We start from the raw sequence: 57,223 nt of genomic DNA, 5'->3' as shown, positions 1-57,223 counted from the left end.
TACGCATCGATCAGGGCGCGCTTTGTCTTGCGAAACGGGGTCAGTACTTCCTGCAGCGCGGGATGTTCGTCGTAGGCCGCGCCGTAACGCAGCCCGTAGGCGGCATACACGCCGAGGTCGACCTTTTCGGCGATGCCATACGACATGGCCTTCTCGACCAGCGAAGTGACGCGCTGCAGCTGCTCACTGGCACGGCTCCCATTCAGTTGCGAGGGATCGAATTTTTGTAGCCAGGCGAGCACCTGGGCAGGTGCGCCGGCTCGATCGAGGGCGCTCACTACGTCCTTCGGTACGGGAAAGGCGTCCCATGCCGGCGGCAAAGGCAGATTTTCGCCAGCAAGCTCGACCAGTTCTCCGCGCGGATCGCGGCACCACCACGCGAAGACCGGCCCGAACATGTAGCGGCGTGTCGCCTCAGGCAACGCGCCATGCAGCACAGGCAGGTAAACCGTTTGATGGAAGAAGAACCATGCGTCCACATCGTCCGGCCCGAGCCGTGCGTGGAGCAAGGTTTGCAGATGCCCGATGAGGGCCGCGGCGGGATGTATCGTCCATATCCACGACACGGTTCGGCAATCGTCCACGCTCAGGTTGTTGAGCGAGTGGTACAGGGTGCGGGACGCCACACCGTCCGGCTCTGGGCAGGCAAGCAGGAAGGGCCCGGTTTCCGTGAGGTCATCCAGTCCGGTATCGCTATACAGCGCAAGACGGGTTACCCGTTTCAGGGCGTCCGATAGCCGGAGCTGATCCCGATGGCTGACCGTGGAGGTATCGATCAGGGCGTAAAGCCGCGCCTGAGGATGCGCGGCCTTCAGGTTGGTGTACTGGGCGCGGAACCGCGCCAGCCATGCGTTACGAGCTTCAAGTGGCATGAAAATCTGTCGTCGTGGCGCCCGAGGGCTAGAAGCGTGCAAACGGCATGCCGGTGCGGGCGGCATCCAGGGCGCATGCCGTTGCCGCCGGCTTCGGCAGCACAGGCAGATCGGCGGGGATGCTGGCCGGTCCCTGGCGAACGTGTGCGGCGGCCTTTGAGATGCGGTCGCCCCGTGTCGCGTCCTCAATGCCCGTGCAGGTCAGGCGCAGATAGGACCCTCCGCACTTGAACAGCAGTTCGTCTTTCGCCTCGATGACGACGCGCCCGTTCGAACTGGTAATGGTGGCGTCCTTCTCGGAAGCCATCTGGATGGCCCCGCTTTGCGCCTGTATCTGCACGTCTCCACGCACGGCAAACAACTTGACGCCCATTCGGTACGCGAGCAGCGACAGCACTTCTCCGGCCACGATGGCGACATTCCGCACTGCATTGACGTTGAATCGGCTGGACGTCGTGACGCTCACATCCTTGCCCGCCGCCACCATCACGCGGTCAGGCGTGGCCAGGCCGATACCGTTAGGCGCGGACAGCGCGATAACCGCTCGCTTGAGATCCGCCAGTTCATCCTTCAGCCACTGGTTCTCGGCTTTCATGTCCGCCACTTCCGCCTGGGCGGCCCGCGCAACCTGCGCCAACTCCTGGGCCTGCGCCTGCGTCAATTGGAACTGGTCCATCGCAGGCGTCATGTCGTTCTGCTTGCCCAGCGCCTTCTTCTGCATGTCCGCCGACACGAACAAGCCGCCGCCTGCGCGCACCGCGCCTTGCGCGTCGGTACGCAACTCGAATCCCTCGCCACGCCGCTTCCACTTGCCGTCGACCATATGGCCAAGCGTCAGCTGGGTCTTGCCGGAGTGTTCGGTGGACAGTTTGATATGTTCCTGCCCCTCCCAATCCTCGAGTTCGATCTTGTTGTCGCGCTGCGTGCGGATGACGTTGCGTGACAGCCATCGGTCCTGGTTGGTAATCAGGTCGGGCTGGCAGCTGTTGTGGTGGACATGGGCGATGTACGGCTTGTTCGGATTTCCGTCCCGGAACGCGATGGCGGCCTCTGTGCCATCGATCAACGGGAAATGGAAGCCTGTCTGGAACGCGCCGGCGAACGGCTTCGCCAGGCGCAGCGGCACGCATTCTCCACCGCCTGGCCATGTCTCGAAGTCGAACTCGAAGCGAACTGTGTAATAGCCCTGTGGCGTCAGGTAAGCATACGGATACTTGCTTGGCGACGTGATACGGGCGCTCAGCGTGCCCGGTATCTTCGGCCAGTTGGCTTCATCGAGCGGCAGCCGGAAGCGGCGGTCCGAGGGGATCGATTTGAAGGAATTGCGATAGGCCGCATCGCGTGCGCCGCTATGAATGACCTCGATGATGACCTGCCCGTGTGGTGCGTCGGGCAGGTCCTTATCCATCCTGAGGATGCGCGCCGGACGCAGCGCCAGCACGCTGCTTTCGCCTTCATAGACCACCTGGCCGGCAACCTCCGCTTCATGACGCAGCTGCGCCTCCCATTTCGCGCCCGCCATGTCCAGATGATGCGTGCCGAAGACGTAGGGCCGGCCGTAGGTGGTCTTGTCACTGCGCGCGACGTTCGCTTCGCCCTGGATAGGCTCCCACGCCAGATCGGGGTTGTAGTCGGCCACCAGAAACGATTCGGCAACGGCTTTCGCGTGTGTGCGAAGGCCATGAACGGCCTCCACACCGGATTCCAGCCCCGCCGTCTCGCGATAAGGCACATGCAGTTGAGGCTTGTAGATGTAATGGTCAATGTCGTCGCCGAACACCAGAAATTCGCCGAACTCTCCCGGGATGAAATAGCTATAGATCCCTTCCTGCTCCATCAACAGCCGAATGTATGCCCAATCGGACATCTGGTACTGGAAACGGAACTTGTGCTGCGGATACTTGCGCAGGAGCTTGAAAGCGAACTGATGGCCGAGCAGGCCATGGCGTCGCAGGATGGCCTCGATAGTTTCCGGCGCGGTCTTGTGCTGATAGATGCGGGTCGCGCGCGTGAGGCGCAAGCGGGCTACGAGCGGCTCCAGGTCTATCTCATACCCGTGGAAGTCCCGCGTCTCGGCCGTCTTGGTGAATCGTGTGATGCAGCCCGCAAACGTGCGGGGTTCCGTCCCGTCCCCGGGATCGATCACGAACGTGGCCGGCTTCCCAACGTAATCGGCGCGGCCCTGCTCCAGCGGGTGGGTCAGTGCGACCGTCACCACATACGGCTCACCAAGCCGCTCCACCGCCTTGAAGGACACCACGGAAAGCGCAGCGGCGCTCAGGGCGCCAGGCACTTCCAGACGATAGGCCTGCCGGCCCGTTTCCCCCTTGCGCAGGGCGCTGCCATCAGACGTCCTTCCTTTGCTCAAATCCGCCACGGTTCCTTGCTCCGTTCTCAAGCCATGCACAGCGTGGTTGCGCTGCGCGGCGCACATTACGCCGTTTTACCTGGGCTGCGAACCTCAATGGCATTGCAATCCACTGCAACATTGAGCGAAGTCAATAGAACCGTGCCACTCGGCCAACCTTTGTGCGCACACCACACGTGACTGGCTCGGGCCCAAAAGAAAAAGGGCGCCCAGCCGGGCGCCCCTTCATCGGTCTTACTAACGGTCAGACAATACTCAAACCGTAGTCTTGGCCTCCTGCGCCCGCAGGCGAATATGCAGCTCCCGCAGTTGCTTCTCGTCCACCGCCGACGGGGCCTGCGTCAGCAGATCCTGTGCACGCTGGGTCTTCGGGAAGGCAATCACGTCGCGAATCGAATCCGCGCCGGCCATCATCGTCACGATGCGGTCGAGGCCGAAGGCCAGGCCGCCGTGCGGCGGCGCGCCGTATTGCAGCGCGTCCAGCAGGTAGCCGAACTTGGACCGTGCCTCTTCCTCGCCGATCTTCAGTGCGCGGAACACCTTGCTTTGCACGTCCTCGCGGTAGATACGGACCGAACCGCCGCCCATTTCCCAGCCGTTCAGCACCATGTCGTACGCCTTGGCGATGCACTTGCCCGGATCGGTTTCCAGGTACTGCAGGTGCTCGTCCTTCGGGCTCGTGAACGGGTGGTGCATGGCCACCCAGCGCGCGTCTTCCTCGTCGTACTCGAACATCGGGAAGTCGATCACCCACAGCGGCTTCCACACGTCCTCGAACAGGCCGCTCGACTTGCCGAACTCGGAATGGCCGATCTTCAGGCGCAGGCCGCCAATGGCGTCGTTCACCACCTTGGCCTTGTCGGCGCCGAAGAAGATGATGTCGCCGTCCTGGGCGCCGGTGCGCTTCAGGATCTCGGCAATCGCGGCGTCATGCAGGTTCTTGACGATCGGCGATTGCAGGCCGTCGCGGCCCTTGGCCACTTCGTTGACCTTGATCCAGGCCAGGCCCTTGGCGCCGTAGATGCCCACGAACTGGGTGTAGGCGTCGATTTCGCCACGCGAGATCGAACCGCCGCCCGGCACGCGCAGGCCCACCACGCGACCGTTGTCGCTGTTGGCCGGGCCCGAGAACACCTTGAAATCGACGTCCTTCATCACGTCGGTCAGCTCGGTGAATTCCAGCTTCACGCGCAGGTCCGGCTTGTCCGAGCCGAAGCGGGCCATGGCCTCGCGGAACTCCATCACCGGGAACTTGGCGTCCAGGTCCACATTGATAGCGTTCTTGAACACGGTGCGCATCATGTCCTCGAACAGGTCGCGGATCTCCTGCTCGGTGAGGAACGACGTCTCGCAGTCGATCTGCGTGAATTCGGGCTGGCGGTCAGCGCGCAGGTCCTCGTCGCGGAAGCACTTGGTGATCTGGTAGTAGCGGTCGAAGCCCGAGACCATCAGCATCTGCTTGAAGATCTGCGGCGACTGCGGCAGCGCGAAGAAGTGGCCCGGGTTCGTGCGCGACGGCACCAGGTAGTCGCGCGCGCCTTCCGGCGTGCTCTTGCCCAGCATCGGCGTCTCGATGTCGATGAAGCCCTGCGCATCCAGGTACTTGCGCACTTCCATGGCCACCTTGTAGCGCAGGCGCAGGTTGTACTGCATCTGCGGGCGGCGCAGGTCCAGCACGCGGTGCGTCAGGCGGGTGGTTTCCGACAGGTTGTCGTCGTCCAGCTGGAACGGGGGCGTGACCGACGGGTTCAGCACGGTCAGCTCATGGCACAGCACCTCGATCTTGCCCGAGGTCAGGTTGGCGTTCTCCGTGCCGGCCGGGCGCGGACGCACCTTGCCAGTGATGCGGATGCAGAACTCGTTGCGGATCTCTTCGGCGGCCTTGAACATCTCCGGGCGATCCGGATCGCAAACCACCTGCACCAGGCCCTCGCGGTCTCGCAGATCGACGAAGATCACGCCGCCGTGGTCACGCCGGCGCTGTACCCAGCCGGTCAGGGCCACTTCCTGGCCGATCAGTTGTTCGGTCACCAGACCGCAGTAGTGAGTACGCATGGAGGACATAGGAGAAATTCCCGGTAATGCGCGGCCGCGAGGCGGCCCGCGCGCAATTCAATGAGTAGGGTTCGAGTCGGCGACCGCAACCGCCGCTTCGGCGGTGTCCGCGGCCTCGGCCGCATCCGCCGAGCGGCCCGGCGTGCCGGGCTTGCGGGGCAGCTCCGTCGGCGCCACTACGCCCATCGAGACGATGTACTTGAGCGCGGCGTCGACGGTCATGTCGAGTTCGATGGTGTCGGCCTTGGGCATCATCAGGAAGAAGCCCGAGGTCGGATTCGGCGTGGTCGGCACGTAGACGCTTACGTATTCGCCCTGGAGGTGATTCTGCACGTCTCCGCCGGGCCGGCCGGTCAGAAACGCGATGGTCCACGACCCCTCGCGCGGATACTGCACCAGCAGCGCCTTGCGGAACGCGTTGCCGGACGACGACAGCAGCGTGTCCGAGACCTGCTTCACGCTGGTGTAGATGGGGCCCACCACGGGAATGCGGCCGAGCAGCATTTCCCACCAGCGCACCAGCCGTTGGCCGATGAAGTTGTGCGCCAGCACGCCCACCAGCAGGATGAACAGCAGCGTCAGGATGGCGCCAAGACCTGGAATGCGGCGCCCGAACAGGTTCTCGGGCTGCCACGCCACCGGCAGCAGGGCCATGCTCTGGTCCATCGTGCCGATGATCAAATTGAGCACCCACAGCGTGATGCCGAGCGGCACCAGCACGAGCAGCCCGGTCAGGAACCAGGTCTTGAGGGCGGAGGTTTTCTTGGCAACCACGGTTTTGGCCATGAGGGTCAGGCGCTGGCGCTGCCGCCCGCCGGGGCGGAAGGCGTCGAAGACGTGGACGTGGACGACGACGAAGCCGACGAACCAGACGAGTCACCGCCCGAGGCCGCCGGGGCCGATGCCGCCGCACCGCCCGTAGCCGCTGGCGCGCTGGCGCCCTTGTTGCCGCCGCTGCCGCCACGGAAGTCCGTGACGTACCAGCCCGAGCCCTTGAGCTGGAAGCCGGCGGCGGTCAGTTGTTTCTTGAAGGACCCGGCAGCGCCGCAGGATGGGCAGTCCGTGAGCGGGGCATCGCTCATTTTCTGCAGCACATCGCGCCCGTGGCCGCAGGCGTCGCAACGGTAGGCATAGATCGGCATGATGGTTCTTTTCGCGGAAATCTGGATTGGGAACAACAGGTGGCAGCGCCGGAGGCCATTTGCAATGGCAATTCGCGGAAAAACACCCGCACGGCGATGCAAAGCCTCGGATTATAAACTGTCGGAGGCCGGTCCACCGCCGGGAAAAGAGGCCATTCACGGCGCCTCAGGTCGTCCATGAGGCGCCTGGCGCCCGTTTCATGGGCGCCGCCGGGGCGCCGGCCCCAGTTTCAGGCCGAGAAGTTAAGCAATATGCACTTCTTTGACGCCCGGCCGCTCGCTGATCCATTGCGGCAGCAGCGAGCCGAACACCATGCCGCTGATCGAGAACAGCAGGCCCACCATCTGCGGCGGCACGGCGGCGTCGGCGAAGGCCACCTCGCAGGTCAGCCACGACGCCAGCCCCAGCAGGATGGCCGCCAGCCCGCCCTGGCGCGTGGCGGGCTTCCAGAACAGCCCGAACGCCAGCGGCACGAAGGACGACACCAGCGTCACCTTGTACGCGTTTTCCACCATGTGGAAGATCGACAGGTGCGAATTCAGCGCGAACAGCGTCACCAGCGTCGTGAAGACCAGCACCACGGCCTGCATCACGCGCAGGAACTGCTTGTCGGTCAGATGGCGGAAGTACGGCCGCAGGATGTTCTCGGCGAAGGTCACGGACGGCGCCAGCAGCGTGGCCGACGCGCAGCTCTTGATGGCCGACAGCAGCGCGCCGAAGAACATCACCTGCGCGAACATCGGCGCATGGGTCAGGATCAGCTGCGGCAGGATCAGCTGCGAGTCCGTGTTGATGTATTTCTCGACCATGCCGGGGTCGATCATCGTGGCCGAATAGGCCAGGAACATCGGGATGAAGGCGAAGAAGAAGTACAGCACGCCGCCCAGCACCGAGGCGCGCCCGGCGATCTGCTCGGTGCGCGACGAGGTGACGCGCTGGAACACGTCCTGCTGCGGAATGGAGCCCAGCATCATCGTGAACAGCGCCGCCGCGAAGCCGATGATCTGCACCAGGTCCAGCGACGGCAGGAACTCGAACTTCCCGGCCGCCGCCGCGTGCGACACCACCGCCGTCACGCCGCCAGCCTGCCCGCTGACCTCGTAGCCGATATAGAGCATGCCGACCACGATGATGATCATCTGGATGAAATCGGTCACCGCCACCGACCACATGCCGCCGAACAGCGTGTAGACCAGCACGCTGGCGGCCCCGATCATCATGCCGGCGTCCTGCGACAGCGCGCCGTCGGACACCGTATAGAACACCAGCCCCAGTGCCTTGATCTGCGCCGCCACCCAGCCGAGGTAGGACACCACGATACATAGCGTGGTCAGCACTTCGGCCACCCGCCCGTAACGGTTGTGATAGTAGTCGCCGATGGTCAGCAGGTTCATCCGGTACAGCGGCCGGGCGAAGAACAGGCCCACCAGGATCAGGCAGAGCGAGGAGCCGAACGGGTCGGACACCACGCCGGAGAGCCCCTCCTTGAGGAACACGGCCGGGATGCCAAGCACGGTTTCGGAACCGAACCAGGTGGCGAACACCGTGGCGGTGACGATATAGAACGGCAGGCTGCGGCCGGCCACGGCGAAGTCGGCGGTGCCCTTGACGCGCAGCGCCGCCCACAGGCCAATGCCGACCGAGATAACCCAATAGACGATGACGAACCAGATCAGCATGCCGCTGCCCTATCCCAGATTTCCGAAGTTGCGGAGAAATGCCGGCGGATTATAGCGATGCAGACCCGACGGGTCGAAAAAAAATCCCCGGGCGCGGCGAAATCCCCACGCCGGTGCGGGAAGCGCCGCATGGACGACTTGAAAACGGCTCAGGAACGGCTCGGGGGCGGCTCGGGCTGGATTCAGGCCCGGCGGCGCCAGACCTGCCAGCGCTCCTGCCCGGCCGCGAAGACCGGCAGCGGTGCGGCGGACGGCCGATCCTCCACCAGTTCGAAGGCCGGCGCCAGCAGCCCGTTCAGTTCGGCGCGGGGCATGGCGAACGGGGGCCCGCTGCGCGTCTCGCCTATATAGAAGTAGCCGGCCAGCAATCCGCCCGGCGGCAGCAGCGCCGCCACGCGGTCGGCATAGGGCTGGCGCAGCGCTGGCGGCAGCGCGCACAGGAAGGCGCGCTCGTAGATCAGCTGGCACGGCGGCTCGGGCGTGAAGGCGAAGAAATCCGCCTCCCGCACCACCACGGCGGCAGCCCCGAGCACCCGCCGTGCCGACGCCACCGCCTCGGCGGAAAAGTCGATGGCCGTCACCGGCCAGCCGCGCGCGTAGAGCCAGCCGGCTTCCCAGCCGTTGCCGCAGCCCGGCACCAGGGTCGGACACGGCGCCAGGCCGGCCGCGAAGGTCTCGAACTCGGCCGGTACCCCCTGGGCGTCCCAAGGCGTGAAGTGCCGCGCAAAGCGCTCGTCCCAGAAGGCCGCATCCGCGGCGTTGCGGGTCTCGAATTCGCGTTTCGGGGCGCTAGACATCGTATTCGTCCGATGCTTACCAGTAGCCGGCCCAGGCCAGCGCCTGCACCAGCACGATGCCGGCCAGGAAACCGCCAACCAGCATCAGCGCCGTGGACAGCCGGCGGTTAGTGCGCCGCTGCTCCACCACCAGTTGCGCCAGCAGCCGCTCCTGCTCGCCATTGTTCTGGAGCGCGCGGCGTTCCAGGAACTGGTGCGCCAGGCGTGGGAAGTCAGGCAGCATCTTGGCCCACTGCGGCGCCTCCACCTTGACCCGCTCCCAGGCGCCCTGCCAGCCCACCTGCTCGTACATCCACTTTTCGAGGAACGGCTTGGCGGTCTTCCAGAGATCGAGTTCCGGATCGAGCTGCCGGCCCAGCCCTTCGATATTGAGCAGCGTCTTCTGCAGCAGCACCAGTTGCGGCTGGATCTCGACGTTGAACCGCCGCGAGGTCTGGAACAGCCGCATCAGCACCATGCCAAGCGAGATCTCGCGCAGCGGCTTGTCGAAGTACGGCTCGCAGCAGGCGCGCACGGCCGACTCCAGCTCCTCCACGCGCGTCTCGGCCGGCACCCAGCCCGACTCCACGTGCAGCAGCGCCACGCGGTGGTAGTCACGTCGGAAAAATGCGATGAAATTCTGCGCGAGGTAGTTCTTGTCGAACTCGGACAGCGCGCCGACGATGCCGAAGTCCAGCGCGATATAGCGCCCGAACGTTTCCGGCTGGATCGACACGAGGATGTTGCCAGGGTGCATGTCGGCGTGGAAGAAGCCGTCGCGGAACACCTGCGTGAAGAAGATCTCCACGCCCTCCTCGGCCAGCTGGTGCATGTCCACGCCGGCCGCCTTCAGCGACTCCATGCGCGAGATCGGGATGCCGTGCATCCGCTCCATGACGAACACGTTGCTGGTGCACCAGTCCCAGAACACTTCCGGCACCAGCAGCAGCCCGCTGTCGATGAAGTTGCGGCGCAGCTGGCTCGCGTTGGCGGCCTCGATCATCAGGTCGAGTTCGTCGTGCAGGTACTTGTCGAACTCGGCCACCACCTCGCGCGGCTTGAGCCGGCGGCCATCCACCCAGACGCGCTCGAGCCAGGTCGCCATGTCGCGCATCAGCGCCAGGTCGCTGTCGATCACGGGCAGCATGCCGGGCCGCAGCACCTTCACGGCCACCTCGCGGCCATGGTTCGGGCCCCCGCGCAGCGTGGCGAAGTGCACCTGCGCGATGGACGCGCTGGCCACCGGCGTGTGCTCGAAGTTCTCGAACAATTCCGAGAGCGGCCGGCCGAGCGACTTCTCGATGATCTTGACGGCCAGCACCGGGTCGAACGGCGGCACCTGGTCCTGGAGCATCGCCAGTTCGTCGGCGATGTCGGGAGGCATCAGGTCGCGGCGGGTGGAGAGCACCTGCCCGAACTTGACGAAGATCGGCCCGAGCGCGGTCAGCGCCATCCGCAGGCGCTCGCCGCGCGGCTGCTCCAGCTTGCGGCCGATGGTGATGACCTTCACCAGCAGCTTGATGCGCCGGCTCTTGAAGCCGGACAGCACGAGTTCATCGAGCCCGTAATACAGGATGACAAAGACGATCTTGCAGAGACGCAGAAGGCGGGTCATGCGGGTTCTTTACGGTGCGGAGGCACGCCACGCGCGCAGGCGGGGGCGCAGGCAAAAGGGAAAGAGGACGACGGCCGGGCCATCAGCGGTGCGCGGACGGCAGCTTGCCCGGCGCGGCCGGCTGGCGTTCCAGCCGTTCCAGCCGCTTTTCCAGCCGTTCGAGGTCGTCGCGCAGTCGCGCCACGTCATCGGCAAAGCCGTCCAGCGCGGCGTGGCGCACGAGCGTCGGTTGTTCGTCGAGCAGGTATTCCGTCACATTGTCGAGCAGCGCGCGGCCCACGCGGGTGGCGTTGCCGTGCACCTGGCGCGCGCCATCGACTACACGTTGCGCCACGCTGTCACTGACCGGGCCGCCCATTACACCGCGCAGCGCCCGCGACAGGTCTTCGGCGGCGTCCCAGCGCAGGTTGCGGGCCAGCGTGGACACGGCGTTGGCCAGTTCCGCATCGCCTTCGATCCGCACATGGCGCATCGCGGCGGCCTGCCCGCCCTCGGCCACGTCGGCCACCACCAGCGGCCATTGCTGCAACGGCACCAGCAATGTCACAGCCGGCGCCTCGGCCACCGGAGCCTGTTCGATGCAGCCCTGTTCGGTCACCTTCAGCCCCAGCGCGAAGGCGGCGGCATCGAAACGGATCACGCGGCCGGCAAAGGGCGACAGCAGCGCGCAGGCCCACGGCTCCTGTTCGATCAGGTGATTGAGTGCGGCGACGATCGGCGCGGCCAGCGGGGAAGGCAAGGCGTTCATGGCGAGCGGTCTGCGGAAATCGGGCAATAAAAAAGGCCCACGCGCGCGTGGGCCTCCATTCTAAGCTACTCGCCCGCCGCATCCGCGGAAGCGGCGGGGAGATTACGCTCAGGACTCCTGCTGAATGCCGGCCAGCAGCCAGCCACCGTTGCCGCTGGTGGCCTTGGCCAGGTTCCAGACCTCGGCGAACGGCTGCGCCGGCTCGCCCGCGCGCTCGCGCATCATGCCGGCGTAACGCACGCTGGCAATGTGCTGCGTGGGCGTGTCCTCGATGCCCAGCAGTTGGGCATCCAGCGTCACGACGTCGGTCTTGTTGACTTCGGCGCCACGCTCGGCCAGATCCATCTTGATCTCGGCGAACATTTCCGGCGTGGTGAACTCGCGGATGTCCTCGAGATTGCCGGCGTCCCAGGCGGCCTGCAGGCGCACGTAGTGAACCTTGGCATTGCGCAGGAAGGCTTCGGTGTCGAAGTCAGCCGGCACGCCCCACGGTTGCTGCGGTGCAGCAGCCACGGCGCCGGCAGCAGCGCCACCCATTACCGGGTTGGCCGCCGCGCCGCCGTAGGAGGCGGGTTGCGCCGGCTGCTCGGCCTGACGGAAGGTCGGCTCGGCGGTGCGCGACAGGTCATTGCCGCCGAAACCACCCTGGCCGCCCTGGTTGCCCATGCCGGCGTAGGCCGGCTGCTGGCGGCGCGCTGCGCCACCACGGAACTTGCGGATCAGCCAGAAGGCCAGCAGCGCAATGCCGCCGATCAGGATCAGGTTCGACAGGAAGCTGGCAGCCGCCCCGCCCAGCCCGAAGTGCGAGAGCAGGTAGCCAAGACCCAGGCCGGCCGCCAGGCCGCCGAGCATGCCGCCCCAGTTACGCTTGGGTGCAGCAGCCGCCGCACCGCCGGCCGCGCCAGCCGTGGCCGGTGCTGCCTGGTTGGGTTGCTGGGCCGGTTGCTGCGTCGGCGATTGCTGGGCCGGCGCCTGCTGGCGTTGCTGCGTCACGGAGGACGACTGCTTGCCAACACTGCGCGAGCCGCCCAGCCGCTTGGCATTGGCGTCCAGTGCGACCCCCAGCGCCAGCGTCGCGATCAGCGACGCGGCGAGGAATTTTCCACGAAAAGAAGACATTTTCTGCGATCCCCTGTCAGTTTCGGCCATCCAAGGCCGAACATGGCGAATTAGTACTTACGCCCGACGTGGAGCGCCACCACTCCGCCCGTCAGATTGAAGTATTCGACCTTTTCGAGCCCCGCATGTTCCATCAAGCGTACAAGTGAACCCTGGTCTGGATGCATTCTGATCGATTCTGCGAGATAGCGATAGCTCGGGGCATCCCCAGCCACCCGCTCGCCCAGCCACGGCAAGACCTTGAACGAGTAAACATCGTAGGCTTTTTCCAGCGGCTTCCAGACCTTGGAGAACTCCAGCACCATGACCTTGCCGCCCGGCTTCACCACGCGGCGCATCTCGGCCAGGGCCTTGTCCTTGTGGGTCATGTTGCGCAGCCCGAACGCCACCGTCACCAGATCGAAGTAGTTGTCCGGGAAGGGAATCCGCTCGGCGTCGCACAGCGCCACCGGGGTCACCACGCCCTTGTCGAGCAGGCGGTCGCGGCCCACGCGCAGCATGGATTCGTTGATGTCGGTCAGCCAGACCTCGCCGGTCGGGCCAGCCCGCTTGGCAAACGCCTTGGCCAGGTCGCCCGTGCCGCCGGCGATGTCCAGCACCTTCTGGCCCGGGCGCACATTGGCCTGGGCGATGGTGAACATCTTCCAGAGCCGGTGCATGCCGCCGGACATCAGGTCGTTCATCACGTCGTACTTGCTCGCGACCGAATGGAACACGCCGGCTACCTTGCCGGCCTTCTCCGTTTCGTCGACTTTCTCGAACCCGAAGTGGGTCTCGCTCATGTCTGGTACTCCAGGTGCGGATATATATATAGATATAGACGGGGCTTCAGTGGTGATGGCCGCAGGCATGGCCGCCGCCGGCCGCCATCGGCGCATCGCGGTCGACGCCGGCGGCTTCGAGCCGCTTCAGGTAGTCGGCCCACAGCGCTTCCTGCTGGTCGCCCAGGCGATACAGCAGCTCCCACGAGTAGATGCCGGTGTCGTGGCCATCGTCGAAGCGGATCAGGATCGCGTAGTTGCCCACGGGCTCCACCGCCGCGATGCCCACCTCGCGCTTGCCGGTCTGGAGCGTTTCCTGGCCCGGGCCATGGCCCTGGACCTCGGCGGAGGGCGAATACACGCGCAGCAACTCGAACGGCAGGCGCCACGCGCGGCCATTGTCGAAGCCGATTTCCAGCACGCGCGACTGCGTATGCACGGTCAGCGCGGTGGGATGGGGGGTGTCTTTCTCTAGGCCAGCCATAGTAGGGTCACGCGGGTAGCGCGTCCAGGGTGTCTTGTACGACCCGATAGCTTACTCCACCGCCCATGCCTTGCCCATTCTGGGGGCCGGCACCGCTCTCGTCGCGTTCGCCGGTCGGCCCCACGGGCACGTAGCGCAGCCGCCGGTCATGGAAAGCGGCCACGGTACTGCGGTGCGCGATGCTGACGATGGTGGCGTCCGGCAGGCTGTCGACCATCAACTGGTACATGGCGGCCTCGGTTTCCTCGTCGAGCGCCGCCGTGGCCTCGTCCAGGAACAGGAAATCGGGCTTCTGGAGCAGCGCGCGGGCGAAGGCCAGCCGCTGCTGCTCGCCGGGCGAGAGGCGCAGCGACCAGTTATCGAACACATCGAGCTGGCTCGCCAGCATGGCCAGCCGGGCCTGGCGCAGCACGTCTTGCAGCGACTCGCACGAGTGCGCCGTGCCGGCGTCCGGGTAGGCCAGCGCATCGGCCAGCGTGCCGATCGGCAGGTAGCTGCGCTGCGGCAGGAACAGCAGGCGCTTGCCCGGCACGGCGATGCGGCCGTTGCCGTAAGGCCAGATCCCGGCCAGCGCGCGGAACAGCACGCTCTTGCCGCAGCCGGACGGGCCGCTGACCAGCCACCGCTCGCCCTGCCCGATCGACAGCGAGAACGGCGCCACCAGCGGCCGCTGGCGCGGGTGGGTGGGATGTTGCGGATCCACGCCCTCGTCGTCCGGGCTCTTGCCGCCGCGCACCGGCAGCGCCAGGGCGAGGCCGGTCAGGTCGATGCCGTCCTGGCCCTCCGCCACCACCACCTCGATATCGCCCGGACCCTCTTGCGTCAGGTCCTGGCGCTCGGCCACGCGGATGGCGTCCTGGAAGTCAATCAGACGGTTGGCGGCGGCCTTCCAGCCGACCAGCGTGGCGTAGCTGTCCACGAACCAGGACAGCGCGCCCTGCACCTGCCCGAAGGCGGAATTGATCTGCATCAGCCCGCCCAGCGTGAGCTTGCCGGAGAAGTAGCGCGGCGCGGCCACCAGCAGCGGGAAGATGATCGCGAACTGGCCGTAGCCCGAGTTCACGAAGGTCAGCCGCCGCGTGTAGCGCATCAGCTGGTTCCAGTTCGCCCGGATCCGTTCGAAGCGGGCGCGCAGCCCGGCCTGCTCGGTCGGCTCGCCGCGATACAGCGCCACCGGCTCGCTGTTCTCGCGCAGGCGCACCAGCATGAAACGGAAGTTAGCTTCGTACTGCTCCTGCTGGAAAGAGAGGCCGATCAGCGGCCGGCCCACGAAGTGGGCAATCAGCGAGCCGATCACCGCGTAGCCGGCGGCGAACCAGACCATGTAGCCGGGAATCGTCAGCTCTGTGCCGCCCAGCACGAAGCTGATCGGCCCGGACACCACCCAGAGAATGCCGATGAACGACACCAGCGTGACCACCGAGTTCAGCAGCCCCATGGAGAGCGTCAGCGCCCCGTCGGTGAACTGGCGCAGGTCGTCGGCCAGACGCTGGTCGGGGTTGTCGGTCGAATGGGTCTGTTCGATGCGGTAGTACGCCTGATGGCCGAGCCAGCGCTGCATGAAGACGCCGGTCATCCACGTCCGCCAGCGCATCTGCAGCATCATCTGGTAGTACTGGCGCGAGATTGCCAGCACGATGAAACACGCTGCGATCCACGAGAATCGCAGCAGCAGTTCCTTGAACGAGACGAAGTCGCGCTGTTCCAGGGCGTTGTAGAAGACCCGGTTCCACTCGGTCAGCAGCACGTTGATATAGACGATGCCGAGATTGAGCGCGACAACCAGGAGCAGCAGCCCCAGCCCCGCCTTGCGGTCTTCGGATTTCCAGTAAGGCTTGATCAGGTCCCAGGTGGCCGCCAGGCGCAGCCGGCTCTGGATCTTGAGGGCCTCGGCCGGGACGGCCGGGCCGGGCACGGTGACGGACGACGGTGTGGAAGACATGGTGGCGCAGGTGTGGCCCACCGCCGTTCTGGCCGGCGGGCGTGTTGTTGTTCGACGGAGGTCAGACGTCGCCGCCCCGTGGCGGGTTCCGTGCCGCCCTCCGGTCAGTCAGCCATGCTCGGTTGTTATCGCAGTCAGACAATCAGTCAGCGGAGGGGATGACGGCCAGCGCGGTGCGCAGCGTCGGCAGCCGCAGGGCCAGCTCGCCGATGCGCGCCGGCTCCGCCGCGCGCTGGGGCGCCGCCCAGATCGCCTCCGGGAAATGCGTGTCCCAGCGGTAGCGCGGAATGATATGCCAGTGCAGGTGCGGCACCATGTTGCCGAACGCGGCCAGGTTGACCTTGTCCGGCGTCATGACCTCGCGCACGGTGCGCTCCACCCGGGCCACCAGCCGCATCAGCCAGGCCTGGTCGGCATCGTCCAGATCGGTCAGCTCGGCGGCGTGGTCGTTCCAGACGATGCGGCAGAAGCCGGGATGCCGCTCATGCTCGACGAGGATCACGCGGGCGCGATCCCCCATCCAGACCAGTTCGCCGCCATCGGCTTCGCACAGGGGGCAGTTGGGGAGTCGCGTCATGGTATCCGCCGGAGTCCGCTGGCTGCCTTACACCAGCACGCGCTCGATACCGCCGGCGTTGGCGCGGGCCACGTACTCGGGCAGCCAGTTCTCGCCCAGCAGGTGCTTGGCGATCTCGATCACGATGTAGTCGGCCGTGACCGAGGCGTCCTCGTTGTAGCGCGACAGCCCCTGCAGGCACGACGGGCAGCTGGTCAGGATCTTCACGTCGCCGGTGAAGCCGTCCGTGCGCAGCTTGTCGGCGCCCTTGCGCATTTCCTCTTCCTTGCGGAAGCGGACCTGCGTGGAGATGTCCGGGCGCGTCACGGCCAAAGTGCCGGATTCGCCACAGCAACGCTCGTTCTTCTCGATCTTGCCCGCACCGCTGCCGCCGTTCCCGCCCATCAGGTCATTGACCAGCTTGGTCGGGTCCATCGTCTTGATCGGGGTGTGGCAGGGGTCGTGGTACATGTAGCGCGTACCGGTCACGCCCTCCAGCTTCACGCCCTTCTCGAGCAGGTATTCGTGGATGTCGATGATGCGGCACCCCGGGAAGATCTTGTCGAATTCATACCCGGCGAGCTGGTCGTAGCAGGTGCCGCAGCTGACCACCACGGTCTTGATGTCGAGGTAGTTCAGCGTGTTGGCCACGCGGTGGAACAGCACGCGGTTGTCGCTGACCATCTTCTCGGCCTTGTCGTACTGGCCGTTGCCGCGCTGCGGATAGCCGCAGCACAGGTAGCCCGGCGGCAGCACGGTCTGCACGCCCACGTGCCACAGCATGGCCTGCGTGGCCAGCCCCACCTGCGAGAACAGCCGCTCCGAGCCGCAGCCCGGGAAGTAGAACACCGCCTCGCTCTCGGCCGTGGTCAGCTTCGGGTCGCGGATGATCGGCACGATCTCGTTGTCCTCGATGTCCAGCAGCGCGCGGGCCGTCTTCTTGGGCAGGTTGCCCGGCATCTTCTTGTTGATGAAGTGGATCACCTGCTGCTGCACCGGCGGCTTGCCCACCGTGGCCGGCGGGTGCTGGGTCTGCTTGCGGGCGAACTTCTTCAGCACCTCGTTGCCAAGCCGCTGGGCCTTGTAGCCGAGCCCGATCATCGCCGTGCGGGTCAGGTTGATGGTCTGCGGGTTGGTCGCGTTCAGGAAGAACATCGACGCCGCGGTGCCCGGGTTGAACTTCTTCTGGCCCATCTTGCGCAGCAGGTTGCGCATGTTCATGGACACATCGCCGAAGTCGATCTTCACCGGGCACGGCGTCACGCACTTGTGGCAGACCGTGCAGTGGTCGGCCACGTCCGAGAACTCGTCCCAGTGCTTGATGGACACGCCCCGGCGCGTCTGCTCCTCGTACAGGAAGGCCTCGATCAGCAGCGAGGTGGCCAGGATCTTGTTGCGCGGGCTGTACAGCAGGTTGGCGCGCGGCACGTGGGTGGCGCACACCGGCTTGCACTTGCCGCAGCGCAGGCAGTCCTTCACGCTCTCGGCAATCGCGCCGATGTCGCTCTGCTGCATGATGATGGACTCATGCCCCATCAGGCCGAACGACGGCGTGTACGCATTGCGCAGGTCGGCGCCCGGCAGCAGCTTGCCCTTGTTGAAGCGGCCCTGCGGGTCCACGCGCTGCTTGTAGGCGCGGAATTCGCCGATCTCGTCCTCGGTCAGGAACTCCAGCTTGGTGATGCCGATGCCGTGCTCGCCCGAGATCACGCCGTCCAGCGAACGCGCCAGCGCCATGATGCGGGCCACCGCGCGGTGGGCGTCCTGCAGCATGGCGTAGTCGTCCGAGTTCACCGGGATGTTGGTGTGGACGTTGCCGTCGCCGGCGTGCATGTGCAGCGCCACGAACACGCGGCCGCGCAGCACCTGCTTGTGGATCTTCTGCGCCTCGTCCAGGATCGGCTTGAACTCGCCGCCATTGAAGATCTTGCGCAGCTCGGCACGGACCTCGCTCTTCCAGCTCACGCGGATGGTGCGGTCCTGCAGCAGGTGGAACACGTTCGCGTCCGGCTGCTGGTGCAGGCGCTCCTCGAGCGCCGGGCCGAGCAGGCCCAGGCCGTGGCCGATCAGCGCGGCGCGCGCGGTGGCGAGCGGCACGTCCAGGTGGTCCTGCAGGTAGCGCCAGCGCGCACGCACCTCGCGCAGCAGCGTCAGCGCGTGCTGCACGCGGTCTTCCAGCAGTTCGGCGCTCGGAATCTCGTTGGCGTCGTCGCTGCGGCCCAGCGGCAGGTTGCCGCGCGCGAAGAACGCTTCCAGCTCGTCGGCCAGCTTGAGCTTGTTCTTGATCGACAGCTCGATATTGATGCGCTCGATGCCGTCGGTGTACTCGCCCATCCGCGGCAGCGGAATCACCACGTCCTCGTTGATCTTGAAGGCGTTGGTGTGGCGTGCGATGGCAGCCGTGCGCGAGCGGTCGAGCCAGAACTTCTTGCGGGCCTCCGGGCTCACCGCGACGAAGCCTTCGCCGCTCTTGCCGTTGGCCATGCGGATCACTTCCGAGGTGGCGCGCGCCACGGCGTCCTCGTCGTCGCCGACGATGTCACCGATCAGCACCATCTTCGGGAAGGCGTTGCGGCGGCTCTTGGTGGCGTAGCCCACGGCGCGCAGATAGCGCTCGTCCAGGTGCTCCAGGCCGGCCAGGATGGCGCCGCCCTCGCGCTTGGACTCGCCGTCCAGGTAATCCTTGATCTCGACGATGCTCGGAATCGCATCGCGCGGCTGGCCGAAGAACTCCAGGCAGACCGTGCGCACGTGCTTGGGCATGCGGTGCAGGATCCAGCGCGCGCTGGTGATGATGCCGTCGCAACCTTCCTTCTGCACGCCGGGCAGGCCGGCCAGGAACTTGTCCGTGACGTCCTTGCCCAGCCCTTCCTTGCGGAACTTGCGGCCCTCGATGGCCAGCGTCTCGGTGCGCAGCACCTTGTCGCCCGGCGCGCGGTTGCCGTCGGACCACTTCAGTTCGAAGGTGGCCACGGGCACGTCGTGGATCTTGCCGAGGTTGTGGTCCAGACGCGTGATCTCGAGCCAGTTGCCCTCGGGATCGACCATGCGCCACCAGGCCAGGTTGTCGAGCGCGGTACCCCACAGCACGGCCTTCTTGCCGCCGGCGTTCATCGCCACGTTACCGCCGATGCACGAGGCATCGATCGAGGTCGGGTCCACCGCAAAGACGAGGCCGGCCTTGTCAGCCGCGTCCGCCACGCGGCGCGTGACCACGCCGGCGCCGGAGAAGATCGTCGCCACCTTGTGGTCCACGCCGGGCAGGTCGGTCTGCTCGACCGGGCCCAGCTGCTCGAGCTTCTCGGTGTTGATGACGGCCGAGAACGGCGTCAGCGGCACGGCGCCGCCGGTGTAGCCGGTGCCGCCCCCGCGCGGGATGATGGTCAGGCCGAGTTCGAAGCAGCCCTTGACCAGGCCGGCGATCTCTTCCTCGCTGTCCGGAGTCAGCACCACGAACGGGTATTCCACGCGCCAGTCGGTGGCGTCGGTCACGTGCGAGACGCGCGACAGCCCATCGAACTTGATGTTGTCCTTCTGCGTGACCTTGCCCAGCACGCGTTGCGCGCGCTTGCGCAGCTCGTAGGCATCGGCAAATTCCTGCTTGAACGACTCGATGGCCTGCTTGGCGAAGGCCACCAGCTGCTCCACCCGGTGCGAGCGGTCCTCGGCGGCCGGCTCGGCGTGCTCGGCACGGTCGGCGGCGCGGCGCTTCTCGATCTCGCTCAGGCGGTGGTGCAGCGCGCTGACCAGCATCTGGCGGCGCTTGGGGTTTTCGAGCAGGTCGTCCTGGAGGTACGGATTGCGGCGCACGACCCAGATGTCGCCGAGCACTTCGTACAGCATCCGTGCGGAGCGGCCAGTGCGGCGCTCGCCACGCAGTTCATCCAGAATGCGCCAGGCTTCCTCGCCCAGCAGGCGGATAACGATCTCGCGGTCCGAGAAGGACGTGTAGTTATAGGGGATCTCACGCAGGCGCGCGGGGGCGTCCTGTGCGGCGAGCTTGGCATCGAGCACGAGTGGGGCGTTCATGGCGGGACCGCTTCCTGCTGCGCACGGGGACAGTGCGCGATTGTCGTTCATTGAAGCGCGATTGTACTGCAACGGCCCGCTTCGCTGCACCGCAACAAGGCATAAGGGGCGGTTCGGTCAGAACCATTGACGGATCGCTTCCCCCACGCCGTGCCAGAACGAGTCCGGAATCCACATCAGGCTGGCCGTCATCACAAGGTAGCGGAAGAACTTGCCGATCGCCATATAACCCAGGCTGGGCCAGAACGGCAGCCGCAGCCATCCCGCCAATGTGCACAATGGATCACCTATAGCAGGCAACCAGGACAGCAACAACGTGGGCGGGCCCAGCCGGCGCATCCAGCGGAAGTATTTGGCGTCCAGCTTGGGCTTGTGCTTCTTCACCGGGTGGCCGCGATGCTCGGCGTGCTCCCGCTCGTGCTGCAGGTGCTGGCGCCGCTGGCGGTAGCGCACCAGCGCCAGCTTGGCGGCGTAGCCGAGCCACCAGTCGATGGCCCCGCCCACGGTATTGCCCACCGTGGCCACGAGGATGGCCGGCCAGAACATGTCCGGGTTGAGCTTGATATAGCCAAACACGGCCGGCTCGGAGCCCAGCGGCAGCAGCGTGGCCGAGACCAGGCTGACCACGAAGATGGCCGGCAGGCCCACGCTGGGCAGGGCAACGGTTCCAAACAGCCAGTCGATGAACGCTTGCATGGTCCGGGGGACGGGTCGATGTGCGCCGGGCCGCCCCATACCGGGGAACCCGCATGGCAGCACCGGGGGTTTTGTGATTTACTGTTAGAGCCGGTTCTGGCCGATCGTTCACGGCCGCGTCGCGGAATTCGCCACGCCGAGCACCGCCGGCAAGGCCGGGCCCCAGGCCCGGCAGCACCAATATCACGAAATAGCCGTAGCAACCAAGCGGCAGTACCGCGTCGTGGCCCGTCCCGCGCAGTCGTTCGGGATTTTTGCGGCAGGCCATGCGCGTCCACCCCATATTGGAGACAAGCATGGCGATTGCGATCCGCCTGACGGTCAATGGCAAGCCCGTTGACGCGCAGGTAGAACCCCACACCCTTCTGGTCCAGTTCCTGCGCGAAACCCTGCGCCTCACCGGCACGCACGTCGGCTGCGACACCGCCCAGTGCGGCGCCTGCACCGTTCACCTCGACGGCCGGGCAGTGAAGTCGTGCAACATGCTGGCGCTCCAGGCGGACGGCGCCAAGGTCACCACCATCGAGGGCCTGGCGCCGGACGGACAGCTCCATCCGATGCAGGAAGCGTTCCGCGAGTGCCACGGCCTGCAATGCGGCTTCTGCACGCCGGGCATGGTGATGGCCGCCACCGCGCTGCTGCGCGAGCGCCCCAACGCCGACGCCCAGGCCATCCGCGAGCAGCTGGAGGGCAATATGTGCCGCTGCACCGGCTACCAGAACATCGTCCGCGCCGTGCAGCAGGGCCAATCGAGCATGCGCAGCGGCCAGGCCGTCGCCAGTGCGGAATAGGAGCCGACCATGAACGCACCCGAGAAGTTGATCGGCGCGCCGGTCCGCCGCAAGGAGGACTACCGCTTCCTGACCGGCAACGGCCAGTACACCGACGACGTGACCCTGCCGCGCCAGAGCTACGCCTGTTTCGTCCGCTCGCCGCACGCGCACGCCCGCATCCGCTCCGTCGACAAGACCGAGGCGCTGGCCTCGCCCGGCGTGATTGCCGTGCTGACCGGCGAGGAGATGGCCGCCGACAAGGTAGGCGGCCTGCCCTGCGGCTGGCTGATCCACAGCATCGACGGCACGCCAATGAAGGAACCGCCCCACCCCGCACTCGCGCACGGCAAGGCCCGCCACGTAGGCGACCAGGTGGCGCTGGTCATCGCCGAATCGCTCCAGCAGGCGCGTGACGCCGCCGAGAAGGTGGATGTCGACTACGAGGAGCTGCCCGCCGTGGTCAGCCCGGCGGACGCCGCCGCGGCCGCCACGCTGGTCCACGACGACGTGCCGGCCAACACCTGCTACACCTGGGGCCATGGCGACAAGGCCGCCACCGACGCCGCCTTCGGCAAGGCGACGCACGTGACCACGCTTGATATCGTCAACAACCGGCTGATCCCGAACGCGATCGAGCCGCGCGCGGTCAACGCCAGCTACACGCGCCAGGACGACAGCTACACGGTCTACGTGTCGAACCAGAACCCGCACGTGGAGCGCCTGCTGATGGGCGCCTTCGTGCTCGGGCTGCCGGAGTCCCGGCTGCGCATCATCGCGCCGGACGTGGGCGGCGGCTTCGGCTCGAAGATCTTCCTCTACCCCGAGGACGTGGCGCTGACCTGGGCGTCCAAGAAGATCGGCCGGCCGGTGAAGTGGACCGCCGAGCGGTCCGAGTCCTTCCTGACCGACGCGCACGGCCGCGACCACGTGACCAAGGCCGAGCTGGCGCTGGACGCCGATGGCAAGTTCCTGGCCATGCGCGTGCACACGGTGGCGAACATGGGCGCCTACCTGTCCACCTTCGCCAGCAGCGTGCCGACCATCCTCTACGCCACGCTGCTGGCCGGCCAGTACGCCACGCCGGCGATCTATGCCGAGGTCAAGGCGGTGTTCACCAACACCTCGCCAGTCGATGCGTACCGGGGCGCGGGCCGCCCGGAGGCCACCTACGTGGTCGAGCGGCTGGTGGAGACCGCCGCGCGCGAGCTGAACATCGACCCCGCCACGCTGCGGCGCAAGAACTTCATCCACGACTTCCCGTACGCCACGCCGGTGGGCCTGACCTACGACACCGGCGACTACGAGCCGTGCCTGGCGCGTGCCGAGGAACTGGCCGACGTGGCCGGCTTCCCGGCCCGGCGCGAGGCGGCGAAGCAGCGCGGCAAGCTGCGCGGGCTGGGCTACTCCTGCTACATCGAGGCGTGCGGGCTGGCGCCGTCGAACATCGCCGGGGCGCTCGGCGCGCGGGCGGGCCTGTTCGAAGTGGGCGAGATCCGCGTCCATCCCACCGGCACGGTCACCGTGTTCACCGGCTCCCACAGCCATGGGCAGGGCCACGAGACCACCTTCGCGCAGATTGTGGCGGACCGGCTGGGCATCGGGCTGGAGGCGGTAGAGATCGTCCATGGCGATACCGGCCGGGTGCCGTTCGGCATGGGCACCTACGGCTCGCGCTCGCTGGCGGTGGGCGGCTCGGCGATCATGAAGGCGCTGGACAAGGTGGAGGCGAAGGCCAAGAAGATCGCCGCGCACCTGCTTGAGGCGTCCGACGCCGACATCGAGTTCCAGGACGGCGTGTTCCGCGTGGCTGGCACCGATCGCACCAAGACCTTCGGCGAGGTGGCGCTGACCGCCTACGTGCCGCACAACTACCCGCTCGACAAACTCGAGCCGGGCCTGAACGAGAACGCGTTCTACGATCCGACCAACTTCACCTACCCGTCCGGCGCCTATGTCTGCGAGGTGGAGGTGGACCCCGACACCGGCGAGTCGCAGGTGGTCAAGTTCACCGCCGTGGACGACTTCGGCAACATCATCAATCCGATGATCGTGGAAGGCCAGGTGCATGGCGGCATCGGCCAGGGGCTGGGCCAGGCCATGCTGGAGCAGTGCGTGTACGACCCCGACAGCGGCCAGCTGCTGACCGGCTCCTACATGGACTACGCCATGCCGCGCGCGGCCGACCTGCCCGACTTCACCGTGGAGACCGCCAAGGGCACGCCGTGCACGCACAACCCGCTCGGCGTGAAGGGCTGCGGGGAGGCTGGCGCCATCGGTTCGCCACCGGCGTTCATCAACGCGCTGGTCGATGCCCTGGCGCCGCTCGGCGTGCGCGACGTGCAGATGCCGGCCACGCCGCACCGCGTGTGGCAGGCCATCCAGTCCGCACAATCCACATCGGCCTGAATCGGGAGGAAGACATCATGTACGCATTCCAGTTCGAACGCGCCACGGATGCCAAGGCTGCCGTGGCCAAGCTCAAGGCCGATGCCGACGCCAAATTCCTGGCCGGCGGCCAGAGCCTGCTCGCGGCAATGAAGCTGCGGCTGGCGGCGCCCAGCATGCTGGTGGACGTCTCGCGCATCCCGGGCATGGCGGACATCCGCGTGGAGGGCGACGAGTTGGTCATCGGCGCCGCCGCGCGCCATGCCGACGTGGCCGCCCATGCGGAAGTCATGCGCCGCATTCCCGCGCTGGCGGCCATGGCCAACGGCATCGGCGACCGCCAGGTGCGGGCGATGGGCACCATCGGCGGCTCGCTGGCCAACGACGACCCCGGCGCCGACTACCCGGCCGCCGTGCTGGGCCTCAACGCCACCGTGGTCACCGACCGGCGCAACATCGCCGCCGACAGCTTCTTCAAGGGGCTCTATGAAACGGCGCTCGCGCCCGACGAGCTGATCACGGCGGTCCGCTTCCCCACCCCGGACCAGGCCGCCTACATCAAGTTCCGCAACCCGGCCTCGCGCTTCGCGCTGGTCGGCGTGATGGTGGCGCGCACCGGCAAGCTGGTGCGCGTGGCCATCACCGGCGCGGCAGACAGCGTGTTCCGCGCCCCCGACCTGGAACAGGCCCTGACCGCCAGCTTCACCCCCGCCGCCGCCCGCGCGGTCAAGGTGGATGCCGCCCGGCTCAACACGGACCTGCACGCGTCAGCGGAATATCGCGCGCATCTGATCCCGGTGCTGACGGCGCGGGCGGTGGAGCAGGCGTTGAAGGGGTGAGCACTGGTTTAGTCGTCCGCGCCCTGCTTGCGGGGAGAGCGCGGACGACCGCCGGCACCTTACCGCGTGGGCGAGTAGTCCTGCCGATACGTCCGCCTTGGTTTCAGGACATAGCGATTGACCTGTTCCTGGAGCTCCTTGCTGTGATAAAGATCAAGGCACTTCAGGAACTGGAATTTGAGACCAGGAACTTCCGCCTCCGCCAGCAGATTGAAGTAGTCGCGTGCAAGGTAGCGATCCACGAGCTCCTGAATGGCTTTACCGGCACCCTCCATATCGTAGTAAGTCCAATCCCGCAGCGCTGATACGCTGCTGCCAGCGTCCGACGCCGCCGTTGAACCCGGATACGCGGTTGCCACACACCATGCCAGCACCATGTCCTTGTAGTTCTGGCCGTACGTCCGGCCCGCCGCTTGGGGCCTGCTCACAGGAACATCCTTCGCGAGGCTTTCCCCAGCGGCGAGTGCGGCGGCCAGCAAGAGCCTAATGTATGCGGATCTTTTCATCGAAGGGCCGCTATTTTCAAAACGCCTGCTGAAGCAGATCGACCACGTCGACGCTGACCGGCGTTGTATTGCCGTTCTGGCGGTACACGCCGGCCTTGAAGTACGGAAACTGGTCGTTATGGCTACCGAGCGGCACTATGCTGTCCCGTACAAGGTCCACGGATCTGCCGCTCGGGGGAGTCGCCATCACCGTCAGGGAGGATGTCGTGTCCTGCAGGGTCGGCCATTTCACGCGGACGCGGAATACCATCGGCACGTTGGCGCGGATGACCCCCTCCCCCAGCTTCTCGCGGTACAGGACGGTGACGGTCTTGCCGTTGTCACAGCGCCTGGTCTCCCCCACCCGTACGGTGTTGACGCGCACGTTGCAACCGGTGGCGTCGCTGTACTGGGTAGGCTGGTTGTGCGCGTCCGTCAGGCTGCTGGTCGCGACGAGGGAGAAGTAGCCGTCCTTGAAGCGGAAGCTCAGCGGCGGCTGGACGCTGCCTTCGAAGCGGGCGCCTTGTTTGATCAGGTCGTTGTACGCCTGCGCGTTGCGCGGCGAACGGCCTATCTCGCCCGAATTCTGGTTGCAGGTGTTGGCGTCCCGCGTGCTGTGGGGCTTGCAGTAGAGGTCCTTGTCGTCCACGGCGTGGAACTGGGCGACGATGGCGTCCCAGTTGGTGTACGGGGCACTGGGCGAGTCGTTGAAGCGCAGCGTGAAAGCGAGGTCGATCTGGCGTGGGCTTTTCTGGGCGCAGCCACGATAGATATCGTGCGCCGCTTCGCGGAAGGCCTGCTCCTGCGATGACAGCTTGCCGAATTCCGCCGGAGTGAGGAAGCAGTTCGACACCTCCTGCCGACCCCGCTTGCCATTCGCCAGCGTGTTGTCCTGGGCACCGAACAGTTGTAGCCGGAGGCCCTGATGGAAACTGTAGCGGGACGTCTTGCCCATGCCGTTGTTGCCGATCGGCACGACCTGCACCTCCCACCGGGTCCCCGGACGGAAATACCTGACGCAGTTCCGGTGGTAGACCTGCTCCTGCACGGCGTTGTAGTTGCCGAACAGCCGGCGCGCGCCATCCACCCGGCACTCGGCGACTTCGGCGGCATGGAGCGGAGCGACGGCGCCCAGCAGAAGACATGGCAGAACAATGCGCTTCATGGTGTCTTTCCTTTTTCGGATCAGTGGGTGGCCTGGCAGGACCTGGCGTCGCACAGCATGATCCAAGGCCGACTTCCCTCCAATCGCAAAACTTCCCGAAAAACACGAAACCTGATCTCGCGCAACTTCCGGCCATTTCGCATACTATTTCCAGAGAAGCGCCTGACTGGCCCCCCACGTATCGCGCAGAGAAACGCCCCCATGCTCCCCGCCTCCATCGACGACACCGCCGCGCTGCTGCACCGCCAGCAGTATTTCGCCGACCGCGAGACGGCGACCGTGCTTTATCTCGCCCTGCGCATGCAGCGCCCGCTGTTCCTGGAGGGCGAGCCCGGCGTGGGCAAGACGGCGCTCGCGCAGGCCATGGCGGCGGCGCTGGGTACGCGGCTGCTGCGGCTGCAGTGCTACGAGGGGCTCGATGCCGCCAGCGCGCTCTACGAATGGGATTACCCGCGCCAGATCATGGCGCTGCGGCTGGCCGAGGCGCGCGGCGAGCGGCCCGAGCAGCAGTCGCTCTATCACGACGATTTCCTGCTCAAGCGCCCCCTGCTCGAAGCCCTGCTGCCCGACCCCGCCGCGCCGGGCGTGCCGCGCGTGCTGCTGATCGACGAGATCGACCGGGCCGACGAGCCGTTCGAGGCCTTCCTGCTCGAAGTGCTGTCCGAATACCAGGTGTCGATTCCGGAGATTGGCGTGGTACGGGCCGAGCGGCCGCCGCTGATCGTGGTCACCTCCAACCGCACGCGCGAGGTGCACGATGCGCTCAAGCGGCGCTGTCTCTACCAGTGGATGGGCTACCCGGACCGCCAGCGCGAGCTGGAGATCGTGGCCGCCCGCGCGCCCGAGGCGGCGGTGGCGCTGCAACATCAGGCGATCGACTTCATCCACCGGCTGCGCGGCATCGACCTGTTCAAGGCGCCCGGCATTGCCGAGGCGATCGACTGGTGCCGCGCGCTGGCCGCGCTGGGCGTGACCGAACTGGACCCCCAGTCGGTGCGCGACACGCTGGGCGTGCTGCTGAAATACCAGGACGACCTCGCCCGCGCCGATGGCCCCACGGTGGCCGAACTGCTCGCCGGCGCCCCGCCGGAGCGCTAGCGCCATGCCGCACGCTACCCCGGCCACCCCGAGCCTCCCCATGCTCGCGCGCAACGTCACGCATTTCATGCGGCTGTTGCGCGATGCCGGCTTCGGGCTGTCGCCGGCCCACGCCGTAGATGCGCTCGACGCGCTGCGTCATATCGACATCGGCGCGCGTGGCGAGGTGCGCGCCGCGCTGGCCGCGCTGGTGCTGTCGGGCCCCGACCAGCGCCCGCTGTTCGACGCCGCCTTCGACCTGTTCTGGCGCGACCCGGACTGGGAAGGCAAGATGCGCGCGATGCTGCTGCCGCGCGTGGATGCCGGTGCGCCGCCGCCCAGGCGCAGCAACCGGCTCGCCGATGCCCTCGCCGCGCGCCAGCCGCCGCCATCGCCCGGCAAGCCCAACCCGCCCGCCCGCGAGGAGCGCTTCACCGCCCCCCTGACGTTTTCCGATCAGGAACGGCTGGCCCAGCGCGATTTCGAGACGCTGACCGCCGAGGAATGGCGCGCGCTGCAGCACCTCGTGCGCACGCGGCGCGCCCACCTGGCGCTCCAGCGCACGCGCCGGCTGCGCGCGGCCGCCTGCGGCACCCACGCCGACCTGCGCGCCAGCGCGCGGCTGGCCGTGCGCCAGCATGGCGAATGGCTGCGCTGGAAATACCGCAAGCATGCCGAGCGCAAGCCGCCCGTGGTGCTGCTGCTCGACATCTCGGGCTCGATGAGCCAGTACTCGCGCGCGGTGCTCTACTTCTGCCACGCGCTGATGCAGTCGCGCGAGCGCATGCACGTGTTCCTGTTCGGCACCCGGCTGACCAACGTCACGCGTGCGCTGCGCGAGCGCGATCCCGACGAGGCCGTCGCACTCATCACCGGCCAGGTGCGCGACTGGGCCGGCGGCACGCGCATCGGCGCGGCGCTGGCGCAGTTCAACCGCCAGTGGGCGCGCCGCACGCTGTCCGGCCGCGCCACGGTGCTGCTGGTCAGCGACGGCATCGACCTGGAACACATCGACCTGCTCGACGCCGAGATGGCGCGCCTGCGCCGTTTTGCGCACCGCATCATCTGGTTGAACCCGCTGCTGCGCTACGCCGGCTTCTCGCCGCAGGCGCGCGGCATGCAGGCCATCCTGCCGCACGTGGACGCGCTGCGCCCCGCACACAACCTCGACAGCCTGTTCGCGCTCGAATCCCTGCTGGCGGACGACGCGCGCCGGCCCTTCATCGCAACCCCCAAAGGAAGCCCCCATGGAGATGACCCAGACCCAGCGCCTGCCCGTGCCCCGTGACGTGGCATGGGGAGCCCTGAACGACACGGACGTCCTCAAGCAATGTATTCCGGGATGTGAGAGCATCGAGCCCGATGGCGAAAACGCCTACCTGCTGGCGATGACCGCCGCGGTGGGGCCGGTCAAGGCGCGCTTCAAGGGGCGCATGGTGCTGAGTGACATCCAGGCGCCGGAAAGCTATACGATCCAGTTCGACGGGCAAGGTGGCGCGGCCGGCTTCGGCAAGGGCACCGCCCGTGTTTCACTGGTGGATCAAGGCGACGAGACCGACCTGACCTATGTGGTGCACGCGCAGGTAGGTGGCAAGATCGCGCAGATCGGCTCGCGGCTGGTGGATGGCGCCGCGCGCAAGCTGGCCGAGGCCTTCTTCACGCGCTTCACCGAGACGGTGAGTGGCGGCAAGGAAGCCGAAGGCCAGGCAGTCAACGAGGAAGCCGACGCCGCGCGAGCGGATGGCGGCGATGAGCAACAAGGTAGCGAGAAGCGGAAACGATCATGGACAGCGTGGATCTCGAAGTCCTGAAGAGCAGCGTGCGGTGGCAACAGGCGCGCCACGGGGTATTGCTGGTGACGGTGGTGAGAACCTGGGGCTCGTCGCCCCGCCCCGAAGGCGCGATGCTGGCCGTGCGCGATGACGGCCTTGTGGTCGGTTCGGTCTCGGGCGGGTGCATCGAGGACGACATCATCGACCGCGTGCGGCGCGAGGGGATCCACGCCAGCCGCCCGGAGGCAATCAAGTACGGCATCAGCGCCGAGGAAGCGCACCGCTTCGGCCTGCCCTGCGGCGGCACCATCGAACTGGTGGCGGAGCCGCTCAAGGCTGCCAGCGGTATCGCCGAACTGCTCGATGCCGTGGAGAGCGGCCGGCTGGTCGCGCGCACGCTCGACATGGCCACCGGCGCCGCCACGCTCGGGCCGGCGCAGGCCACCGACGGCCTGGCGTTCGACGGTGACAAGCTGCTGACCATCCACGGCCCGCGCTACCGCATGCTGGTGATCGGCGCCGGGCAGCTGTCGAAATACCTGTGCCAGATCGCCGTGGGGCTGGGCTTCCACGTCACGGTCTGCGACCCGCGCGAGGAATACACCGAGACGTGGGACATCCCCGGCGTGACGATGGTACGCACCATGCCCGACGACACCGTCATGGACATGAAGCTCGACGAGCGCAGCGCGGTGATCGCGCTCACGCACGACCCCAAGCTCGACGACCTGGCGCTGATGGAGGCCCTGCGCACGCCAGCCTTCTACGTGGGTGCGCTCGGCTCGCGCCGCAACAACCAGGCACGCAGGGAGCGCCTCAAGGAATTCGACCTGACCGACCTCGAACTCGCCCGCCTGCACGGCCCGGTGGGCATCTACATCGGCAGCCGCACGCCGCCCGAGATCGCCATCTCGATCCTGGCCGAGGTCATCGCCGCCAAGAACCACGTCTCGCTGCCGGACATCCTCCAGGTGGAAGGCGCCAAGGCCGCGCGCGAGATCGCCGCGGGCGAGGCGGAATGCCCCGTGCTGCCCGCCACGGCAACGGCCACGGCCACACAGTCATGAAGAAGCCCGCACGCGCCCCGCTGACGCCGACCGACCTGCCGGTTGGCATCCTGCTCGCCGCCGGTTTCGGCAAGCGTTTCGATGCCACCGGTACACGCAACAAGCTGCTGGAGGTACTGCCCGACGGCCGCACCGTGGCGTGGCGCAGCGCGCGCACGCTGGCGGCGGCGCTGCCGAATTCGATTGCGGTGGTGCGGCCCGGCAACGCGGCACTGGCCGAGGAACTGCGGCGCGGCGGCTGCCGCGTGGTGGAAGCGCCCGATGCCGAGGCTGGCATGGGCGTGGCGCTGCGCGCCGGGGTGGCAGCGACTGCCGAGGCACGCGGCTGGGTGGTGGCGCTGGCGGACATGCCGTGGCTGCCGATGGAACTGGTACGCGCCGTGGCGCTGACCATCACCACGCCGGAAACCATCGCCGCGCCATGGCGCGACGGCAAGCGCGGCCACCCGGTCGGCTTTGGCGCCGCCTGGCGCGATGCCCTGCTGAAGCTCGACGGCGACGAAGGCGCACGCGCCTTGCTGACCGACCAGCCGGTCACCCGCATCCTGACCGAGGATGACGGCCCGTTCCGGGACATCGACACCCCGGGCGATCTGGCGCCGCGCGGCAAGTAGCCCGCACGGCGGCCTCATCGTCTGAACGGTCTTAGCCGCCCTCGGTCTCCATCAGCGTGCGCAGGTATTCCCGGCTCCACCAGTGCACGTCCTGCTGGCGGATGCGCTCGAGCAGCTTTTCATGCCGCGCCCGGCGCTCGGCCAGCGGCATGTGCAGCGCCTGCTGCACCGCCTGCGCCGTGGCGCGCGTGTCGTACGGGTTCACCAGCAGCGCTTCCTTGAGCTGCTCCGCCGCGCCCGCAAAGCGGGACAGCACCAGCACGCCCGGGTCTTCGGGGTCCTGCGCGGCGATGTATTCCTTCGCCACGAGGTTCATCCCGTCGCGCAGCGGCGTAACCAGGGCCACGCTGCTGGCACGGCACAGCCCCGGCAGCCGGCGCCGCGAGGTGGAGCGGTGGATGTAGCGCACCGGCATCCAGTCCAGCTCGCCATACTCACTGTTGATGGCCCCGGTGATGCCTTCCATGTCGCGCCGCAGGTCGGCATAGGCATCGACCGATTCGCGCGAGGGCGCCGCGATCTGGATCAGCGTGGCGCTGGAGCGGTTCTCCGGGTACTCCGCCAGCAAGACCTGGAACGCCTTGAGCCGCTGCGGCAGTCCCTTCGAATAGTCGAGCCGGTCGATGCCGAGCAGCAGCCGGCGCCGCGCGTACTGGTGGCGCATCATCTCGTAGGTCTCGCGCGCCTCGTCGCCGCGGCCCAGGTCGATGAACTCGTCCACGTCGATGCCGATCGGGAACGCCTGCGCGCGCACCGTGCGGTGGAAGGCGCGGAAGCGATACTCGCCCATCGGCTCGGCGCTGGCCTCGCCCTGCACGTAGCGTGAGAAGTGGTCGAGATCGGCCTGGCTCTGGAAGCCCAGCAGGTCGTAGGCGAACAGCGCCCGCATCAGCCACTCGTGCTGGGGGATGGCGGCGAGGATCAGCGGCGGCGGCAACGGAATGTGGAGGAAGAAGCCGATGCGCTGGCTGCATCCGATGGCGCGCAGCTCCGCCGCGAGCGGGATCAGGTGGTAGTCGTGGATCCAGATCACGTCGTCCGGCTTGAGCAGCGGCGCCAGCTTGCGCGCGAACAGCTGGTTCACGCGCCGGTAGGCGTTCAGGTTGCCGCCCGCGTCGAAGTCGGCCAGGTCCAGCCGGTAGTGGAACACCGGCCAGAGCACGCCGTTGCTGTAGCCCAGGTAGTAGGCGTCGTAGTCTTCGCGGCTCAGGTCCACCGTGGCCAGCGTCACGTTGCCGGCCTGCGAGATGTGCAGCTCGCCCTCGCCCGGCGTGCCGCCGTGGCTGGGTTCCACCGCGCGGCCGCTCCAGCCGAACCACAGGCCGCCGGTCTTGCTCAGCGCCTCAGAGAGCGCCACGGCCAGGCCGCCCGCCGCGTGGTTGCGCGGGTCGGCAACCCGGTTCGATACCGCTACAAGTCTTCCCATAGATCGCTTCTTGTTGTTGCCAATCCTGTCGTCAAATCACCGAATCCCACGGGGCGGAAAGCCGCATGGCGCCGTTGATCAGGCCGACCATCGAGTAGGTCTGGGGGAAATTGCCCCACATCTCTCCGGTGACCGGGTGTGTGTCTTCCGAAAGCAGCCCGAGCGGGTTGCGCGAGGCCAGCATGGCCTCGAAGATCTCGCGCGCCTCGTCGCGGCGGCCGATGCGGGCCAGCGCGTCGATGCGCCAGAACGTGCAGATGTTGAACGCGGTCTCGGGCTTGCCGAAGTCGTCGGGCGCCTCGTAGCGGCGCATGTACGGGCCGTCGCACAGCGAGGCCTCCAGCGCCTTGACCGTGGCGACGAAGCGCGGGTCCTTCGGGTCGATGAAGTTGACTTCGGCCATCAGCAGCACGCTGGCGTCGAGCTCCTTCCCGCCGAAGCTCTCCGCGAAGGCCTGGCGCGACTCGCTCCAGGACTCCTCCAGGATCTGCTTTTTCATGCGGCTGGCGTGGTCGTGCCAGTAGGCGGCGCGCGCCGGCTGCCCGAGCGTGTCGCCGATCTTGGCCAGCCGGTCGCAGGCGGCCCAGCTCATCAGCGCCGACGAGGTGTGCACGCGCGCCCGGGTGCGCAGCTCCCACATGCCGGCGTCCGGCGTGCCGAACACGCGCACGGCCTGCTCGCCGACTTCCTCCAGCCGCGCATACTCGGCCGGTCCGCCCCGGTGCAGCAGGCGATGGTCGTGGAAAGCCTGCGCGGCGCCGAGCACCACGTTGCCGTAGACATCGTGCTGGAAATGCTCCTGCGCCTGGTTGCCCACGCGCACCGGCCCCATGCCGCGATAGCCCGGCAGGTGATCGAGAATGCTCTCCGGCAGTTCGCGCTCCAGCCCGATGCCGTACAGCGGCTGGATATGGCCGTCCTGCGACTGCATCACCACGTTGGAGAGCCAGCGCAGGTAGTCCTCCATCGTGCCGACTTCGGACAGGCTGTTCAGTGCGCGCACCACGAAGAAGGCGTCGCGCAGCCAGCAGAAGCGGTAGTCCCAGTTGCGGCCGCTGCCGGGCGCCTCCGGCATGCTGGTGGTCATGGCGGCGACGATGGCGCCGGTTTCCTCGTACAGCGACAGCTTGAGCGTGATGGCGGCGCGGATCACCGCGTCCTGCCACTCGCGCGGCACGGCCAGGCGGCGCGTCCAGAGCCGCCAGTACGAGGTGGTTTCCTGCTCGAAGTCCCGCGCGGTTTCCTCCACGCCCTGCGCCAGCGTCTCGTCCGGGCCGAGGATGAAGTTGTAGCCGCGCGTGACCAGGAACGGCGTGTTCGAGAGCACGTAGGCCAGTGGCGCGTCCGTGGTCATGCGCAGCGTCATGTCCTCGCCGATAAAGCGCGCATGGCTGCTGCCGCGCGTCATCTGCGGCTTGTTGCGGCCCCAGTTGAAGCGCGGCGCCACGGTCACACGCACGCGCGGCGCGCCGCGCACCGGGCGGATGCGGCGTACCAGTGTCAGCGGCCGGAAGTAGCGCCCAAGGCGGAAGAAGCGCGGGCAGAAATCGGTGATTTCCAGGCAGTTGTCGTGCTTGTCGATCAGGTGCGTGCGCAGGATGGCCGTGTTCGGCTCATACCACTGCGTGGCCTCGACGAAGTCCTCGATCTCGATGGCCCAGTGGCCGGCGTTCTCGCTCGGGTCCAGCAGCGCGTTGAAGACCGGGTCGCCGTCGAAGCGCGGCATGCAGCACCAGACGATGCGGCCCCGGCCATCGACCAGCGCCGAGAAGCCGCAATTGCCGATCATGCCGAGCGAGAGCGACGGGTCGGCATAGCGGCACGAGGTGTCCGAGTCGGTGTTGACTGCCGGCGCCTCGGGCCGCTGCGCGGCGTTGGCGGCATCGGCGGAATCTGTGTGATCAGTGGCAGGCTGGTTCACAACAAATCCTCCCTTAAGGTCGGTGTGATGGTGGGGTCCCTGGGTGTCGCATCCGGGGCGGCGTCCCGGGTGGCCATCCAGTGCGTCAGTGCGTGGGCCGATTCGTGCAGCCAGCCGCGCAGTGCGTCGGGGCTGGCCAGCATCGCCGTGGCGGCGGTGGCGCGCTGGCCCACCAGCAGGCCCACGCCGCCCAGCTCGCGCACCACGACGAAACCGGCCTCGTCGGTCACGTCGTCGCCGGCAAACAGCGGCATGCGGCCCGCGAACGGCGGCGTGCGCATGAAGGCTGCGATGGCATCGCCCTTGTCCACGCCAGCCGGCTTGATCTCGACGACCATCTTGCCGGGCAGCGCTTCCAGGCCGACCGCGTCGCGCAGCACGTCGGCCACGGCGGCACGCACCAGCGGCTCCAGTTCCGGCACCTGGCGATAGTGGATGGCCACGGCGACCGATTTCCGTTCGAGTTGCAGGCCGGGGTGCCGGGCCACCAGCGCCTCCAGGCGCGGCAGCAAGGCGCCGATGCCGGGCGCCGGGGGCGTGATGATCCGTTCGCCGCCAGTGCGGAACTCCGCGCCGTGAATCCCGGCAGCGGGCAAACGCAAGGGTTGCAGGAAGTGGTCGAGCTCGGCCACAGGCCGGCCCGAGACGATGGCCAGCGCGCCGTCCAGGCAGGTATGCAACGCACGCAGCGTGCCAACCAGTTGGGGCTCTACCTGCACCAGGTCGGGGCGCGGCGCGAGGTCGGCCAGCGTGCCGTCGAAGTCCAGGAACAGCGCGATATGGGGTTCGATTAGGGGTAGCGGGGGCATCGCGTTAAACCGTAACACGTGTGTTTGACGAGCGTCCACCGGATGCTGTCCTACATCGCGGCCCGGCCCGGCTGTGGCGCTTTCGGCACCCACGCCGACACGCCGCGCGCCGGCGCGGCGCTGCCAGGCACGTTCCGCCCGCATCACGCCAGCGCCGCCCGGATGGGCGCCATCCATTATCATTGGCGGTTTCCGCCGAATTTTCCGGCTTTTTTTGCCCGCGCCTTGCCGCCCGACTATCGCGCCCCGCCCTGCCCATCATGACCGCCAAAACCGCAAAGACCGCCAAGCCAGCCCCCGCCACCAAGGCCTCCCGCGCCGCCACGCCCGACTACCTGCGCAAGATCCTCACCGCCAAGGTGTACGACGTGGCGCAGGAAACCGAGCTGACCTACGCGCACGCGCTGTCGGCCCGCACCGGCAACGCGGTCTGGTTCAAGCGCGAGGACACCCAGCCGGTGTTCTCGTTCAAGCTGCGCGGCGCGTACAACAAGATGGCGTCGCTGACGCCTGACGAGCTGAAGCGTGGCGTGATCGCCGCTTCCGCCGGCAACCACGCGCAGGGCGTGGCGCTGTCGGCGGCGCGGCTCCAGTGCAAGGCGATTATTGCGATGCCGACGACCACCCCCCAGGTGAAGATCGATGCGGTGCGCGAACGCGGCGGCGACTGGGTCAAGATCGTGCTGCACGGCGAGTCCTACAGCGACGCCTACCAGCACGCGGCGGAACTGGAGCAGAAGCACAAGCTGACCTTCATCCACCCGTTCGACGACCCGGAAGTCATCGCCGGCCAGGGCACCATCGCCATGGAGATCCTGCGCCAGCACCCGGGCCCGATCCACGCCATCTTCGTGGCGATTGGCGGCGGCGGGCTGATCTCCGGCGTGGCGGCCTACGTCAAGGCCGTGCGGCCGGAAATCAAGGTGATTGGCGTGCAGACCTTCGACTCGGACGCGATGAAGCGCTCGGTGGAAGCCGGCAAGCGCATCGAACTGAAGGACGTGGGGCTGTTCGCGGACGGCACCGCCGTGAAGCTGGTGGGCAAGGAAACCTTCCGCATCACGCGCGAACTGGTGGACGAGATCATCCTGGTGGACACCGACGAGATCTGCGCCGGCCTGAAGGACGTGTTCCAGGACACCCGCAGCATCCTCGAGCCGTCCGGCGCGCTGGCCGTGGCCGGCCTGAAGCGCTACGCCGAGCGCGAGAAGCTCAAGGGCGAGCAGCTCGTGGCGATTGCCTGCGGCGCCAACATGAACTTCGACCGCCTGCGCTTCGTGGCAGAGCGCGCCGAGGTGGGCGAGGCCCGCGAGGCCGTGTTCGCCGTGACGATTCCCGAGGAGCGCGGCAGCTTCAAGCGCTTCTGCGAGCAGGTGGGCACGCGCAGCGTGACCGAGTTCAACTACCGCATCGCCGACCAGGGCGTGGCGCACATCTTCGTGGGTGTGCAGATCGCCAGCCGCGCCGAGAGCGACAAGATCGCCGCCAACTTCCGCCGCCACGGCTTCGACACGCTCGACCTCTCCAACAACGAGCTGGCCAAGCAGCACATCCGCTACATGGTGGGCGGCCGCTCGCCGCTGGCGCACGACGAACTGCTGTTCCGCTTCGAGTTCCCGGAGCGGCCGGGCGCGCTGATGAAGTTCCTGTCGAGCATGAGCCCGAACTGGAATATCAGCCTGTTCCACTACCGGAACCAGGGCGCCGACGCCTCCAACATCCTGGTGGGCATCCAGGTGCCGAAGAACGAGAAGCGCGCCTTCCGCGACTTCCTTTCCACGCTCGGTTACGTACACTGGGACGAGACCGACAACCCGGTCTACAAGCTGTTCCTGTCCTGAGATCGCGATCATGACGCTCCCCGAACACTCGCCGCTGGGCAAGCCCTCGGCCTACAAGACGGAATACGATCCGACGCTGCTGTTCCCGATTCCTCGGCAGCCCAAGCGCACCGAGATCGGCCTGGCCGAAGGGCGCGCGCTGCCGTTCTTCGGCGTGGATATCTGGAATGCCTACGAGGTGTCCTGGCTGAACCTGAAGGGCAAGCCGCAGGTGGCGCTGGCGACCTTCATCATTCCGGCCGATACGCCGAATATCGTCGAGTCGAAGTCGTTCAAGCTGTACCTGAACTCGTTCAACCAGAGCAGGATCGCCTCGGCCGAGGCGCTTCAGCAACTGCTGCACCACGACCTCTCCGAGGCCACCGGCGGTACGGTGCAGGTGCGGCTGGTCACCGAGGCGGACCTCGGCACGCAGAAGATGGGTGAGCTGGACGGGTTGCTGCTGGACCGCCTGGACATCGAGACCAACATCTACGAGCCGGACCCGACCCTGTTGTCGGCGGATCAGGACGAGACGCCGGTGGAGGAATCCCTCATCTCGCACCTGCTCAAGTCGAACTGCCTGGTCACCGGCCAGCCGGACTGGGGCAGCGTGCAGATCCGCTACGTGGGGGCGCCGATCGACCAGGAAGGGCTGCTCAAGTACCTGATCTCGTTCCGCAACCACAACGAGTTCCACGAGCAGTGCGTGGAGCGGATCTTCACGGACGTGCTGCGCATGTGCAAACCGGTGAAGCTGGCCGTCTACGCGCGCTACACGCGGCGCGGCGGGCTGGACATCAACCCGTTCCGCACCAACTTCAACACGCCGTGGCCGGACAACCGGCGCAACGCGCGCCAGTAAGGCAGCAAGGCAGCAAGGCAGCAAGGCAGCAAGGCAGCAAGGCAGTAAGGCAGTAAGGCAGTAAGGCAGTAAGGCAGTAAGGGGCAAGCGCCCTCAAAACTCCGCGTGCGCGCGGATGCCGTAGAACTTGGCGGGGCCGCGGTCCCGGTTGTAGCCGGGATTGCGGATGTACTGGAAGTCCGGGCTCAGGCTCAGGGTCTTCCAGACCGCGAAACTGTAATAAATCTCGAACACTTGCTCCGGGCCGTAGCGCAGCGCGCCATCGCCCAGGAACGCGCCGAGGCCACCGGCCGCCAGGAAGTTCCGGTGCGATGAGCCGAGCATGTTCGCCGCCACCGCCACGCCCACCTCGTCGTTGGGCCGCCCCCATGCCGTGCCCTTCAGCGTGCCGCCGCCGGCCACCTGCCGGCCGATCTCGGTGAAGGCGTAGGTTTCGGTCTTGTCGTCCGACATATTGGCGCGGAAGAACACCCCCAGCGCGTCGGTCACCTCCTGCACCATCGCCACGCCGATGCCGAGCTTGCTGTGCTCGCGCCGCACGGCGGCAAGGTCCGGCGTCACGCCATTGGCCTGCCCGTAGGCGATGGCGTCGTTGAACGACGCCATGTTGGCCTTGTTCCGCCACAGCAGCAGCCGCGCCTGGCCCGGACGCCCGGCCAGCGCGTAGCGCTTTTCCAGTTCGAGGACATCGCCGTAGTGCTGGAACAGCCGCGTGTCCAGCTCGCGCCCGTTCGACTCCAGCGGCAGCAGGAAGTGGCCGAAGCGCGCCGACCAGCCATCGCCGATGTACTCCAGCGCCGCACCCCAGTTATAGCCGCGCGAATCGGCCGGGTAGTCGAACGAGCCGTGCGTCATGAACGACCAGTTCATGAACTGCGTGCGCGGGTCCGAGCCGTACGGGTTCTGGTCGAACACGTCGATCACGCCGAAGTTGCCGGCGGTCAGCACCACCCGGCGCTTGTCCACGGTGCGGGCGAACTGGTTGAAATCCGATTCGAGTTTCTCGTCCCCGCCGCCCAGGCCCCAGGTCTGGCGGATGAAGGCGCGCGCGCGATAGAACTTCGGGCTGGTGCTGGCCGTCTTGGCCAACTCCCCGTTAGACAGCCCGCCCAGGCCGTGCAGGTCCGAGAACGGCACGCCCTGCGCCACTTCCGGGTTGAAGTGGAACTCGGCGCCCTGCCAGAGCCGCAGGCCAAGGTCGAGCGTGCCCGTGAACGAGTAGCTCTTGGCACGCTCGGTGGTCAGGCTGTTCTCGCCCGAATACGCGGCGCCGAAGGACGGCTTGCGCTGCCAGATATAGGTGGTCTGCCCGTGGATGGCGAACGGGCTTTCGGTGTCGGGCTCGGCGGCAGGGGCGGGGGCAGGGGCAGGCTGGGCAACGGCGTCCTGGGCGAACGCGCCGGGCGCGGCGGCCAGCGTCGCCCAGGCCAGGCCGGCGCAGGCCATCAGTCGGAAACGCGGCATCGGGAAATTCGGCTGGGACGGATGCGCCACAGCGGCCATCCGAGACTGGCGCGAAGCATAGCCAAGCGCTCCTGACGTGTCTACCGCGGTTGTTGCATCGCAACAATAAAAGCACGGTGCCCCGCGCCGACTTTGTAACGTGCCTTGAATTAATTAATTCGAAAATTAATATTCAGCCGATACGAACCGCTGCGCCCGATGCCAACCAAGCCACCCCACCCACCCAAAGCTATGACCAGCCCGGACGCCCGGCGCCCGGGCCGTCCCGCCGCCGCCCGCGCCGATGCCGGCCAGCGCGACCGCCTGATCGACGCCGCCGTAACCCTGTTCGCCCGGCATGGCGTAGCCGCCACATCGACCAAGGCGATTGCCGCCGAGGCCGGCGTGACCCCGGCGCTGGTCCATTACTACTTCCGCGAGCGCGAGCAGTTGCTGGAAGCGGTGTTCGAGGAACGGCTGCTGCCGCTGGTCGATCAGGTCTTCAGCGGCGCCCCGCCCCCCAGCGATGGCCCGCCGCCTGATGTGAGCACGCTGATCCAGGGCCTCGCGGGCCGGCTGATCCGGGTGGCGTCGGCCACGCCGTGGTTCCCGGGGCTGTGGATACGCGAGATCGTCGGCGTCGAGGGCCAGTTGCGCGAACGGCTGGTGCAGCGCGTGGCCACGCAGCGCGCCACGCTGATCACCGGCCCGTTGATGGCGGCGCAGGCGCGCGGCCAGCTCAATCCGGGCCTGGAGCCCGCGCTGGTCATGGTTTCGCTGATCGGCCTGACGCTGCTGCCGCTGGCCACCAGCCATATCTGGCAGCGCCTGCCCGGCGCGGAAGCCATCGACACCGACACGCTGGTGCGCCACGTGACCGCCCTGCTGGCCCACGGGCTGTCCGCGCCCGCATCCCCTTCGTCGACCTAACGCCATGGAGCCGCGCATGCCCTCCCGCCTTCCGCAGTGCCTCCTGCAGTGCCTCCTGCGGTGCCTCCTCCTGCTCGCCGCCTGCGCCGCGCTGGCCGCCTGCAGCAACGACAAGCCCGTCACCTGGCAAGGCTATGTCGAGGGCGAATTCGTCGCCGTGGCGTCGCCCTTCGCGGGGCGGCTGGAAAAGCTGACCGTCGATCGCGGCCAGCAGGTGGCCAACGGCGCGCCGCTGTTCGTGCTCGAATCCGACGACGAACGCGCCGCGCGCCAGCAGGCCGCCGAGCAGGTGCGGGTGGCCGAGGCGCAACTGGCCGATATCCAGATCGGCAAGCGGCCCGTGGAAGTGGCCGTGAACCAGGCCCAGCTCGCGCAGGCGCGTGCCCAGGCCACGCGCAGTGCGGCCCAGCGCAAGCGCGACGAGGCGCAGTTCGAGATCGGCGGCATCTCCCGCGCGCAGCTGGACGAGACCCGCGCCACGGCCGATGCCGACGCGGCGCGCGTGCGCGAGCTGCAACGGGATATCGACGTCGCCCGCCTGCCCGGCCGCAAGGACCAGCTCACCGCCCAGCAGGCCCAGGTGGAGGCCGCGCGCGCCGCGCTGGCGCAGGCGGAATGGAAGCTCTCGCGCAAGTCGGTCAACGCCACCGCCGCCGGGCTGGTCTACGACGTGCCCTACCGCCCCGGCGAATGGGTGCCCGCCGGCAGCCCCGTGGTGCGCATGCTGCCGCCCGCCAACGTCAAGGTGCGCTTCTACGTGCCCGAGGCAGCGGTCGGCGCGCTGAAGAACGGCCAGTCGGTGCAGATCCGCTGCGACGGCTGCGCGGCGCCGGTCGCGGCCAGGATCACCTATGTGTCGAACGAGGCCGAGTTCACGCCGCCCGTCATCTACAGCAACGAAACGCGCCGCAAACTGGTCTTCCTGATCGAGGCCCGCCCCACGCCCGAGGACGCCCCCAAGCTGCGCCCCGGCCAGCCCGTGGAGGTGGCGCAGTCATGAACGACGCCGTGGATCGCGCCAACGGCGCGCTGGCGATCGACGTCAAGGGGCTGAACAAGCGCTTCGGCGACAAGCACGTGGTCAACGACCTGACCATGCAGGTGGCGCGCGGCGAGATCTTCGGCTTCCTCGGCCCCAACGGCAGCGGCAAGACCACCTCCATCCGCATGATGTGCGGGCTGCTGACGCCGGACTCGGGCTCGGGCACCTGCCTGGGCTTCGACATCCTGAAGCAGGCCGCCGAGATCAAGCGCAACGTCGGCTATATGACACAGCGCTTTTCCTACTGGGAAGACCTGTCGATCCGCGAGAACCTCGAGTTCGTGGCCCGCGTCTACGCCATGCCCAACCGCCGCGAGGCCGTGGACCGCGCGCTGGAAGACCTCGGCCTGCAATCGCGCGCCGCGCAGTTGGCCGGCTCGCTGTCCGGCGGATGGAAGCAGCGGCTGGCGCTGGCGGCGTGCCTGCTGCACGAGCCCAAGCTGCTGCTGCTCGACGAACCCACCGCCGGGGTCGATCCCAAGGCCCGGCGCGACTTCTGGGAGCAGCTTCACCAGCTGGCCGCGCACGGCATCTCGGTGCTGGTCAGCACGCACTATATGGATGAGGCCGAGCGCTGCCACAAGCTCGCCTATATCGCCTATGGCCGGCTGCTGGCGCAGGGCACGGCGGCGGAGGTGGTGGCCGGCCAGCACCTGGCCACGTGGAGCGTGGAGGGCGACGACCTCGCCGCGCTCTCCATCCAGCTGCAGGGCCAGCCCGGCGTGGAGCAAACCGTGGCCTTCGGCACGGCGCTGCACGTCACTGGCAAGGATGCCGGCCAGCTCGAGCAGACGCTGAAGCGCTACGCCGGCGCGCATCACCGCATCCACCTGACCGAAACCAGCCTGGAGGACGTGTTCATCCACATGATGAGCGGTGCCCAGGACAACATGGCGGCGCAGCCGGGCAAGTCCGCGCAGGGGCAATCGTGAGCGCCAACGCCCGCTTCTCCGTCCAGCGCTGGTGGAGCATCGTGCTGAAGGAGTTCCTCCAGCTGCGGCGCGACCGCATCACCTTCGGCATGATCGTCGGCCTGCCGATCATGCAGCTGCTGCTGTTCGGCTTCGCCATCAACAGCGACCCGCGCCATATGCCGACCGCCGTGATCGTCGCCGAGCATAGTGATTTCTCGCGCACCTTCGTCCACGCGCTGGAGAACACCACCTATTTCCGCGTGGTGCGTACCCTGCCGGACGAGGCCGCCGGGCGCGAGGCCCTGCTGCGCGGCGACGTGCAGTTCGTGGTCAGCATCCCCACCGATTTCTCGCGCAAGCTGCTGCGCGGCGAGCGCCCGGTGATCCTGGTCGAGGCCGACGCCACAGACCCCTCGGCCACCGGCCCCGCCATCGGCGCGCTGGCGCAGCTGCCGGTCAGCGTGGCGCGCATCGACCTCAAGGGCGCGCTGGCCCCGCTGGCCGGCGGCAAACCCGCCTTCGACGTCAACGTGCAGCGCCTCTACAACCCCGAGGGCATCACCCAGTACAACATCGTCCCCGGCCTGATGGGCGTGATCCTGACCATGACGATGGTGATGATGACCGGCCTGGCGATGACCCGCGAACGCGAGCGCGGCACGATGGAGAACCTGCTCGCCACGCCGGTGCAGCCGCTGGAGGTCATCTCCGGCAAGATCGTGCCGTACATCTTCATCGGCCTGATCCAGTCCACCATCATCCTGCTGGCGGCGCGCTACGTGTTCCAGGTGCCCTTCCTCGGCTCCGTAGTGGGCGTGTACCTGGCGGCGCTGCTGTTCATCGCGGCCAACCTGACGGTGGGCATCACGCTGTCCTCGCTGGCCAAGAACCAGCTGCAGGCGGTGCAGCTCACGTTCTTCTACTTCCTGCCCAACATCCTGCTGTCCGGCTTCATGTTCCCGTTCGCCGGCATGCCCACGTGGGCGCAGTGGATTGGCAACGTGCTGCCGATGACCTACTTCAACCGGGTGATCCGCAGCATCCTGCTCAAGGGCAGCGGCTGGGTGGAGTTATGGCCGAACGTCTGGCCGATGGCGCTGTTCACGGCCGTCGTCATGACCATCGCGGTGCGCTTCTACAAGCGCACGCTCGACTGAGGGGGATGCCATGCGGCTCGTCTCGCTTGCCCTGTTGCTCTCGCTGGCCGGCTGCGCGGTCGGCCCCGATTTCCAGTCCCCCGCTGCCGTGCCCGACGCGCGCTACACCCCGGGGCCGCAGCCGGTGGCGACCGTGCCGGCGCTGGGCAAGTCGCAGTCCTTCGTGCCCGGCGACCCGCCCCAGCAATGGTGGACCCTGTTCGGCAGCGACAAGCTGGACGCCACCGTGCGCGCCGCGCTGGCAGCCAGCCCCACGCTCACGCAGGCCAGCGCCCGGCTGCGGGAGGCCCAGGAGAACCTCAACGCGCGCACCGGCGCCACGCGGTTTCCCACCGTCGATGCCTCGCTCAACGCCACGCGCCAGCAGGTGGACCTGACCTCGGTCGGCATCACCCAGTTCCCCAGCCCCGGCCCGTTCACGCTCTACAACGCCACCGTGCAGGTCTCCTACGCGCTGGACCTCTTCGGCGGGCAGCGGCGCGAACTGGAAGGCTTGCAGGCGGCTGTCGATTACCAGCGCTACGAACTTGAGGCCGCGCGGCTCTCGCTGGCCGCCAATGTGGTGACGGCGGCCATCCGCGAAGCCGGGCTGCGCGCCCAGCTGGCCGATACCGTGGCGATCGCCGACGCGCAGCGCCGCCAGCTCGGCATCATGACCGAGCGCCTCAAGCTGGGCGGCGTGGCGCGCGTGGACGTGCAGCGCCAGCAGGCCGAACTGGCGCAGACGCAGGCGCTGATTCCGGGCCTCTCCCAGCAGATCGATGTCACGCGCCACCAGTTGGCCGTCTACATCGGCCAGACCCCGGCCAGCGCGCAGCTACCGGAATTCGGCCTCGAAGACCTGACCCTGCCCGAGGCCCTGCCCGTCAGCCTGCCCGCCGAACTGGCCCGCCGCCGCCCCGACATCCGCGCCGCGGAGGCGCTGCTGCATCAGGCATCGGCCGATATCGGCGTGGCCACGGCCAACCTCTATCCGCAGATCACGCTGACGGCCAGCGGCGGCACGCAGGAGATGCGCGCGCGCGACCTGTTCAGCAGCATGAATGTGTGGAGCCTGGCGGCCGGCGTGGTCCAGCCCGTGTTCCATGGTGGCGAGCTGCGCGCCCGCAAGCGGGCCAAGGAGGCGGCCTACGAGCAGTCGCTCGGCGCCTACCAGCAGGCGGTGCTGCAAGGCTTGCAGAACGTGGCCGATACGCTGCGCGCGCTCGACGCCGACGCCGCCACCCTCCAGGCCCGCGAGGACAACGCCCGCCAGACGCGCGGCACACTGGCCATCGTGACCGAGCAGTACCGGCTCGGCGGCGTCAGCCAGTTCACCCTGCTGGACGCCGAACGCCAGTCCCGCCAGGCCGCCCTCGACCTCTCTCAGGCCACCGCCACCCGGCTGGCGGACTCGGCGGCACTGATGCAGGCGCTGGGCGGGGGATGGGAGTAAGTCAGGCGCCTGTCTTGAGGAAGGCGGACAGCCGCCGCACGCCCTCATCCAGCCGTTCCACGTCGCACGCATAGCACCAGCGCACGAAGCCTTCGCCCTCGTCGCCGAAGGCGCTACCCGGGGCCAGGCCGAGGTGGGCTTCGCGCACCAGTTGCTTGCACAGCGCGAGGCTGTCTGTGGCGCCGGCCAGCTTGAAGAACACGTACATCGCGCCTTCGGGCGCGTGGGCGTCCACGCCCGGCAGGGCCGACAGCGCGCCCACCAGATGATCGCGCGCGCCGCGCAGGCGCAGCACCAGATCCTGCGTGAAGGCCTCGCCTTCAGTCACCGCCGCCACGCCGGCCTCCTGCACGAACGACGGCGCGCAGGAGGTGTTGTATTCCACCAGCTTGCCGAGGTCGTCCATCAGCGCCGCCGGCAGCACCATCCAGCCGAGCCGCCAGCCGGTCATCAGCCACGCCTTGGAGAACGAATTGACGGCGATCACGCGGGCGTCACGCGGGGCGATGTCGAGGAAGGACGGCGCGATGGTCCCTTCCGGGCCGTAGTAGAGCCGCTCGTAGACTTCGTCGGCGATGATCCAGATGCCGTGCCGCTGGCAGTGGTCGAACACGGCCTGCTGGGCGGCGCGCGGCATGACCCAGCCGGTGGGATTGTTCGGCGAATTGATCATCACCGCGCGCGTGCCCGGCGTCAGCGCGGCGAGCAGCTTGTCCACGTCGAGCGCCCAGCCGTGGGGGCCGTAGTCCAGCGTCACCGTCTCCACCGTGGCGCCGAGGATGCGCGGGATCTCGACGAGGTTGGGCCAGAGCGGCGTCACGGCCACCACGCGGTCGCCGGGGCCGGTGACGAGCTGGGCGGCCAGCATCAGCGCGTTGACGCCGGCGCTGGTCACGGCCACGTTGCCGACTGGCGTGTCGCCGTGCAGGCGGCTCACGTGGCCGGCCAGCGCGGCGCGCAGCGGCGGAATGCCGAGGTTGTGGGTGTAGAACGTGGCGCCGGACGCCAGCGCCTGGCTGGCGGCATCCCGGATAAACGCCGGCGTGACCTGGTCCGACTCGCCGAACCAGAACGGCAGCACATCGGGCAGGCCGATGCCCGCGTTGGCCACCTCGCGGATGCGCGACGCGCGCAGGCTGCGCACGGTGTCTCGCGCCAGCGGCGCGGTGGCAGGGGAAACAGGCGGCTGGGACATCGGTGCTCCGGGGGTGAGGGACGATGAAGCCGCCAGCGTAGCGGAAACGGCCGATGTGCCTCCCCCCTTCCCGCGGGCGGGAGAGCGGGCGGGAGAGCGGGCGGGAGAGCGGGCGGGAGAGGGGCGGGAGAGGGGAGGCAGCCGTCAGGCGTCGAACCGCTCGCGCAGTTGCGCCGCCGTCATCGCCGCGTAGCCCAGCCCGCCCAGCGGCGCCGCCACGGCGCGCAGCAGCGCGGCGTTGTCCGGCGCCGTGGCGCCGTCCGGCAGGGCCATGTTGTTCTCGAAGCCGATGCGCGCGTGGCCGCCGAGCATCACGGCAGCGGCGGCACAGTCGGCTTCCTGCCTGCCAAACGCGCAGACGGCCCATTCCACGCCGGTGCCTTCCAGCCCGGTCTCGCGCCAGGCGGCAAGGAACGGCAGCAGGTCCGCCGGCGCGGACTTCTGTCCCGCCGAATAGCGGCCCAGCACGAACAGCACCCAGTGGCGCCCGGCCGGGATCGCCCCGCTTTCGCGCAGCGCGGCGTAGCGGTGCACGTCGGCGGCATCGTAGAGGATGTATTGCGCCACCACATGCTCGCGGTGCATCCAGCCGAAGAACTCGGCGGCAGCGGGCAGCGCGGCGGGGTCCGGCACCAGTTCGCGCACGGCCACGGACGCCGCCTCGGGACGCAGCGCCCGGACAGTGGCGATCTGCTGGGCCGGCTGGTAGATGCCCACGGCCTCGGTGGTCAGTTGCAGGACCAGCGCGTCGCCCACGGCCTGCCGCACCGCCGCGATGGCTGGCGCGTAGTCGGCCACCTCCAGGCTGTGCGTGCCATCGGCGCGGCGCACGTGCAGGTGGATCATGGCGGCGCCGGCGTCCACGCATTCACGGGCGCATTGGGCCAGTTCGTCCGGGGTCATCGGCAGCCGCGCGTGATCCGCGTGGGTCTTGCGGGCGCCGTTGGGCGCCACGGCCAGCGCGAAGGGACGACGCAGGGTGTCTTCAGTCATGGGGTATCTCAATCTCAAGCGGGCAGGACCACGCGCACGGCCTGTGCGAAACGGTCCACGATATTGTCGATGTCCGCCGCCGTGCAGATGAAAGGCGGCGCAAACAGCACATGATCGCCGTGCACGCCATCGACGGTGCCGCCCATCGGATAGACCAGCACGCCGTGCTCCATGCACGTGCGCTTGAGCAGCGCGTGGGTCTTGCGGGCCGGGTCGAGCGTGGCCTGGGTGGCGCGGTCGGCCACGAACTCCACGCCGACGAACAGCCCGCGCCCGCGCACATCGCCCAGGTTCGGATGGTCGCCCAGCGCCTCGCGCAGCCGCGCGCGCAACTGCTCGCCACGCGCCAGCACGTTATCGAGCAGATTGTCTGCGGCGATGGTCTGCTGCACCGCCAGCGCCGCCGCGCAGGCCGTGGCATGGCCGATATAGGTGTGGCCGTGCTGGAAGAAGCCGCTGCCGCCGACGATGGCCTCGTAGATCCGGCGCGTGGACATCATCGCGCCAATCGGCTGGTAGCCGGCGCCGAGGCCCTTGGCGATGGTGACGATGTCCGGCACCACGCCGTCTTCCGCGCAGGCAAAGAGATGGCCGGTGCGGCCCATGCCTGACATCACCTCGTCGAGGATCAGCAGCACGCCGTACTTGTCGCACACGGCGCGAATGCGCTTCAGGTAGTCGCCCACCGGCGGCACCGCGCCAGCCGTGGCGCCGACCACGGTTTCGGCGACGAAGGCGGCCACGCTCTCCGGCCCCAGTTCAAGGATCTTGGCTTCGAGTTCGTCCGCCAGCCGTTGCGCGTACTGGGCGTCCGTCTCGCCGGCGGCCTGGTCGCGATACGCATAGCACGGCGACACATGGTGCGCGGGCACCAGCAGCGGCAGGAACGGCTCGCGCCGCCACGCGTTGCCGCCAATCGCCAGCGCGCCGAGCGTGTTGCCGTGGTAGCTCTGGCGGCGCGCGATGAAGTGGCGGCGCTGCGGCTGGCCGGTCTCGACGAAATACTGGCGCGCGAGCTTCAGCGCGGCTTCCACGGCCTCCGAGCCGCCCGAGACGAAGTAGACGTGGTCCAGGTCACCGGGCGCGGCCTCGGCCAGCGTACGGGCCAGCGTCTCGGAGACTTCGGTGGTAAAGAACGAGGTATGGGCGTAGGCGAGCGTATCGACCTGCGCCTTGATGGCCGCCACCACGCGCGGGTGGCCGTGGCCAAGGCACGACACCGCCGCGCCGCCGGAGGCATCCAGGTAGCGCTTGCCGGTGCTGTCGATCAGCTCGACCCCCTGGCCGCCAACGGCCACGGGCATGGTTTGCTTGGGATTGCGATGGAATACGTGCGTCATGATGGGAGAAGCTGTCCTGTGCGGGGCGCCGAAGTCAGGTGCGAGTATAGGAACAAGCGCGCCCTCTTTGCAACATGTGTTTCATTTATCGATGCAAAAGAAACATTCGATCCGATAATCGGCGTGAGGACGGGGCGCCGACCTGTGCAACAATCGTTGCATTCCGCGTTCCGCCCTCGCCCATGTCCCCTGACACCACCCCTGCCTCGCCCTCTTCGCTCGATGCCCTGCTGACCCAGCTCCGCGCCGATTTCCCGACGCTGAGCGCGCAGTTCCAGAGCGGCGCGCGCTACCTGCTCGACCATCCGCATGACATCGCGCTGCATTCGATGCGCAAGGTGGCCGCCAATGCCGGAGTGCAGCCCGCGACACTTGTGCGGCTGTCGCAGTCGCTCGGGTTCGAAGGCTGGCAGGGCCTGCGCGAGCTGTTCATGGAGGCGATGCGCGACCAGGGCGCGCAGCCCTACGCCAAGCGGGCGCGCAAGGTGGTGAAGGAATCCGGCTCGAACCAGATGCTGGCCGAGATGATCGAAGTCCAGCATCACAACCTGGACGCGCTGCTGGCCAACAACGCCGAAACGCTGCCGCAGGCCGCCGACCTGCTCGCGGCGGCGCCCAACGTCTACGTGGCCGGCTTCCGCTCGTGCTTCCCGATCGCGTTCACGTTCCACTATATCTACCGGCTGTTCCGCAGTTCGGTGCACCTGGTGCGCGGCGATGCCGGCACGCTGGAGATGGAACTGCGCGCGCTGACCGCCAAGGACGTGGTGCTGGTCACCGCGTTCGCGCCGTACTCGCAGGAGAGCCTGCGCGTGGCCTCGGCCGCACGGGAGGCCGGCTGCAAGGTCGTGGCGCTGACGGACAGCACGGTGGCGCCCATCGCGCTGGAGGCGGACTGCACGCTGCTGTTCGCCATCGACAGCCCGTCTTTCTTCCCGTCGATCACGGCCGGCGTGGCGATGGTCGAGGCGCTGGTGGAGCAGCTGCTGGCCCGCAAGGGCAAGGGCGCGATCCGCGCGCTGGAGCAGACCGAGGGCCAGCTCCACCGCACCGGCGCCTACCTGCCGGCCCAGCGCGGCTAGCCCTGCCGTCTTTCGGACTTATTCGAATGCCTCGTCGTTGGGGTTAGCGTAGGCCTTCTTCATCGGCTCGCTGAGCGGCAGGTCGAAGCTGATGTTCTTGGGCGGCACCGGCTTGGCAAACCACTTGGCGTACAGCGTGTGGATCTCGCCGCTCTTGATCAGGCCGCTGATGGCGCCGTCCACCACCTGCTTGAAGCCGGGATCGTCCTTGCGCAGCATGAACGCGTAGGCCTCGAACGACTGCGGCGTGCCGACCACGTTCCAGTCGCCGGGGTTGGGCGCCAGCGTGCGGGCGCCGGACAGCAGCACGTCATCCATCATGAACGCGGCCACCCGGCCCGACTGCAGGATCAGGAAGGACTCGCCGTAGTCCTTGGCGCTCTGGATCGTGATATTGGCCTGCTTCTCGTCGTTGAGCTTGCGCAGGATGCGTTCCGAGGTGGTACCCGCGTTGGTCACCACGGCCTTGCCCGACAAATCGCCAAAGTCGTGGATCGGGCTGCCCTTCTTCACCAGCAGCCGCGTGCCGGCCACGAAGAACGTGGTCGAGAACGCCACCTGCTGCTGGCGCGACTTCAGGTTGGTGGTGACGCCGCACTCCAGGTCCACCGTGCCGTTCTGCACCAGCGAGATCCGGTTCTGCGAGGTTACCGGCACCATGCGCACCTGCAGGCTGGCCGCGCCCACTTCCTTCTTCACGCTGTCGATCACGCGGTCACAGATGTCCTGCGAGAAGCCAATCACCTTCTGGTTGCCGTCGTAGTAGGAAAACGGGATCGACGAGGTGCGGTGTCCGATCGAGATCGTGCCGGACGACTTGATCTTGGTGAGCGTCGGGCTGGCGGCCACGTCGGCGGCGAAGGTCGGCGCGGCGGTGGCCAGGGCGGCGGCGGTGGCGGTGGCGGTGGCGGTGGCGATCAGGCTCAGCACCGGGCGGACGGAAATCGACTTGGACATGGGAAACACTCCTGGTTGGATGGATGCGTCAGGTGTTGCAATGCTAGGCATTGAGCAACAAGTGTTCCATCATGGATTACCATGAAACAAATGTGTTATTCCCGGGGATGGGGCGAAAGGCAGGACTGGGGAAACAAAAACGCCCCGGATCGGGGCGTTGGGGCACAGCTTGGGGACGGCCTGAAGATACTGCGACGCAGCAATCCTACGTCCCGCACTTCTCCTTGAACGTCTTCTGCAACTGCCGGCGGGTGCGGTCGCGCTCGACTGACATCACGTCACTGCCCTGGCTGTTCTCCATCGGCGCGCCGGGCTTGTAGCTGCGCTTGGGCGTCTCGTTCATCTGCCTCATCAACTGCTGGCATTCCGCGTCGTCGATGGTTTGCTGGGTGGGCGCGGCGGCGCCGGGCGGGCGCGGCGTGGGGCGGTACGGCGATTCGCCCTCCTTCACGGCATCGCCAATGACGTTGTCGATGGCGGCCGCGCCACCGGGCTGGGGTTGGGGCTGAGTCTGGGCATAGGCCGGGAGGCAGGCACCCAATGCGAGGAGAACGACGGCATGGCACTTCACTGCGGCAAGGCAACGGCTCGGCATGACGAACTCCTTCCCTGTGGTCGGTGCTGCCATGGTAACGCGTAACGCGTCCGGCTGGCCCCAAGGGCGACCGGGGGTGCCCTACGGCGCCTCGCGGGCCAGCGCGAGGGCTTCGAGCAGCGTCTGGTGATCGCCGATATGGTTGGCCAGTAGCAGGATCAGCCGGGCGTTGGCGGCCTGGCTGGCGGCGTCGTCGAGGTCGCGGTGCATGTCGATCAGCGCCTCGTAGAAGTCGTCGGGGCGCGTGAGGTTCGGCGCGGTGTTGAGGGGCATCGGCGGGTCTCCTGGCAGGGGCGCGGTGCGGGCGGTCACGCCATCGCCATTGGTTTCGGAGCCGGGGCGACCGCTGGCCGGCCCTGCCCTGCCTGACCGATGGCGCGGTCCAGCGCGGCACCGATGCGCGCCGCATCCACCGTCCGCCAGCGTGCGCAGACGTGCTGGTCCGGGCGGATCAGGTAGCAGGTGCCCGCACGGGCGTCGTAGCGGCGGGCGGCCAGCCCTTCCACATCACGGACCACGGTGGCGCCGGGCCACGGATCGGCGGAGGCGGCGATGGCCGCGTCGGTCACGAAGACCAGCCGCAGCGGCACCGCACCCTGCTGCAAGGCTTGCAGCGCGCTGCGGGTCGCCGCATCGAGCCCGGCCGGCGCGCCGAAAATCAGCGCCACGAACTGGTCGCCCAGCCGGGGCAGCAGCCACGGCTCACCCGTCACGCCAGCCATGCCACATACCGGCGCATCGGCACACGCCGCGCCCGGCACCATCGTCCCGGCAAACGTCTCGCCATCGCCATCGGCCGTATTGAGCGGCGATTCGTGGAGCACGGCCGGCACCGAGAGCCGCCCGCTGTTTACCAGTTGCCGCGCAAACCCGTGGTCCCGCGCCAGCGTGAGCACGGCGTCGCGGAAGGTGCGGCTGACGGCGCTCTTGGGGGTGATGAAATCGGTGGAACGCGTGGAATGGCGGATATTCTCGTCGGCGGCAAACTCGCGCTCGCTGGCGTAGGTGTCCAGCAGGCTGTCCGGCGCGCGGCCCGCCAGCACATAGGCGAGCTTCCAGGCGAGGTTCTCGGCATCCTGCACGCCGCTGTTGGCGCCGCGCGCGCCGAACGGCGAGACGCCATGCGCCGCATCGCCCGCGAACAGCACGCGGCCATGGCGGAAGCGGTCCATGCGCACGCAGGAGAAGGTGTAGACGCTGACCCACTCCAGCTCGAACTTCGCCTCCGGGCCGAGCAGCGCCCGCACGCGCGGGATCACCCGTTCGGGTGTTTTCTCCAGCACCGGATCGGCATCCCAGCCGAGCTGGAAGTCGATGCGCCAGACGTTGTCCGGCTGCCGGTGCAGCAGCACCGACTGGTTCGGGTGGAAGGGCGGATCGAACCAGAACCAGCGCTCGGGCGGGAACGCGGCCTCCATCTTCACATCGGCAATCAGGAAGCGGTCCCGGAAGGTATGGCCGTGGCTCTCCAGCCCCATCAGCTTGCGCAGGCCGCTGCGCGAGCCGTCGGCAGCCACTACGTAGCGGCCGCACAGCGTGTAGCAGCCATCGGGCGTCTCCACGGTCAGCGCCACATGGTCATCGCGCGACTCCAGGTTCACCGCGCGGCTTTTCCAGCGGATGTCGATGTTAGGCAGCGCGCGCGCCAGATCGAGCAGATAGCCCTCGACGTAATACTGCTGGAGGTTGATGAAGGCCGGGCGCTGGTGGCCGGACTCGGGCAGGAGGTCGAAGGCGTAGACCAGGCTGTCGCGCAGGAAGACCTTGCCGAGGTGCCAGCGCACGCCCTTCTCGACCATGCGGCCGGCGCAGCCGAGGCGGTCGAAGATATCCAGCGTGCGCTTGGCGAAGCAGATGGCGCGCGAGCCGGTAGAGAGCGTGCAGTCATCGTCGATCAGCACCACCGGCACGCCATGCCGGGCAAGGTCGATGGCGGTGGCCAGCCCGACCGGGCCGGCCCCGACCACCACCACAGGGTGCGGCGCGCCGGCGGCATGGCCCGGGCGCTGCTCCGCGCACGGCGTGTAGGCGTACTGCTGGCGCTGGTAATCCGGCTCGATGGCGGTATCGATGGCGGTATCGATGGCATCCGTGGCCATGGCTCAGTCCTGCAGCGCGGCCCACATCTCCTGGTCGCGCTGGGCGGTCCAGATGCGCGGATGGGTGATGCCGGCGGCCTCGTCGAACGCGCGCGAGACATCGAACGGCAGGCAGTGCTCGTAGATGAACACCTGGCCGAACTTCGGGTCCATGGCCTTGCGCGTATGCGCCATGGCGGCCTTCAGGTCCATGCGCTCCGCCACGGCTTCCCGGCCGGCCTGGAGCAGCGTGGTGACGAAGTCCTTGGTGTAGGCGATGCCCTTGGCCACGTCGGCAGGCGTGGTCAGCGCGGGGCCGCGGCCCGGCACCAGCTTCTGCGGCTGCAACGCGGCCAGCGCGTCCAGCGTAGCCGGCCATTGGGCAAGCTGGGCGTCGCCGCAGTAGCAGGCGGCGTCGTACTCGACCAGATCGCCCGAGAACAGCACCTTCTGCTGCGGCAGCCAGACCACGGTGTCGCCCTTGGTGTGGCCGGCGCCCAGATGGGCGATGCGCACCTCCAGCTTGCCGAGGAACAGGGTGATTTCCTTGTCGAAGACCAGCGTCGGCCAGGTCAGGCCCGGCACCGTCTCCACGCCGGCGAACAGGCGCGGAAAGCGCTCGATCTCGGACTTCATGTCGGCCTCGCCGCGCTCCACGATCATCTCGTAGGTGCCCCGGCTGGCGATGACCTGCTGCGCCCCTTCGGCGAAGTACGCGGACGCGCCCAGCACGCGCACCGCGTGATAGTGGGAGAGCACCACGTACTTGATCGGCTTGTCGGTGATCTGGCGGATGCGGGCGATCAGGTCCTGCGCCATCGCCGGGGTGGCGGTGGTGTCCACGATCAGCACGCCATCGTCGCCGATGATCACGCCCGAATTGGGGTCGCCCTCGGCCGTGTAGGCGTAGGCGTTCTCGGACAACTGGGTGAAGGTGATCTGCTTGGCTTCCAGGTCGGCCTGGGATGCGAATGCTTTTGCCATGTCGGTCTCGATGCGGGGGATAGGCCAAGCTTAGGAATCCCGTTGATCTTAGTCAATGGCAAATCGAATTGTCATTCGCTAAACACCCCGCCAGGCCGCATGCTGCCGTGGGGCGTGCGGGAAACCCCCTACCCGGCCTTACCCGCCTTTACCCTCGCCCCCGGCCAGCGCCGGCAGGGTCTCCGGGTTGGCCGCCATCACGAAGTCGATAAAACGGCGCACGCGCGCGGGCACGTGGGTGCGGTGCGGGTAATACATATAGAGGCCGACGCTGCTGCTGCGGTAGGCCGGGAGGATCGACACCAACCGCCCGGCCGCCAGATCGTCCTGCACCATGTAGGCCTGTAGCTGGCCAATGCCGATGCCGGCGCGCACCGCCTCGATCTCGGTCTCCACGTCGCTGAAGGTGGCCACGGCCGGCACCTCCAGGTAGACCAGGTCGCCATCGACCATCAGCTCCCACGGCAGCAGCCGGCCCGTGACCGGGCGGCGGAAGCCGGTGCAGGCGTGGCGGCGCAGGGCGTCGAGCGAGTCCGGCGTGCCGTGGCGGGCCAGGTATTCGGGGGCGGCGCAGATCAGCAGCGGCAGGTCGCACAGCTTGCGGGCGACGAGGTTCTGGCCGGGGCTGGTGCCGGCGCGGAAGCCGATGTCGATCTTCGCCTCGACCAGATCGGTGAACAGGTCGGTGAGCACCACATCGAAGGTGATGCCGGGATATTCCTCCCGGAACGCCCGGATCAGCGGCACCAGCACGCGGGCGCCCACCGAGTGCGGGGCGGTCACGCGGACCATGCCGTCGTCCTCGCTGCGGCTGCTGCGCACCTGCTCGAGGGCCTCGTCAAGCTGGCGCATGCCGGGCTCGGCCAGCTCGAACAGCCGGGCGCCCTCGGTGGTCAGGCTCAGCTTGCGCGTGGTGCGATGGAACAGCCGCACCCCGAGGTATTCCTCCAGCGTGCGCACCGCCTTGCTGACCGCCTGCGGCGTGACCTCGGCCTCCACGGCCGCCCGCGCGAAGCTCTTGGCGCGCACCACGCCCAGGAACAGCGTCAACACCCTGGCCTTGTCCATGCGTTGCCAACCTCTGGTTGTCAATGAAGCAGGCATAGTACGCCGGGCGGCACGGTCCGCACATGGCTTCCATGCCTGATTCCATTACTATCTGGGCTTCCCCAGCACGGATCAGGGCAGACATCGGCATGGCCGAACCCAGCGACAGCACTGACAGCACCGAGCGCGCGCAGCGCGGCATCCAGAGCGTGGAGGTGGGCGGCCGCGTGCTGCGGGCGCTGGCCGACGCGCGCCGGCCGATGTCGCTGGCCGACCTTGCTGCCGCCGCGCAACTGGCGCCGGCGCAGGCGCATACCTATCTGGTCAGCCTGACGCGGCTCGGGCTGATCAAGCGCGACCATATCGACGGTTACTACGAGCCCGGCCCGCTGGCGCTGCGGCTCGGCATGCTCCACCTCGATCACGATCCCGCCTATCGCGCCGCCGTGCCGCGCGTGCAGGCGCTGGCCGCGCGCATCGGCTTCAGCGTGGCGATCAGCCTGCCCACGCCGCAGGGGCCGACCATCGTCCACTACGCCCACGCCGGCACGCCGCTGCATGTGAACCTGCACGTGGGCACAGTCATGGCGCTGGCCGCCACGGCCACCGGCCGCACCTATTGCGCATTCCAGCCGCCAGGGGACTGGCAGGCCATCTGGGCGCGACAGCATCCGCAGGGGGCCGACCTGCCCGCCTTCCTGCGCCAGCTCGACGACATCCGCGCGCGCGGCATGGAGCGCAGCATCGACTCGCCCAGCCCCGCCGTGAGCAGCCTCGCGGTGCCGTTGCAGGATGGCGAAGGCGCGCTGCGGCTGGTGCTGACGGTGATTGGCTCCACAGGCGGCATCGACGTGGACTGGAGCGGCCCGGTAGCCACCGCCCTGCGCGACGCCGCGCGGGACATCGGCACCACCATCGCCGCCGCCTTCGCCGCCACCATCGACAAGGCTCCCGCATGAGCGACGACACGCTAACCGGCGGCGCCAAGCCGCAGCGCGGCATCCAGTCGCTCGGCAACACGGGGCAGCTGCTGATGGCGCTGGTCGCGGCCGGTCGGCCCCTGCCGCTGGGCGAACTGGCGCGCGCGGCCGGCATGGCGCCGGCCAAGGCGTTTCCGCATCTGGTCAGCCTGCAGAAGATCGGGCTGCTGTCGCGCAATGCATCGGGGGATTTCGTGGCCGGGGCATTGAGCCTGGACCTGGGGCTGGTGGCGCTGCAACGGCTGTCGCCCACGCGGGAGGCCGAGCCCGAGATCATCGCCCTGGCCCATGCCACGGGCTTGTCCGTGGCCATGGCGGTGCTTGGGCCGCTGGGGCCCACGGTGATCCGGTTGGAGGAAGCGGCGCGGCCCCAGCATGTGAGCCTGCGCGTTGGCACGGTGTTGTCGATGGTCAATACGGCCATCGGGCGGACCGTCGCCGCCCATCTGCCGCCGGATGTACTGGCCGGCGCGCTGGCCCAGGACGCCATCCGCATGGCCGGCACCCCGGACGGGACGCCGCCGGGCTATGCCAACCGGCTGAAAGCGGTGAAAGCGACAGGGATCGACAACGCCGTCAGCAAGCCGGTGCCCGGCATCGACACGCTGGCCGCGCCGGTGTTCGACCATACCGGGGCGCTGGCCATCGTCATCGCCGTGATGGGCAGCAGCGGCAGCTTCGACAGCGCCACGGACAGCGATACCGCCGCGCTGGTCCGCCAGGCCGCGCAGCGGCTGTCCTGGCGGTTCGGGGCGCCCGGGCTGGGGCCGACGATCAGCGCTCGATGACCGGGGCGTGCACCGGCTGGGCACCGGCGCATTAATGAAGATGTTTCGTCATACCGGGGGGGAGCAACATGAAACCCGCCCCCGGTGAGCGCCTGTTGAACGCGCTGCGTGCGACCAGGGCGCAAACCGCCAGCGTTCCAGCCAGCATGCCGAGGGACGAAGAGGTGTGACCGTGAGATGAGAACCCCGTCGCGAAGGCAACGGCAGCCATTTCCAGCTTACGACCAAGTTTGTGATTGCGTGTCATAGCGGCTACCGCCTTTCGCCCTGTGCCCATTCAGGGTGGCCCGGCTGATGATGCCGCGCCACCTACCTTGAATATCAGTACTCGATCACCGGCGCGTGCACCGGGGCGATGGATGCGTGCGGCGTCTGGGTGCGCTGGGCAGCCTTGTGGACCAT

Annotated in this window: 50 protein-coding genes (1 of these 50 cut by a window edge); 19 read left to right on the top strand and 31 right to left on the bottom strand. The window is 67.8% G+C overall.

What is annotated here, in order from left to right:
• From SB751_RS27320 to SB751_RS27245, 16 genes are all read right to left on the bottom strand, one after another.
• A protein-coding gene (locus tag SB751_RS27320; protein ID WP_313818783.1) for a DUF4123 domain-containing protein crosses the window boundary here: on the bottom strand, positions 1-872 show its 5' portion. It extends 475 nt beyond the left edge of the window; the window shows 872 of its 1,347 coding nt (coding positions 1-872); it begins with the start codon at positions 870-872; the stop codon falls past the left edge of the window.
• A 28-nt stretch (positions 873-900) separates the two neighbouring features.
• Positions 901-3,249, bottom strand: a complete 2,349-nt coding sequence (locus SB751_RS27315) for a type VI secretion system Vgr family protein (RefSeq protein ID WP_410748750.1) — start codon at positions 3,247-3,249, stop codon at positions 901-903.
• Between the two features lie 246 nt (positions 3,250-3,495).
• Positions 3,496-5,304 carry an aspartate--tRNA ligase gene (gene aspS, locus SB751_RS27310; protein WP_144203196.1) on the bottom strand — a complete coding sequence of 603 codons (1,809 nt, stop codon included), beginning with the start codon at positions 5,302-5,304 and terminating at the stop codon, positions 3,496-3,498.
• Positions 5,305-5,352: 48 nt separating this feature from the next.
• Positions 5,353-6,069: a DUF502 domain-containing protein gene (locus SB751_RS27305; RefSeq protein ID WP_144203193.1), complete on the bottom strand. Its 717-nt coding sequence runs from the start codon at positions 6,067-6,069 to the stop codon at positions 5,353-5,355.
• A 17-nt stretch (positions 6,070-6,086) separates the two neighbouring features.
• Positions 6,087-6,437, bottom strand: coding sequence for an FmdB family zinc ribbon protein (locus SB751_RS27300; protein ID WP_144203191.1), 351 nt, complete (start codon positions 6,435-6,437; stop codon positions 6,087-6,089).
• 243 nt (positions 6,438-6,680) lie between these two features.
• Positions 6,681-8,117 (bottom strand): sodium:solute symporter family protein, encoded by a 1,437-nt coding sequence (locus tag SB751_RS27295; protein WP_144203188.1) that lies wholly within the window; start codon positions 8,115-8,117, stop codon positions 6,681-6,683.
• 182 nt (positions 8,118-8,299) lie between these two features.
• On the bottom strand, positions 8,300-8,914 hold the full coding sequence (locus tag SB751_RS27290) for a methyltransferase domain-containing protein (RefSeq protein WP_313818779.1): 615 nt from the start codon (positions 8,912-8,914) through the stop codon (positions 8,300-8,302).
• A gap of 16 nt (positions 8,915-8,930) precedes the next feature.
• On the bottom strand, positions 8,931-10,508 hold the full coding sequence (gene ubiB, locus SB751_RS27285; protein ID WP_144203182.1) for a ubiquinone biosynthesis regulatory protein kinase UbiB: 1,578 nt from the start codon (positions 10,506-10,508) through the stop codon (positions 8,931-8,933).
• Positions 10,509-10,590: 82 nt separating this feature from the next.
• Positions 10,591-11,256 (bottom strand): SCP2 domain-containing protein, encoded by a 666-nt coding sequence (locus SB751_RS27280; protein ID WP_144203180.1) that lies wholly within the window; start codon positions 11,254-11,256, stop codon positions 10,591-10,593.
• 108 nt (positions 11,257-11,364) lie between these two features.
• Positions 11,365-12,375, bottom strand: a complete 1,011-nt coding sequence (locus SB751_RS27275; RefSeq protein WP_144203177.1) for a Tim44 domain-containing protein — start codon at positions 12,373-12,375, stop codon at positions 11,365-11,367.
• Between the two features lie 50 nt (positions 12,376-12,425).
• Entirely contained in the window at positions 12,426-13,157 is a 732-nt protein-coding gene (ubiE, locus tag SB751_RS27270; protein ID WP_144203174.1) for a bifunctional demethylmenaquinone methyltransferase/2-methoxy-6-polyprenyl-1,4-benzoquinol methylase UbiE, read from the bottom strand.
• 46 nt (positions 13,158-13,203) lie between these two features.
• Positions 13,204-13,620, bottom strand: coding sequence for a gamma-butyrobetaine hydroxylase-like domain-containing protein (locus tag SB751_RS27265; protein ID WP_144203171.1), 417 nt, complete (start codon positions 13,618-13,620; stop codon positions 13,204-13,206).
• Positions 13,621-13,627: 7 nt separating this feature from the next.
• Complete coding sequence (locus SB751_RS27260; RefSeq protein WP_144203169.1) at positions 13,628-15,562, bottom strand: ABC transporter ATP-binding protein/permease; 1,935 nt, start codon at positions 15,560-15,562, stop codon at positions 13,628-13,630.
• Between the two features lie 142 nt (positions 15,563-15,704).
• Entirely contained in the window at positions 15,705-16,139 is a 435-nt protein-coding gene (locus SB751_RS27255) for an HIT family protein (RefSeq protein WP_144203166.1), read from the bottom strand.
• A 27-nt stretch (positions 16,140-16,166) separates the two neighbouring features.
• Complete coding sequence (locus tag SB751_RS27250) at positions 16,167-20,147, bottom strand: DUF3683 domain-containing protein (protein WP_211943974.1); 3,981 nt, start codon at positions 20,145-20,147, stop codon at positions 16,167-16,169.
• A 117-nt stretch (positions 20,148-20,264) separates the two neighbouring features.
• Positions 20,265-20,843, bottom strand: coding sequence for a YqaA family protein (locus tag SB751_RS27245; RefSeq protein ID WP_144203160.1), 579 nt, complete (start codon positions 20,841-20,843; stop codon positions 20,265-20,267).
• 296 nt (positions 20,844-21,139) lie between these two features.
• On the opposite strand from SB751_RS27245, the gene SB751_RS27240 reads away from it, so the two are divergent.
• From SB751_RS27240 to SB751_RS27230, 3 genes are read left to right on the top strand one after another with little or no spacing between them, the layout of a single operon-like run.
• Positions 21,140-21,634 carry a (2Fe-2S)-binding protein gene (locus SB751_RS27240; protein ID WP_149136740.1) on the top strand — a complete coding sequence of 165 codons (495 nt, stop codon included), beginning with the start codon at positions 21,140-21,142 and terminating at the stop codon, positions 21,632-21,634.
• A 9-nt stretch (positions 21,635-21,643) separates the two neighbouring features.
• Positions 21,644-24,022 (top strand): xanthine dehydrogenase family protein molybdopterin-binding subunit, encoded by a 2,379-nt coding sequence (locus tag SB751_RS27235; protein ID WP_144203154.1) that lies wholly within the window; start codon positions 21,644-21,646, stop codon positions 24,020-24,022.
• Between the two features lie 17 nt (positions 24,023-24,039).
• Entirely contained in the window at positions 24,040-24,840 is an 801-nt protein-coding gene (locus SB751_RS27230) for an FAD binding domain-containing protein (RefSeq protein WP_144203151.1), read from the top strand.
• Between the two features lie 59 nt (positions 24,841-24,899).
• Here the strand turns inward: SB751_RS27230 and SB751_RS27225 are convergent, their stop codons facing one another.
• A complete protein-coding gene (locus tag SB751_RS27225) occupies positions 24,900-25,346 on the bottom strand; it encodes a type VI secretion system amidase immunity protein Tai4 (protein WP_410748749.1) in 447 nt (148 codons plus the stop codon).
• Positions 25,347-25,362: 16 nt separating this feature from the next.
• Positions 25,363-26,490 carry a hypothetical protein gene (locus SB751_RS27220; protein ID WP_250025032.1) on the bottom strand — a complete coding sequence of 376 codons (1,128 nt, stop codon included), beginning with the start codon at positions 26,488-26,490 and terminating at the stop codon, positions 25,363-25,365.
• Positions 26,491-26,691: 201 nt separating this feature from the next.
• Between SB751_RS27220 and SB751_RS27215 the strand changes: the two genes are divergently transcribed.
• Genes SB751_RS27215 through SB751_RS27195 form a run of 5 tightly spaced genes read left to right on the top strand, consistent with a single transcriptional unit; the run spans position 26,692 to position 31,020 of the window.
• Positions 26,692-27,588 carry an AAA family ATPase gene (locus SB751_RS27215; protein ID WP_144203141.1) on the top strand — a complete coding sequence of 299 codons (897 nt, stop codon included), beginning with the start codon at positions 26,692-26,694 and terminating at the stop codon, positions 27,586-27,588.
• Positions 27,589-27,592: 4 nt separating this feature from the next.
• Positions 27,593-28,855 carry a vWA domain-containing protein gene (locus SB751_RS27210; RefSeq protein ID WP_284459578.1) on the top strand — a complete coding sequence of 421 codons (1,263 nt, stop codon included), beginning with the start codon at positions 27,593-27,595 and terminating at the stop codon, positions 28,853-28,855.
• The gene (locus SB751_RS27205; protein WP_211943991.1) at positions 28,815-29,378 is read left to right on the top strand and encodes a CoxG family protein; all 564 of its coding nucleotides are present in this window, start codon (positions 28,815-28,817) and stop codon (positions 29,376-29,378) included. The genes SB751_RS27210 and SB751_RS27205 overlap by 41 nt, the downstream gene beginning before the upstream one ends.
• On the top strand, positions 29,351-30,406 hold the full coding sequence (locus tag SB751_RS27200; protein ID WP_144203132.1) for an XdhC family protein: 1,056 nt from the start codon (positions 29,351-29,353) through the stop codon (positions 30,404-30,406). The genes SB751_RS27205 and SB751_RS27200 overlap by 28 nt, the downstream gene beginning before the upstream one ends.
• Positions 30,403-31,020 carry an NTP transferase domain-containing protein gene (locus SB751_RS27195; RefSeq protein WP_144203130.1) on the top strand — a complete coding sequence of 206 codons (618 nt, stop codon included), beginning with the start codon at positions 30,403-30,405 and terminating at the stop codon, positions 31,018-31,020. The genes SB751_RS27200 and SB751_RS27195 overlap by 4 nt, the downstream gene beginning before the upstream one ends.
• 31 nt (positions 31,021-31,051) lie before the next feature.
• Here the strand turns inward: SB751_RS27195 and SB751_RS27190 are convergent, their stop codons facing one another.
• The 3 genes from SB751_RS27190 to otsB form a co-directional block, all read right to left on the bottom strand.
• Complete coding sequence (locus SB751_RS27190) at positions 31,052-32,446, bottom strand: trehalose-6-phosphate synthase (RefSeq protein WP_092291779.1); 1,395 nt, start codon at positions 32,444-32,446, stop codon at positions 31,052-31,054.
• A gap of 31 nt (positions 32,447-32,477) precedes the next feature.
• Positions 32,478-34,235: a glycoside hydrolase family 15 protein gene (locus SB751_RS27185; RefSeq protein ID WP_211944002.1), complete on the bottom strand. Its 1,758-nt coding sequence runs from the start codon at positions 34,233-34,235 to the stop codon at positions 32,478-32,480.
• Positions 34,236-34,363: 128 nt separating this feature from the next.
• Positions 34,364-35,176, bottom strand: coding sequence for a trehalose-phosphatase (gene otsB, locus SB751_RS27180; RefSeq protein ID WP_410748748.1), 813 nt, complete (start codon positions 35,174-35,176; stop codon positions 34,364-34,366).
• 42 nt (positions 35,177-35,218) lie between these two features.
• Here otsB and SB751_RS27175 point away from each other — a divergent pair, with 42 nt between their 5' ends.
• The 3 genes from SB751_RS27175 to queF are packed head-to-tail and all read left to right on the top strand — an operon-like array spanning position 35,219 to position 37,861.
• The gene (locus SB751_RS27175; RefSeq protein WP_144203125.1) at positions 35,219-35,440 is read left to right on the top strand and encodes a hypothetical protein; all 222 of its coding nucleotides are present in this window, start codon (positions 35,219-35,221) and stop codon (positions 35,438-35,440) included.
• Positions 35,437-37,017 (top strand): threonine ammonia-lyase, biosynthetic, encoded by a 1,581-nt coding sequence (ilvA, locus tag SB751_RS27170; protein ID WP_144203122.1) that lies wholly within the window; start codon positions 35,437-35,439, stop codon positions 37,015-37,017. Before SB751_RS27175 ends, ilvA begins: the two co-directional genes overlap by 4 nt.
• A 10-nt stretch (positions 37,018-37,027) precedes the next feature.
• Entirely contained in the window at positions 37,028-37,861 is an 834-nt protein-coding gene (gene queF, locus SB751_RS27165) for an NADPH-dependent 7-cyano-7-deazaguanine reductase QueF (RefSeq protein WP_144203119.1), read from the top strand.
• Positions 37,862-37,954: 93 nt separating this feature from the next.
• Here the strand turns inward: queF and SB751_RS27160 are convergent, their stop codons facing one another.
• Positions 37,955-39,325, bottom strand: a complete 1,371-nt coding sequence (locus SB751_RS27160; protein WP_410748747.1) for a carbohydrate porin — start codon at positions 39,323-39,325, stop codon at positions 37,955-37,957.
• 198 nt (positions 39,326-39,523) lie between these two features.
• On the opposite strand from SB751_RS27160, the gene SB751_RS27155 reads away from it, so the two are divergent.
• The 5 genes from SB751_RS27155 to SB751_RS27135 are packed head-to-tail and all read left to right on the top strand — an operon-like array spanning position 39,524 to position 44,782.
• Entirely contained in the window at positions 39,524-40,234 is a 711-nt protein-coding gene (locus tag SB751_RS27155) for a TetR/AcrR family transcriptional regulator (protein WP_144203114.1), read from the top strand.
• 16 nt (positions 40,235-40,250) lie between these two features.
• Entirely contained in the window at positions 40,251-41,234 is a 984-nt protein-coding gene (locus tag SB751_RS27150) for an HlyD family secretion protein (RefSeq protein WP_313818776.1), read from the top strand.
• Entirely contained in the window at positions 41,231-42,208 is a 978-nt protein-coding gene (locus SB751_RS27145) for an ABC transporter ATP-binding protein (RefSeq protein WP_313818775.1), read from the top strand. The genes SB751_RS27150 and SB751_RS27145 overlap by 4 nt, the downstream gene beginning before the upstream one ends.
• A complete protein-coding gene (locus SB751_RS27140) occupies positions 42,205-43,347 on the top strand; it encodes an ABC transporter permease (RefSeq protein ID WP_211943994.1) in 1,143 nt (380 codons plus the stop codon). Before SB751_RS27145 ends, SB751_RS27140 begins: the two co-directional genes overlap by 4 nt.
• Before the next feature lie 10 nt (positions 43,348-43,357).
• A complete protein-coding gene (locus SB751_RS27135) occupies positions 43,358-44,782 on the top strand; it encodes an efflux transporter outer membrane subunit (protein ID WP_410748746.1) in 1,425 nt (474 codons plus the stop codon).
• A gap of 1 nt (position 44,783) precedes the next feature.
• Here SB751_RS27135 and SB751_RS27130 read toward each other — a convergent pair whose 3' ends face one another.
• The 3 genes from SB751_RS27130 to SB751_RS27120 all read right to left on the bottom strand — a co-directional run bounded on the left by SB751_RS27130 (position 44,784) and on the right by SB751_RS27120 (position 48,310).
• Positions 44,784-45,977, bottom strand: a complete 1,194-nt coding sequence (locus SB751_RS27130; protein ID WP_410748745.1) for a pyridoxal phosphate-dependent aminotransferase — start codon at positions 45,975-45,977, stop codon at positions 44,784-44,786.
• A 144-nt stretch (positions 45,978-46,121) separates the two neighbouring features.
• On the bottom strand, positions 46,122-46,970 hold the full coding sequence (locus tag SB751_RS27125; RefSeq protein WP_244845040.1) for a 3-keto-5-aminohexanoate cleavage protein: 849 nt from the start codon (positions 46,968-46,970) through the stop codon (positions 46,122-46,124).
• A gap of 14 nt (positions 46,971-46,984) precedes the next feature.
• On the bottom strand, positions 46,985-48,310 hold the full coding sequence (locus SB751_RS27120) for an aspartate aminotransferase family protein (protein ID WP_211943996.1): 1,326 nt from the start codon (positions 48,308-48,310) through the stop codon (positions 46,985-46,987).
• Positions 48,311-48,492: 182 nt separating this feature from the next.
• Here SB751_RS27120 and SB751_RS27115 point away from each other — a divergent pair, with 182 nt between their 5' ends.
• Positions 48,493-49,392: a MurR/RpiR family transcriptional regulator gene (locus tag SB751_RS27115; protein ID WP_211943997.1), complete on the top strand. Its 900-nt coding sequence runs from the start codon at positions 48,493-48,495 to the stop codon at positions 49,390-49,392.
• An 18-nt stretch (positions 49,393-49,410) separates the two neighbouring features.
• On the opposite strand, the gene SB751_RS27110 is transcribed toward SB751_RS27115, so the two are convergent.
• The 6 genes from SB751_RS27110 to SB751_RS27085 form a co-directional block, all read right to left on the bottom strand.
• On the bottom strand, positions 49,411-50,349 hold the full coding sequence (locus SB751_RS27110) for a glutamate/aspartate ABC transporter substrate-binding protein (protein WP_410748744.1): 939 nt from the start codon (positions 50,347-50,349) through the stop codon (positions 49,411-49,413).
• A 205-nt stretch (positions 50,350-50,554) separates the two neighbouring features.
• Entirely contained in the window at positions 50,555-50,944 is a 390-nt protein-coding gene (locus SB751_RS27105; RefSeq protein ID WP_144203090.1) for a hypothetical protein, read from the bottom strand.
• An 81-nt stretch (positions 50,945-51,025) separates the two neighbouring features.
• The gene (locus SB751_RS27100) at positions 51,026-51,217 is read right to left on the bottom strand and encodes a DUF2783 domain-containing protein (RefSeq protein ID WP_144203087.1); all 192 of its coding nucleotides are present in this window, start codon (positions 51,215-51,217) and stop codon (positions 51,026-51,028) included.
• Positions 51,218-51,252: 35 nt separating this feature from the next.
• Entirely contained in the window at positions 51,253-53,043 is a 1,791-nt protein-coding gene (locus SB751_RS27095) for an FAD-dependent oxidoreductase (protein WP_144203084.1), read from the bottom strand.
• Positions 53,044-53,046: 3 nt separating this feature from the next.
• Positions 53,047-54,006 carry an MBL fold metallo-hydrolase gene (locus SB751_RS27090; RefSeq protein ID WP_144203082.1) on the bottom strand — a complete coding sequence of 320 codons (960 nt, stop codon included), beginning with the start codon at positions 54,004-54,006 and terminating at the stop codon, positions 53,047-53,049.
• A 138-nt stretch (positions 54,007-54,144) separates the two neighbouring features.
• Complete coding sequence (locus SB751_RS27085) at positions 54,145-55,074, bottom strand: LysR family transcriptional regulator (RefSeq protein WP_410748743.1); 930 nt, start codon at positions 55,072-55,074, stop codon at positions 54,145-54,147.
• Positions 55,075-55,202: 128 nt separating this feature from the next.
• Here SB751_RS27085 and SB751_RS27080 point away from each other — a divergent pair, with 128 nt between their 5' ends.
• Together SB751_RS27080 and SB751_RS27075 are read left to right on the top strand one after the other, a co-directional pair.
• Positions 55,203-56,012: an IclR family transcriptional regulator gene (locus tag SB751_RS27080; protein WP_410748742.1), complete on the top strand. Its 810-nt coding sequence runs from the start codon at positions 55,203-55,205 to the stop codon at positions 56,010-56,012.
• On the top strand, positions 56,009-56,821 hold the full coding sequence (locus SB751_RS27075; RefSeq protein WP_144203073.1) for an IclR family transcriptional regulator: 813 nt from the start codon (positions 56,009-56,011) through the stop codon (positions 56,819-56,821). The genes SB751_RS27080 and SB751_RS27075 overlap by 4 nt, the downstream gene beginning before the upstream one ends.
• Positions 56,822-57,223 lie beyond the last annotated feature (402 nt).

Source organism: Cupriavidus sp. SIMBA_020, from assembly GCF_046535395.1.
In the GTDB taxonomy this organism is placed as follows: domain Bacteria; phylum Pseudomonadota; class Gammaproteobacteria; order Burkholderiales; family Burkholderiaceae; genus Cupriavidus; species Cupriavidus campinensis.
This window is presented reverse-complemented; position numbering and strand designations above follow the sequence as displayed.

Coding starts and splice junctions, on each gene's coding strand:
- aspS (WP_144203196.1), bottom strand. CDS start 5,304: ATGTCCTCCATGCGTACTCACTACTGCGGTCTGGTGACCGAACAACTG.
- SB751_RS27300 (WP_144203191.1), bottom strand. CDS start 6,437: ATGCCGATCTATGCCTACCGTTGCGACGCCTGCGGCCACGGGCGCGAT.
- SB751_RS27295 (WP_144203188.1), bottom strand. CDS start 8,117: ATGCTGATCTGGTTCGTCATCGTCTATTGGGTTATCTCGGTCGGCATT.
- SB751_RS27290 (WP_313818779.1), bottom strand. CDS start 8,914: ATGTCTAGCGCCCCGAAACGCGAATTCGAGACCCGCAACGCCGCGGAT.
- ubiB (WP_144203182.1), bottom strand. CDS start 10,508: ATGACCCGCCTTCTGCGTCTCTGCAAGATCGTCTTTGTCATCCTGTAT.
- SB751_RS27280 (WP_144203180.1), bottom strand. CDS start 11,256: ATGAACGCCTTGCCTTCCCCGCTGGCCGCGCCGATCGTCGCCGCACTC.
- SB751_RS27275 (WP_144203177.1), bottom strand. CDS start 12,375: ATGTCTTCTTTTCGTGGAAAATTCCTCGCCGCGTCGCTGATCGCGACG.
- ubiE (WP_144203174.1), bottom strand. CDS start 13,157: ATGAGCGAGACCCACTTCGGGTTCGAGAAAGTCGACGAAACGGAGAAG.
- SB751_RS27265 (WP_144203171.1), bottom strand. CDS start 13,620: ATGGCTGGCCTAGAGAAAGACACCCCCCATCCCACCGCGCTGACCGTG.
- SB751_RS27260 (WP_144203169.1), bottom strand. CDS start 15,562: ATGTCTTCCACACCGTCGTCCGTCACCGTGCCCGGCCCGGCCGTCCCG.
- SB751_RS27255 (WP_144203166.1), bottom strand. CDS start 16,139: ATGACGCGACTCCCCAACTGCCCCCTGTGCGAAGCCGATGGCGGCGAA.
- SB751_RS27250 (WP_211943974.1), bottom strand. CDS start 20,147: ATGAACGCCCCACTCGTGCTCGATGCCAAGCTCGCCGCACAGGACGCC.
- SB751_RS27245 (WP_144203160.1), bottom strand. CDS start 20,843: ATGCAAGCGTTCATCGACTGGCTGTTTGGAACCGTTGCCCTGCCCAGC.
- SB751_RS27240 (WP_149136740.1), top strand. CDS start 21,140: ATGGCGATTGCGATCCGCCTGACGGTCAATGGCAAGCCCGTTGACGCG.
- SB751_RS27235 (WP_144203154.1), top strand. CDS start 21,644: ATGAACGCACCCGAGAAGTTGATCGGCGCGCCGGTCCGCCGCAAGGAG.
- SB751_RS27230 (WP_144203151.1), top strand. CDS start 24,040: ATGTACGCATTCCAGTTCGAACGCGCCACGGATGCCAAGGCTGCCGTG.
- SB751_RS27225 (WP_410748749.1), bottom strand. CDS start 25,346: ATGAAAAGATCCGCATACATTAGGCTCTTGCTGGCCGCCGCACTCGCC.
- SB751_RS27220 (WP_250025032.1), bottom strand. CDS start 26,490: ATGAAGCGCATTGTTCTGCCATGTCTTCTGCTGGGCGCCGTCGCTCCG.
- SB751_RS27215 (WP_144203141.1), top strand. CDS start 26,692: ATGCTCCCCGCCTCCATCGACGACACCGCCGCGCTGCTGCACCGCCAG.
- SB751_RS27210 (WP_284459578.1), top strand. CDS start 27,593: ATGCCGCACGCTACCCCGGCCACCCCGAGCCTCCCCATGCTCGCGCGC.
- SB751_RS27205 (WP_211943991.1), top strand. CDS start 28,815: ATGGAGATGACCCAGACCCAGCGCCTGCCCGTGCCCCGTGACGTGGCA.
- SB751_RS27200 (WP_144203132.1), top strand. CDS start 29,351: ATGGACAGCGTGGATCTCGAAGTCCTGAAGAGCAGCGTGCGGTGGCAA.
- SB751_RS27195 (WP_144203130.1), top strand. CDS start 30,403: ATGAAGAAGCCCGCACGCGCCCCGCTGACGCCGACCGACCTGCCGGTT.
- SB751_RS27190 (WP_092291779.1), bottom strand. CDS start 32,446: ATGGGAAGACTTGTAGCGGTATCGAACCGGGTTGCCGACCCGCGCAAC.
- SB751_RS27185 (WP_211944002.1), bottom strand. CDS start 34,235: ATGATCGGCAATTGCGGCTTCTCGGCGCTGGTCGATGGCCGGGGCCGC.
- otsB (WP_410748748.1), bottom strand. CDS start 35,176: ATGCCCCCGCTACCCCTAATCGAACCCCATATCGCGCTGTTCCTGGAC.
- SB751_RS27175 (WP_144203125.1), top strand. CDS start 35,219: ATGCTGTCCTACATCGCGGCCCGGCCCGGCTGTGGCGCTTTCGGCACC.
- ilvA (WP_144203122.1), top strand. CDS start 35,437: ATGACCGCCAAAACCGCAAAGACCGCCAAGCCAGCCCCCGCCACCAAG.
- queF (WP_144203119.1), top strand. CDS start 37,028: ATGACGCTCCCCGAACACTCGCCGCTGGGCAAGCCCTCGGCCTACAAG.
- SB751_RS27160 (WP_410748747.1), bottom strand. CDS start 39,325: ATGCCGCGTTTCCGACTGATGGCCTGCGCCGGCCTGGCCTGGGCGACG.
- SB751_RS27155 (WP_144203114.1), top strand. CDS start 39,524: ATGCCAACCAAGCCACCCCACCCACCCAAAGCTATGACCAGCCCGGAC.
- SB751_RS27150 (WP_313818776.1), top strand. CDS start 40,251: ATGCCCTCCCGCCTTCCGCAGTGCCTCCTGCAGTGCCTCCTGCGGTGC.
- SB751_RS27145 (WP_313818775.1), top strand. CDS start 41,231: ATGAACGACGCCGTGGATCGCGCCAACGGCGCGCTGGCGATCGACGTC.
- SB751_RS27135 (WP_410748746.1), top strand. CDS start 43,358: ATGCGGCTCGTCTCGCTTGCCCTGTTGCTCTCGCTGGCCGGCTGCGCG.
- SB751_RS27130 (WP_410748745.1), bottom strand. CDS start 45,977: ATGTCCCAGCCGCCTGTTTCCCCTGCCACCGCGCCGCTGGCGCGAGAC.
- SB751_RS27125 (WP_244845040.1), bottom strand. CDS start 46,970: ATGACTGAAGACACCCTGCGTCGTCCCTTCGCGCTGGCCGTGGCGCCC.
- SB751_RS27120 (WP_211943996.1), bottom strand. CDS start 48,310: ATGACGCACGTATTCCATCGCAATCCCAAGCAAACCATGCCCGTGGCC.
- SB751_RS27115 (WP_211943997.1), top strand. CDS start 48,493: ATGTCCCCTGACACCACCCCTGCCTCGCCCTCTTCGCTCGATGCCCTG.
- SB751_RS27110 (WP_410748744.1), bottom strand. CDS start 50,349: ATGTCCAAGTCGATTTCCGTCCGCCCGGTGCTGAGCCTGATCGCCACC.
- SB751_RS27105 (WP_144203090.1), bottom strand. CDS start 50,944: ATGCCGAGCCGTTGCCTTGCCGCAGTGAAGTGCCATGCCGTCGTTCTC.
- SB751_RS27100 (WP_144203087.1), bottom strand. CDS start 51,217: ATGCCCCTCAACACCGCGCCGAACCTCACGCGCCCCGACGACTTCTAC.
- SB751_RS27095 (WP_144203084.1), bottom strand. CDS start 53,043: ATGGCCACGGATGCCATCGATACCGCCATCGATACCGCCATCGAGCCG.
- SB751_RS27090 (WP_144203082.1), bottom strand. CDS start 54,006: ATGGCAAAAGCATTCGCATCCCAGGCCGACCTGGAAGCCAAGCAGATC.
- SB751_RS27085 (WP_410748743.1), bottom strand. CDS start 55,074: ATGGACAAGGCCAGGGTGTTGACGCTGTTCCTGGGCGTGGTGCGCGCC.
- SB751_RS27080 (WP_410748742.1), top strand. CDS start 55,203: ATGGCCGAACCCAGCGACAGCACTGACAGCACCGAGCGCGCGCAGCGC.
- SB751_RS27075 (WP_144203073.1), top strand. CDS start 56,009: ATGAGCGACGACACGCTAACCGGCGGCGCCAAGCCGCAGCGCGGCATC.